This is a genomic window from Micromonospora sp. NPDC049203 (genome assembly GCF_043197215.1).
Lineage (GTDB): Bacteria > Actinomycetota > Actinomycetes > Mycobacteriales > Micromonosporaceae > Micromonospora.
This window is the reverse complement of record NZ_JBICSV010000006.1, coordinates 281,622-339,292: the sequence shown is the minus strand read 5'-3', so window position 1 is coordinate 339,292 and position 57,671 is coordinate 281,622. Positions and strand designations below refer to the sequence as shown.

Below are 57,671 nucleotides of genomic sequence, written 5' to 3'. Positions count from 1 at the left end.
CCGAGGCCGCCCGCAACCCGCAGATCGCGGAGAAGTTGCAGGCCGCCCTGGACGACTACCAGCAGGCGGTGGGCCGGATCCTGATCGGCCGGGCGGTCGAGCGCGGCGAGCTGTCCCCGGCCACCGACCGTCGCGCCGCTGTCGATCTGATCGTCGGTCCGGTCTACTGGCGGATGGCGATCTCCCGGGCCCCGCTGGAGCCGGTCGAGGTGCCCCGGATGGCGGCCGCGATCGTCGCCGCCCTGCGGGTAGCATGCGTGGAGCCTGCGCGCGACGAGGTGGAAGTGTGAGCCCCGGGCCGCCCCCGGAGGTCCGTCGCCGATCATGAACAGAAGGTCACAACCAGTCGGACAATCAGTGCGAACGGCTGGTTTCCCCGACAGAGCGGTACCATCCCCCGAAATGTCTCCCATGAACCACGCGTCGACAGGAGGAAGCCCCATGGCCGGGCCGCATCCAGAGTTCATTCCCCCCGCACGGCCGATCATCGGCGAAGCCGAGATCGAGGCGGCCGTCCGGGTGCTGCGGAGCGGCCGGGTCGTGCAGGGGCCCGAGGTCGCGGCGTTCGAGGAGGAGTTCGGCGACCTGGTCGGCGGCCGGCACTGCATCGCCGTCAACTCCGGCACCTCCGCGCTCCAGCTCACGCTGATGGCACTCGGCTTCGGCCCGGGCGACGAGATCATCGTCCCCTCGTTCTCGTTCGCCGCCAGCGGCAACGCGGTCCGGCTGGTCGGCGCCGACCCGGTCTTCGTGGACATCGAGCCGGGCAGCTTCTGTGTGGACCCGGAGGCGGTCGCCGCCGCGGTCACGCCGAAGACCGTCGCGATCATGCCGGTGCACCTCTACGGCCACCCGGCCGCGATGGACCGGATCATGGCGATCGCGCAGCAGCACGGCCTCGCAGTGGTCGAGGACGCCGCCCAGGCGCACGGCGCCGAGCGCAACGGCACCCCGGTCGGCGCGTTCGGCACCGCCGGCTGCTTCAGCTTCTACCCGACGAAGAACATGCACTCCCTCGAGGGCGGCATGATCAGCACCGCCGACGCCGAGCTGGCCCGTACCCTGCGGCTGCTGCGCAACCAGGGCATGGAGCAGCGGTACGCCAACGAGATCGTCGGCGCCAACATGCGCATGACGGACGTGGCCGCCGCCATCGGCCGGGTGCAGCTCACCCAGCTCGCCGAGTGGACCGAGCAGCGCCGCGCCAACGCCAAGTTCCTCGACTCGGCGATCACCGGCATGATCACCCCGCCGGTCGCCGACGGCGCCAAGCACGTCTACCACCAGTACACGGTGCGGGTGCGGGGCAACCGCGACGCCGCCCAGGCCCGCCTCACCGAGCTGGGCATCGGCAACGCGGTCTACTACCCGACCCCGATCCACCGGCTCAAGCCGTACCTCGGCGCCGACGGCAATCCCGGCCCGTGGGACCTGCCGGAGACCGAGCGGGCCGCCGCCGAGGTGGTCTCGCTGCCGGTGCACCCGTCGCTGAGCCAGGCCGACCTGGAGCGGATCGCCGAGGGCGCGAACCTGGCCGGCGGTGCCCGATGAGTGAAGGTGAAGGTCGCAAGCTGCGGGCCGGTCTGATCGGCCTCGGCGCGATGGGCCGCAACCACGCCCGCGTACTGTCCAACCTGGACGGTGTCGAGCTGGTCGGCGTGGTCGACCCGGCCGGCGACGTGACCGGCACGCTGCGCGCGCCGGTCGTACCCGAGCTGAGCGACCTGCTCGCCCTCGGTGTCGACTACGCCGTGGTGGCCTGCCCGACGGCGCTGCACGAGCCGATCGGCATGGAGCTGGCCGCCAACGGCGTCTGCGCGCTGATCGAGAAGCCGCTGGCCCAGTCCGTCGAGGCCGCCACCCGGCTGGTCGAGGCGTTCGAGAACGCCGGCCTGGTCGCGGGCGTCGGGCACATCGAGCGCTACAACCCGGCGCTGCAGAGCCTGCGCACCCGCCTGGAGGCCGGTGAGCTGGGCGAGGTGTTCCAGGTCGTGACCCGGCGCCAGGGCCCGTTCCCGCACCGGATCGCCGACGTCGGCGTGGTGATGGACCTGGCCACCCACGACATCGACCTGACCGCCTGGGTGACCGGCCAGCAGTACAGCTCGGTCGCCGCCCGCACCGTCTCGCGCAGCGGCCGGCTGCACGAGGACATGGTCGCCGTGGTCGGCCAGCTCGCCGACGGCACGATGGTCAACCACCTGGTGAACTGGCTCAGCCCGCTCAAGGAGCGGTCCACTGTGGTCACCGGTGACAAGGGCTGCTTCGTGGCCGACACGCTCACCGCCGACCTGACGTTCTACGCCAACGCCGCCATCGACACCGAGTGGGAGGCGCTGCGCGCCTTCCGCGGTGTGGCAGAGGGCGACATGGTCCGCTTCGCCATCCCGAAGCGGGAGCCGCTGCTGGTCGAGCACGAGCGCTTCCGGGACGCGGTGGAGGGCAAGCAGAGCGACATCGTCACGCTGCGGCAGGGCCTGCGTACCGTGCAGGTCGCCGCCGCCCTGCTGGAGTCCTCCGCCGACGGCAAGGTCGTGTCCGTCGCGGCCAGCGGCAGCGACGCGGAGCCGGCACTGCGATGAGCCCGGCGCCGGTGCGGCGGACGGTCTCGGCGGTACGGCGGCGGATCCCCCGGCGGTGGCGCATCGCGCTCCGCCGGGCCGCCGCCGGCACGCGGCCCTGGCAGACCCCTTCGGTACGCGAACTGTGTGAACTTCCCGCCGGCACGCCGCTGCTGGTGCACGCCGGCGGGATCACACGCGACCGGGCGCTGGACGGCGTGCTGCGCGCCCTGGCCCGGTTGCCCGAGGTCCACCTGGCGCTGGCCTGTGACGGGGCGGAGCGGGCGGCGGCACAGGACCTGATCCGCCGGGCCGGCAAGGCCCGGCGCCGGGTCCACGTGGTGCCGCGTCCGCGCACCGTGACGGCCGCGTTCCTCGCCTCCGCGGACGTGGCGGTGTTCGGGTTCGACCCGGACGCCGGCCTCGGCCTGCTGGACACCTTCCGCACCGCCGGGCTACCAGTGGTAGCGGCCGACAGCCGGGCGGTCCGCGAGCACCTGGCCCGGCACGGCGTCGGCGATCTCTTCGCCCCCGGCTCGCTGCCCTCCTTCACCAAGGCGGTGGAACGGGCCCGGCAGCGCGGCGGCGATGAGCCGCCGGAGCCGCCGGTCGCGCCGATCGAGGCCGGCACGCCCGGCCCGTGGCGTCCGCTCGGCACCGGGCCGATCCGGTTGGGGCTGGGCACGGCGAACTATGCCGGGCAGCTCTCCGCCCTGGCGGTGGCGATCACCACCGCGCGCGCCGACGTCGGCGTCGAACTGGTGATGGCCAAGCCGCCGGCCACCTACCGCTACCCGGCCGACCGCTACCTGAACTACCCCGGCGAGCACCGGCTCGACGTACAGGCCGCGCAGGCCGAGCGGGTGCTCGGCTGGTACACCCACCTGATCGTGGACGCGTTCCGCCCGGTGCTCGGCCGGGCCAACGGCGACGACATCTCGGCGGACCTGCCCGCGCTGCGCCGGGCCCGGCTCAAGGTCGCGCTGCTGGCGCACGGCAGTGAGATCCGCCACCCCGGCGCGCACCTGGAACGGCACCCCGAGTCCGCGTTCCGGGACGCGCCGGAGGACCTGATCGGGCAGCTCACCACGGTGACCGAACGGAACCGGCGCACCGCCGAGGAGAGCGGCCTGCCGTTCTTCGTGACCACCCCCGACCTGCTGGACGACGTGCCGTTCGCCACCTGGGCGCCGCTGATCGTCGACGTGGACGCCTGGGCCTGCGACCGCCCGGTGCTGGAACGCGCCCGGCCGGTGGTGCTGCACGCGCCGTCGAAACGGTGGACAAAGGGCACCGACCGGCTCCTGCCCCGGTTGCGGGAGCTGCACGACCGACGGATCATCGAACTGCGCCTGGTGGAAGGGCTACCGCACCACGAGATGCGTCGCCAGGTGCAGGAGTGCGACATCGTGGTCGACCAGCTGGTGATGGGCAGCTACGGCACCTTCTCCTGTGAGGGGATGGCTGCCGGCAAGGTAGTGGTGGCGTACCTCAGCGAGGGCCCGCACCGGGCCGCCGGAGTCGCGCCGCCGATCGCCAACGCCACGCCCGCCACGCTCGTCAAGACCATCGAGTCGCTGCTCGACGACAGGCCCGCCGCGGTCGCCCTGGCCGCGGAGGGCGCACGTTACGTCCGTGACCACCACGACGGGCGACGCACCGCCGAGGTCTTCGACGCGTTCCTGCGGTGACCGCCCACCCACCACCCCACGCCCGCCCCGTCAACGAGGAGAAACACCCGATGCAAGCTGGCGCTCACAGCGATGCCCGACCGACCCGGGGCCGGGTGGTGATGCTGGTCGACAACGGCGTCCACGGCGACTCCCGGGTGCAGAAGGCGGCGCGGTCGGCCGCCGACGCCGGCTGGGAGGTCTTCCTCCTCGGCATCCGTAACGCCCGCTCCGACGTCGACACCTGGCGCATCGGCGACGCCGAGGTGCGGCTGCTGCGCGTGCCCAAGCCGCTGCACCGGCTGCCCCGCGAGTACAGCCGGTCGCTGCGCCGGCCGCTGGCGTACGCGAACACCACCAAGGCCGCCTACCGGGTCCAGGAGATCAAGGCCTGGCAGGCCGACCTGTACGAGCGCCGCGTCCGGGCCCAGGCGCTGGGCGGCGGGCTGCCGGCCACCGTGGGCCGGGCGGCCCAGCTGCCGGCCCGCGCCGCCGCCACCGCGCTCGCCCGCTGGGTGCGGTTCCGCAGCGGCGAGACCCGCCGGCTGCGCAAGTCGCAGGCCGATCCGGAGGCGCTGTTCAGCCGCCTGCCCGTGCGGTTCTGGCAGGGGCTGATGGGCGACCGGTCCTGGCGCCGGCTGGACCCGGGCCTGTGGGACTTCGAGATCGCCTTCCGCAAGACGCTCGACGAGCTCAAGCCGGACATCATCCACGCCAACGACTTCCGGATGCTCGGCATCGGCGCGCGCGCGACCCTGCGGGCCCGGGCCGCCGGGCGGCGGACCAAGCTGGTCTGGGACGCCCACGAGTTCGTCGGCGGCATCACCGGCCGGGCCGACAACCCGCGCTGGCTGCCGGCCCAGATCGCCTACACGGCCGAGTACGCCGCCTACCCGGACGCGGTGGTGACCGTCTCCGACACGCTTGCCGACCTGCTCCAGGAGACCCACGGCCTGTCCGACCGGCCGGCCGTGGTGCTCAACGCGCCGATGGCGCCGCCGGCCGAGGCCGACGGCGACGTGCCGGACCTGCGGGCCCTGTGCGGCGTGGACGCCCGTACGCCGGTGCTCGTCTACTCCGGTGCGGTGAACCCGAGCCGGGGCTGCCAGATCATGGTGGAGGCGCTGCCGGAGCTGCCCGGCGTGCACGTCGCGTTCGTGACCATGAACCCGAACGGCGACAACCAGTTCTCCGAGGCGCTGCGGGAGCGTGCCGCCGAACTCGGCGTCGCGGACCGCGTGCACCTGCTGCCGTACGTGGCGCACTGGCAGGTGGTGCCGTTCCTGTCCGGCGCGGACGCCGGTGTCATCCCGATCCACCACAAGCCCAACCACGAGCTGGCGCTGATCACCAAGTTCCTGGAGTACTCGCACGCCCGGCTGCCGATCGTGGTCAGTGACGTGAAGACCATGGCGCAGACCGCGCGGGCCACCGGGCAGGGTGAGGTGTTCACCGCCGAGGACCGGGCCGACTACGTCCGCGCGGTCCGGGCCGTGCTCGACGACCCGGAGCGCTACCGGGCCGCCTACGACAAGCCCGGCCTGCTGGAGGGCTGGACGTGGGAGGCGCAGGCCCGGATCCTCGACGAGGTGTACGCCTCGCTGCTGGGCGCGTCGACGGGCGGGACGCGTCCGCCGTCGTCGCGGCGCCCCGAGGACGAGCGGGAGTACGCCGCCACGACGCGCTGACCCCCGGCACAAACGGCCGGCCCCCCACAGGGGGAGCCGGCCGATCTCCGTCGTAAGCCGGTTCAGCCGGCGGTGGCCGGCGGCTCCAGCAGCAGCCGGTCGAAGTCCTTCTGCGTCACCGACCAGTCCCAGGTGCTCAGCACGTGCGACGCCGCGGCCCGGCCCGCCTCCCGCCAGACCTCCTCGGTGGCGGTGAGGGCCAGGATCCGCTCGGCGGCCTCCTGCGGCGTGCCCACCACCCAGTCGCTCGGGAACAGGCTCCGGGCGCTGTGCGGACGGCCGGCGAAGAACGGCCAGTCCCGCACCACCGGCACCGCGCCGCTGGCCGCGCCCTCGACGAGCGCACAGTGGAAACTCTCCCGCAGCGAGGTGCTGAGGATGACCCCGACGTCGGTGAGCGCGCCCGGCACGTCCGAGGTGCGGCCGGTCCGCACCACCGCGCCGGACGGCTCCAGCTCGGCCAGTTCGGCGTCGAGTTCCCGCACGTAGTCGGAGATCGCCGGGCTGAGTTCCGGGTTGAGGTCGTCGCCGACCAGCTTGAGGCGGTACCGCTCGTCGCGGCGGCGCAGCTCGCGCAGCACCGCCAGGGCCCAGCGCGGGTCCTTCGCCAGCGAGCTGAGCCCGACCAGCCCGAGGGTGAACCGGCTGTCCGCGGAGACCTTCGGCGCCACGTACCGGTGCAGGTCCATCGCGTTGCTGATCATGTGCGTCCGGGGCCCCTGCGGGGCGCGCAGCCGAGGCACGGCGGCCAGTGCCAGGTCGCGCAGGTGCTCAGAGACGAACACCACGTCGTCCACACGCGACCAGTCGGTCAGGTGCGGCCACCAGCTGAACGCCTCGAAGCTGTGCAGCCGGACGATCACCCGGGTGGTGCCCGGGTCGATCATCGTCAGCATGGCGGCGCCGAGGTTGCACCAGTCCACGAAGACCGTGTCCGCCCACTCCAGGTGAGGGCCCCACGCCTCCTGGACCTCGCCGGCCCGCTTCGAGGCCCCGGCGAGCATGTGGAGCGTCACGTTGGTGCGGCCGTTGCTGAGCACCGGGAGGATGGACTCCTCCATCAGGTTCAGCCGGCGGACCTCCACCCCGGGCATCGCCTCGTAGCGCTCCAGGATCGGCCCGAGGAAGTTGTCGTTCAGCCCGGTGAAGAAGAGCATCCGGTGCGGCCGGCCGGCCGGCGGGAACGCCGCCGGGCTCTGCCGGCCGCGCGGCGTCGCCATCGCCTTCCCGGCCTCGCTGTTGTGCAGCGGCGCGAGGAACTTCTCCGGATCCTCGGCCAGCGGCGAGGTGGTGCCGTCGAACTGCACGATCCGGTGGAACATCAGGTTGAACGCGCGCAGCACGTGCGGTGCGGCCTTGCCCGGGTTGCGCTTCTTGAGGAAGCCGTCGGCCAGCTTGAGCTGCCCCCGCACCACTGTCATCAGGTGCTCGGGCACCTTGCCCTGGCTCAGTTCCGCGTCCACGATCGGGCCGAGGAGCTGGCCCTTCGTCGCCGGGCTCGTGAGCCGGCCCTGCGCCGCTAGCGCCAGCCGCTTCGCGCTGGCGCCGTGCCCGGTCTTGAGCATGGTGCCGGTGACCCGACGGGCGATCTTGCCGCGGTGCCGTTCCGGCAGGCCGGGCGCGGTGACGGCGCCCTGCCAGAACCAGCGCACCGGGCCGAGCTTCATGGCCCGCTTGCCGGTGCTGATCTCGAACACCCGCTTCGCCAGGTCGACGGTCTGGCTGCGGGTGGCGCTCGCCAGCACGCTCGGGGCCGGGCCGACGGTGTTCAGCCGAGGACGGCGGTAGCGGGCCGGGTCGGCGGACCGCTTCTCCACCGCGCGCAGCGCCGGCGCGATGCCGTAGACGGCGTCGGCCCGCCGGTACCGCTGCGCGAGCTGCCAGACGGTGTGCAGTGCCTGCGCGTCCAGCGCGACCAGGACGTCGGCCCGCTTGGCGTGCCGGCGTACCCACGGGTCGCGCTGGGCGCGCAGCCACGGGCGCCGGGCCGGGGCCGCCCGCTTGACCATCCGGCCGAACCGGGGGCCCAGCTCCTTGGCGGTGGGCAGCAGGTGCACCTCGGCCAGCTCGGTGGCCGCCGGGATCTTCTCCACCGGGTCGAAGGTGGTGGCCACCCGTACGGTGACGCCCTTGTCGCGGAACTGCTGGAGCGCGTCGGTCAGGACCGCCACCCGTCCGGGGACGGTGCCCATAACCATCAGGACCTCGATCATGACCTACCTTCTCGGGCCAGGACGCGCGCGCCGGCGGGGGCGGGCTGTGCGGTGCCGGCCGGACCGCCGGCGCCCAGCACCAGGTCGGTCACCTCCCGGACGGCGGGGATGAGCTGCTCCTCGCGGGCGTACTGCCGCGCCTCGGCGCGGGCCTTCTCCCGTTCGGGCGCGTCGGCGGTACGTGCCATCGCGGCGGCCCGCCGGAAGGCGCCGGCCAGCTCGGCCGGGTCCAGCCCGACCGCGCCGGTCCAGAGCGGGTAGGTGGAGAGCACGGTGGAGGCGTCGTGGTCGGCCTCGTGGGCGGAGACCACCGGCAGGCCGGTGGCCATGTACTCGTACACCTTGCCGGACGTCATGTACCGGCCGCCGGTCACCATCAGCACCACCGCGTCCCAGCGGGAGTAGAGGTCGACCACCTCGGCCTTGGGCACCGAGCCGCCGACCAGCACGCCGTCGACGGCGGCGGCCCTGAGCAGCTCCGCGTGCGCGTTGTCGCCGCGCGCCCAGGCGGCGCCGATGTGGCCCCGTACCTCGAAGCGGGCGTCGGCCAGCGCCGGGTCCTCCGCGCGCGCCGTGCGCCAGCCCTCCAGCACGGCGCTCAGCAGCGGTACGGGAAGGTTCAGCGCGCCGAGGTAGCCGAAGGTCAGCGGCCGGTCCGGCGGGGCGGGGCGGACCTGGGCCGGGATGCTCGCCGCGTCGTAGCCGTTGCGCACGACGCGCATCTTGTGCGCCAGCTCCGGATAGCGCTCGCGGTACCAGCGGGAGATCGGCTCGTTGACGTTCCAGATGGCGACGGCGTTGGTGAGCAGCTTGATCTCCCACTGCCCGGAGACCGACTCGCGGGTGAACGCCTCACCGTTGTTGATCACGTCGACCGACCAGCCGTCGCGGAAGTCCACGACGTACGGCACCCGGTGCGTCTCCCACAGCTTCCAGGTCGCGGAGAGGTTGACGTACGGCGCGCAGGTGGTCACCAGCAGGTCGACGTGCCGCTCCTTGTGGATGCGGAGCAGGGCCTTCTCCAGCGCCGGACGCCAGCCGCCGAAGACCGGCTCGGGGAAGATCTTCAGGTTCTGCTTGCGCAGCTCGGCCAGGTAGTCCAGGTGCGCCAGGGCACGCTGCTCGGTGAACGAGCGGATGTCGGTCTCGAGGTCGTCGCGGAACAGCGGCAGCTTCACCACGCGCACGTTGGGGTCCACGCCCTGGGAGAGGGTGTGGTCGAGTCCGTACTCCCGTTCCCAGGCCTCGTCGGCGATGGTGACCGCGGTCACGTCCCAGCCCGCGGCGGCGAACTGGTTGGCGGTCTCCCGCATGCGGTAGGCGCAGCTCTTGGCCGCCGGTGGGAAGCCGATCGCGAGGTAGACCATGTGCGGCCGGGACCCGGACCGTCGCGGCCGGGGGAGTTTCAACGAGTCCCAGAGAGTTCGCCCGTTGTTCATCGATTCCGATCCTGGGGAGGTGGGGAGATGCCGTGTCACGGCCTGGACGGCTCGGCCGGACGCGGCGCCTGCTGTGCCCGGTGGCCGGTAACGACCGCCGGAGCGCCTGCGGACACTACAATAACGCCGTCGCGTGCGCCGGGCCCGCCGCCGCTCGGCCGCCACCCCGGGCGCCGTGCCCCGGATCACCGCACCTCCGCCGGGTGGCCCGGCCGGCCGGACACGCCGTCTCGGCCGGTCCTCGACCGCGGCCTCCGCTTTCGTAGACTCCTCAGCCATGACCGCGCCTGCGCCCGACACCCGCGACCGTGAGCCCGCCCCCACCGGCGGCGACGGGTCCGCGGCCGACGACTCGTCCGATCCGGGGTCGTCCACCCCGCGCCCGACGACGACCACGGCCCCGGAGCAGCCGGAGCAGCCGGAGCCGGACACGGCGGCCGAAAAGCGGCGCGGCGGCCGGTGGCGGCGGGCCGACGCGCTCGTGGCGCTGGTCTACCTCGCCGGGGCGTTCTGGGTCACCGCCCGGGGCTGGCGCGACTACGACGGCCGGCTGCTCGGCAGCCGCCCGAACGACCAGGGCTTCAACGAGTGGATGCTGGCGTACGCGGCGCACGCTGTCACCAACCTGGAGAACCCGTTCTTCACCACGCTGCAGAACGCCCCGGCCGGCGTGAACCTGATGACGAACGTCGGGATGCAACTGCCCGGCCTGGTGCTCACCCCGTTCACCCTGCTGTTCGGCGCGTCCTTCTCCTATCTGCTGTTCATCACGCTGAACCTGGCCGGCACCGGGTACGCCTGGTACCACGTGTTGTCCCGGCACGTCGTCGGCTCCCGGGCGGCCGCGTTCGTCGGCGGGCTGTTCTGCGCCTTCGCGCCCGCGCTGATCTCGCACAGCAACGGCCACCCGCACATCACCGCGCAGTGGCTGGTGCCGTTCATCGTCTGGCGGGTGGTCGCGCTGTCGCGGGGCGAGCGGGTGATCCGCGACGGCCTGATCCTGGGCGGGCTGGTGGTCGCCCAGTTCTTCATCAGCCTGGAGATCCTCTTCCTGACCGCGCTCGGCTGCCTGATGCTGGTCCTGGCCTACCTCGCGTTCCGGCCCCGCGACGCGGTGCGCCGGCTGCGCCCGCTGCTGTCCGGCCTGGCGATCACCGGCGTGCTGGTGTCGGCCGCGGCGGCGTACCCGCTGTGGATGCAGTTCGCCGGTCCGCAGCACCGGGTCGGCCACCCCGGCACCCCGGACATCTACGCCCTGAAGCTCGGCTCGTTCGTCCAGTTCGCCACCAAGTCGCTCGCCGGTGGCCCGACCAGCGCGATCGGCTGGGCGCCGAACACCACCGAGCAGGCCAGCTTCTACGGCTGGTCCCTGGTGGTGCTCGCGGCCGGTGTGCTCTGGTGGCTGCGCCGGGAGACCACGGGCCGGGTGCTCGGCGCCGTCGCAGTGGTCTCGGCGCTGTTCTCCGTCGGCACCACCTGGACCGTCGGCACCCGCCGCACCGACGTCCCCGCACCGTTCGCCCTGGTGCAGGACCTGCCCGTGTTCGACTCCGTGGTGGTGTCCCGGTTCGCGCTGATCACCACGGTGGCGCTCGGCGTGCTGCTCGCGGTCGCCGGTGACCGGCTCGCCGCCCGCCGCACCGAACCCGCCGGCCGGCTGGCCGCCCGCGTCGGGGCCGTCGCGGTGGCCGCCGCGCTGCTGCCGATCATGCCGATGCCGCTCGATGCCAAGGGCCGCACTCCGGTGCCGGACTTCGTCACTGCCGGCACCTGGCGGGACCACGTGGCCCCCGGCCGCACGCTGGTCCCCGTGCCGGTGAACGGCATGACGTCGCTGTACTGGAGTTCCGCGGCGGTGGCCGGCTTCGCCGTCCCCGAGGGCTACTTCCTCGCCCCGGTCTCCGCCACCGACAACACCGGCCGCTGGGGCGTGGACCCGCAGCCCACGGCGAAGCTGCTCACCGCCGTCTCGCTCGGCGAGCGGGACACCGCGGTCGGCCCGGCCGACGTCGACCAGGCGCGCGCCGACGTCCGCTACTGGAAGGCCGACGCGGTGGTGCTGCCGGACCGGGGCGCCCGCCGCCACGACAACCTGAAGACCGTGCTGGACGCGCTGTACGGACCGGGGGAGCGGGTCGCGGACGTCTGGGTGTGGGACGTCCGGCCGTTCACCCGCTGACCGGTCAGGGCGACTTCGTCCAGATCATCAGCAGGTAGCCGCCGAAGTAGGCGGAGAACGCGACGAGTGTCGCCAGCACCGTGGCGGCCCGGGCCCATCCGGCCCGGGCCAGGCCCACGGCGGCGGGCAGCAGCAACGGGAACGCCGGCAGCAGGAACCGCGCCTTGGAGTGGTAGTAGCCGGCCGCGCCGAGCGTGGTGACGAGCATCAGGCCGCTGTAGAGCAGCAGCTGCCACGGCTGCCGGTCGATCGCGCTCAGCACGAAGAACATGATCGACAGCAGCGCCACCACGGTGACCACCAGCAGCGGCAGCGCCGCCATCTGGACCAGCGCCTGCTGCCCGCGGTCGACCGTGTAGACGCCGAAGTCGAACGTGGTGCCCCAGCCGGCGGACTGGATGTGGAACCAGCCGTCCAGCCGGCCGGTCCGGTCGCCCACCCAGGCCAGGTAGCCCAGCCAGCCGGCCGGGGCGAGCAGCAGCGCCGCCCACGGCCGCCAGCCGTCGCGCCGCCTGACGATCGCCAGCAGCGCGGCCAGCCCCACCACCGGGATCAGCGACGAGGCGGTGGGCCGGGTCAGGCCGGCGAACAGGCACACCACCCCGGCGGTGACCCAGTGCCGGCGCAGCAGCGCGTACAGCGTCCACGCGGCCAGCGCGGTGAACAGGCTCTCGCTGTAGCCCATCGACTCCACGACGGCGTGCGGCACGGCGCCCCAGAGCGCGGCGAGCAGGATGCCGGTACGCCGGTCGTGCAGGTGCGCGCCGATCGCGTACAGCCCCCAGGCGGCGGCCAGCGCGGCCAGCCACGCCACGATCAGGGCCGACTCGCGCGGGCTGAACGGGGAGACCCGCTCCAGGGCCGCGGTCAGGCCCGGGTAGAGCGGGAAGAACGCCATGTTGCTCTGGGTCTTCTCGTACGCGTCGTAGCCGTGCTGGACGATCCCCGCGTACCAGTTGCCGTCGGCCCGGGTGAGCCGCTCGACCGGGGACTCGCCCAGGTTGCGGGCCCACAGGTAGACGACGAGCAGGCCGATCAGCCGGATCACCGCGAACACCGCCAGCGCGGGTGCCGCGTCCCGGGCGGCGTCGCGCAGCCGCCGGACGGGGCCGGGCCGGACGCGTTCGGCTGTGGCCGGCCCGGTCGGCGGGGCTGGCGCGGGCCGGCTGGGTTCCTCGGTGGTCACCACGTCCATTGTGCGGTCCCGTTCGCGCTGAGCTGGGGTTGTCCGAGGGCCCGCGTGGCGCGGCCGGCGACCCGGCGAACGACCCGCAGCGGGCGCCGGCCGTTGAACAGGATGGAGGGTAGCAACCGGTCCGGCAGATCGTGGGGTACCGGCGGCGGTGGGCGTTCGCGTCGCGACCGCTGTCGTAGACTCGCTCGGGTCCGCGGGCGCGGTGCTGGCGACGACGAAACGAGCAGGAATGGGATCTGACGGCACGACCGCAGCGGCGGGCACCCGGGGACGGGTCGTGATGCTGGTGGACAACGGGGTCATCGGGGACTCCCGGGTGCAGAAGGCGGCCCGCTCCGCCGCCGACGCGGGCTGGGACGTCGTGCTGCTCGGCCGGGCGCCGGCCGGTCAGCCGCAGAGCTGGCGGCTCGGCGCCGCCGAGGTACGCCTCGTGCCGATGCCCGAGCCGCTGGCCCGCCGCCGGCACGAGTTCCGCCGGGCCTGGCTGCGGCACCCGCTTGCCTATCCGCCCAGCGGCATCGCGGCGCACCGTACCCAGGCGGTCAAGGCCTGGCGCGCGGACCTGACGGTACGCCGGGCGGCGCTCACCGTCGCGGCCCGCGAGTCCGGTGCGGGCCGGCCCGGCGGGCTGCCCTGGGCCGCGTTGCGCGCCGAGGAGAAGCTGTCCGGGCTGACCCGCAAGTGGGTCGGGTTCCGCAACCGTCAGCTCACCCGGGCCCGCAAGGGCCGCAAGCTGGACGGTCCCTGGGACCGCGCGTACACGCTGTTCTGGCGGAGGCTGCGCGGCGACGGCGCGTGGCGGCGCCTGGAGCCGGGCCTGTGGGACTACGAGCTGGCCTACGGCCCGGTCGTCGACGAGCTGGCGCCGGACCTGATCCACGCCAACGACTTCCGGATGCTCGGCGTCGGCGCCCGCGCGAAGGTCCGGGCCGCCGCGAAGGGCCGGCGGATCGCGCTGCTCTGGGACGCCCACGAATATCTGCCCGGCGTGCAGCCGTGGCGCGACAACGCCCGCTGGCTGCCCGGCAACGTGGCGCACGAGCGGGAGTACGTGCCGTACGCCGACGCCACCATGACCGTCTCCGGCGGCCTGGCCGACCTGCTGCGCACCGAGCACGGGCTGGCCGAACGGCCGGCGGTCGTGCTGAACGCCCCGGCGGTGGACGAGCTGCCCGCCGACGCGGCCGAGCCGGCGCCGGACATCCGCGCCCGCTGCGGGCTCGGCCCGGACACCCCGCTACTGGTCTACAGCGGGGTGGCCGCCGCCAAGCGCGGCCTCGGGGTGATGGTCGAGGCGCTGCCCCGGCTGCCCGGAGCGCACGTCGCGCTCGTGGTGAACAAGCCCGACTCGGCGTACGTCCGGGGCCTGGTCACCCGGGCCGGCGAGCTGGACGCGGCGGACCGGCTGCACGTGCTGCCCTACGTGCCGCACCACCAGGTGGTCCGCTACCTCAGCGGCGCCCAGGTCGGCGTCATCCCGATCCAGCACTGGCCGAACCACGAGATCGCGCTGATCACCAAGTTCTTCGAGTATTCACACGCCCGCCTGCCGCTTGTCGTCTCCGACGTGCGCACCATGGCCGAGACTGTCCGGGAGACCGGTCAGGGCGAGGTGTTCCGCGCCGAGGACGTGGCCGACTTCGTCCGCGCGGTCACCGCGGTGCTCGCCGACCCGCAGCGCTACCGTGCCGCGTACGACCGGCCGGGCCTGCTGGCCGGCTGGACCTGGGAGGCGCAGGCGCGGGTGCTCGACGAGGTCTACGCCCGGCTGCTGCCCGGCGCGCCGCCCCGTCCGGCGTCGCCGTCGCCCGCCCCGGTGCGACCGGCACAGGTGGAGGTGGGGGCGTGAGCGGGCCGGACGTGACAGTGGTGGTGGCGGTCTACAACACCATGCCCTACCTGACCGCCTGCCTCGACTCGCTCGTCGGGCAGACCATCGGCCTGGACCGGCTGGAGGTCGTCGCCGTCGACGACGGCTCCACCGACGGCAGCGGCGCGGAACTGGACCGCTACGCCGAGCGGTACCCGGGCACGGTCCGGGTGCTGCACCAGGCCAACTCCGGCGGCCCGGCGGCGCCGAGCAACCTGGCGCTCGACCACGCCCGCGGCCGGTACGTCTTCTTCATCGGCTCGGACGACCACCTCGGCCCGGAGGCGCTGGAGCGCCTCGTCGACGCCGCCGACCGGTGGGACTCCGACGTGGTGCTGGGCCGGATGGTCGGCACCAACAAGCGGTACGTGCACCAGGCCGTCTACGCCACCACCCAGGAGCGGCTCGACCTGTTCGACAGCGACCTGCCGTGGTCGCTGTCGAACACCAAGCTGTTCCGGCGGGAGCTGGTCGAGCGGTACGGCCTGCGGTTCCGCACGGACATGCCGATGGGCAGCGACCAGCCGTTCACGCTGGAGGCGTGCTTCCGGGCGAAGAAGGTGTCGGTTCTCGGCGACTACGAGTACTACTACGCGGTCAAGCGGGACAACGCCCAGAACATCACCTACGCCAGCCGGTTCTCCGAGCGGCTGCGCTGCGCCGAGGAGCTCGTCGGTTTCGTCGCCGGCCTGATCGAGCCCGGCGCGCGGCGCGACGCGGTGCTGGTGCGCCACTTCACCTGGGAGGTGGCGAAGCTGCTGCGCGAGGAGTTCCTCACCCTCGACCCGCAGGAGCAGCGGCACGTCCACGACCGGGTCCGCAAGCTCGCCGAGGCGTACCTGACCGACGGCGTGACCGCCCGGATGGCGCCGGAGGAGCGGCTGCGGGTGGCGGTGGCGCGCGACGGCGACCTCGACGCCCTGCGCACGTTGATCGAGCAGCAGTCGGACCGGTCCCTGCCCGATGTCGTCGTCGAGGGTGACAGCTGGTACGCCGACCACGTCGGCTTCCGCGACCCGGCGTTCGGCTATCCGGACGACTGGTACGACGTGACCGGCCGGGTCGCCGCGCTGCTGGCCAGGCTGACCGCGACCGGGCTGGCCTGGGGGCGCGACGCCGCCGGTGCCCGGGCCCTGGTGATCACCGCGCGCAGCCGCCGGGCCGAGCTGGCCGAGCTGAGCGCGGACGCGCTGCGCGTCAGTGTGGGCGATCTGACGGGTGTCACGTCGGTGGAGTCCGCCGGGCCCGGTACCGTCGTACGGACGGATTTCGCGGTGGACCGGTTGCTGGCGGTCGTCGCGGCGGCCGGCGAGCGTCGTATCGTACGCGCCGAGGTCTCCGCCCTGGGCGGGACGGGCTCGGCGCCGCTGCGCGCCGACCGCCCGGTCGGCGCACCCCGGCTGGTGGTCCGGCGCGGAGTCCGGTGGCACCTCGTCACGCCCACCACGAACCACAAGGGCCAGGTGATCGTCGCGATCACGCCGGTGACCCCCGGTCGGTTCCTTGCCCGCCTGCGCCGAATCTGGCCCTCTGGAGGAAAGTAGTTCATGAACATCTGCGTCGTCGCGCTCGGCAAGATCGGTCTTCCCCTGGCCGTGCAGTTCGCGTCGAAGGGGCACCGGGTGATCGGCGCCGACGTCTCCGAGCGGGTCGTCCAGCTGGTCAACGACGGTGCCGTGCCCTTCCCGGGTGAGGCCGACCTGGACGTCAAGCTCAAGGAGGCGGTGGCCGCCGGCCTGCTGTCGGCCACCACCGACACCGCCACCGCGGTCGCCGAGTCGGAGGCGGTCGTCGTGGTCGTGCCGCTGTTCGTGGACGCCGAGGGCGTGCCGGACTTCGGCTGGATGGACGACGCCACCCGGGCCATCGCCCGTGGGCTGAAGCCGGGCACGCTGGTCAGCTACGAGACCACGCTGCCGGTCGGCACCACCCGTAACCGGTGGGCGTCGATGCTCGCCGAGGGCTCCGGCCTGACCCCCGGCGCCGACTTCCACCTGGTGTTCAGCCCGGAGCGGGTGCTCACCGGCCGGGTCTTCGCCGACCTGCGCCGCTACCCGAAGCTGGTCGGCGGCATCGACGAGGCGTCGGCCGCGCACGGCGTCCGGTTCTACGAGGCGGTGCTCGACTTCGACGAGCGCCCCGACCTGGACCGCCCCAACGGCGTCTGGGACCTCGGCTCGGCCGAGGCGTCCGAGCTGGCCAAGCTCGCCGAGACGACCTACCGGGACGTGAACATCGGCCTGGCGAACCAGTTCGCCCGCTTCGCCGACACCGTCGGCGTGGACGTCACCAAGGTCATCGAGGCGTGCAACACGCAGCCGTACAGCCACATCCACTCGCCCGGCATCGCGGTCGGTGGCCACTGCATCCCGATCTACCCGCGGATGTACCTGTGGAACGACCCGGCCGCGACAGTGGTCCGCTCGGCCCGCGAGGCAAACGCGGCCATGCCGGAGTACGCGGTCGACCTGCTCGCCGCCGCGTACGGCGACCTGACCGGGGTGGGCGTGCTGGTGCTGGGCGCCGCCTACCGGGGTGGCGTGAAGGAGACCGCGTTCTCCGGTGTCTTCCCGACCGTGGAGGCGCTGCGCCGCCGGGGTGCGGTGCCGTACGTCTCCGACCCGATGTACACGAACGAGGAACTGGTCGCGCACGGCCTGCCCGGCTACGACGGCGAGCCGCTCGGCGCCGCCGTCATCCAGGCCGACCACGCGGAGTACCGCACCCTCGCCCCGGCCGACCTGCCGGGCGTGACGGTGCTCGTCGACGGCCGCCGGGTCACCGACCCGGCGCGCTGGACCGGCGTGCGCCGGGTGGTCATCGGGGGCTGACCCCAGAGGCTCCACGGGCCCCGGCCGTCGCGGACGGCCGGGGCCCGTCGCGTGCCGCCGTCGCAATCACGCCGTGCGGAGTTCATCTGCCGGACACCCCGGCAATACTTGTGTCATGTGATCCGTTTAGGGTCGCAGCCGTCGGAAATCGACCCGGACCGGCATCGGTGGGGCAGACAGGGAGCGTGTCGTTGTTCAGCAGAGTACGCAGCCAGCAGGGTCTCGCCGCGGTCGGCGCGACGCTTCTCGGCTACGCGGTCATGGTCCTCGCCGGAGTCCTCGGCCTGGTGGTCCCGTACGCGGTGGCCGCGGTGGTCGCCGTCGCCGGTGAGCTGGCCCTGGCCGGGCGGCACACCGGGACCGCCACGCTGCTCGACAAGGCCGGTCTCGGCACCACCTTCCGGCGGCTGGTCCGGGATCTGTCGGTGGTCCTGCTGGTGGTCGCCACGGTGCGCCCCGGCGTGGCCGGCACCGTCGCCGTCCTGCTGCTGCCCGCCGCGCTGTGGACGGTCGCGGTCGCCACCGGCGCGGTGACCAAGGTGATCGACGGCCGGGTCGACCCGCCGGCGTACACCCGCAACATCGACCTCGGCGCGCTGCGGCGGGTCCCGGTGCCGCCGGCCTGGGCGCGGCGGCTGGCCGGGTTGCGGATGCCGCTGCTGAACGTGCTGCTGGTGCCGGCCGCGGTGCTCGCCGCCGCGCTGGACCGGGTCGCCCCGGTCGTGGTCACCGGCCTGGTCACGCTCGCCGCCGGCCTGGTCACCGCCGCGGTGCTGGCGCTCACCGCGCTGCGCGGCCGGGGCAAGGCCCCGGGTGTGCTGCCCGCCGTGCACGACTGGATGGCCCGGGAACGGCCCGAGGTGGCGCTCTACTTCGCCGGCCCGGCCAAGGACGTCTACCAGGCCAACATGTGGCTCGCGCCGGTGGAGGCGACCGGCCGCCGCGCGGTCGTGCTGCTGCGCGCCGCGGACGCGTTCGGGCAGCTCGCCGACACCCGGCTGCCGGTGATCTGCGTGCCGGCCGGCGTCGACTTCATGAACCTGGACCTGAGCTCGCTGCGCGTGGCGCTGTACGCCGCGAACGTCGGCGCCAACATCCACCTGCTGCGGGAGCCGGGCGTGAAGCACGTCTTCGTCGGCCACGGCGACAGCGACAAGCAGGCCAGCGTGAACCCGTACAGCAAGGTGTACGACGAGGTCTGGGTGGCCGGTCCGGCCGGGCGGGAACGGTACGCGCGGGCCGACGTCGGCGTGCTGGACCGCGACATCGTGGAGATCGGCCGGCCGCAGCTGGCCGGGGTGCACACGTTCGGCTCCGGCGCCGCCGACCACCGTTTCACTGTGCTGTACGCGCCGACCTGGGAGGGCTGGCTCGACGACGACCCGTACCACACCTCGCTGGTGCTGATGGGGGAGCGGATCGTGTCCGGCCTGCTCGCCGCCGGGGACGTGCGGGTGATCTACAAGCCGCACCCGCTGACCGGGACGCGCTCGCCGAAGGCCCGCGCCGCGCACGAGCGGATCGTGTCCCGGATCAGCGCGGCCGGCGGCGAGACCGAGCCGTCCGCACTGGACGGCGCCGCGCACCTGGTGGTCACCGGCCGCACGCCGGGGCTGTTCGACTGCTTCAACGTCACCGACCTGCTGGTCAGTGACGTGTCCAGCGTGGTCTCCGACTTCGTGCAGAGCGAGCGGCCGTACGTGGTGGCCAACCCGGCCGGCCTGCCCGAGGACGAGTTCCGGCGGCAGTTCCCGACCGCGCGGGCGGCGTACCTGCTCTCGGCGGACTGCGGCGAGCTGACGAAGATCCTCGACGTGACCCGGGCCGGCGACGACCCGATGACCGGGGCGCGGCGGGAGCTGAAGGAGTACCTGCTCGGCCCGGCCGGGTCGAACCCGATGGACCGGTTCCGGGACGAGATCGGCCGGCTCTGCGGCTGAGGCGTACCGGCTACGGGGCGACGACCGGCGCGGTCGCCGCCCCGTACCGCGTTCAGCCCTGGTGCGGCGGGTTGTCGACGTCGCGGGAGACGACCTCGCCCTTGGCGTCGACCCAGCCCTTCGGGCGGGCCGGGTTGCCGGCCACCAGCTGGTACGGCTTGACGTCGCGGGTCACCACCGAGCCGGCGGCGATCATCGCGTACTCGCCGACCTCGATGCCGCACACGAGCGTGGCGTTCGCGCCGATCGACGCGCCCCGGCGGACCAGCGTCGGGGTGATCGTCCAGTCCGGGTTCTGCGCGCGGGGGCGGAAGTCGTTCGTGAACACCGCGCACGGGCCCACGAACACCTCGTCCTCGATGGTCACGCCCTGGTAGACCGAGACGTTGTTCTGGATCTTCACCAGGTCGCCGACGGTGACGCCCGCGTCGACGTAGACGTTGCGGCCGATCACGCAGCCGGCGCCGACCTGGGCGCTGGACCGGATGTGCGCCAGGTGCCAGACCTTCGTGCCGTCGCCGACCTGGGCGCCGTCCTCCACGTCGGCCGTCGGGTGGACGAAGACGGAGGCGGACCGGTCGTTGCTGTCAGTCATCTCAACTCGCATCATGCAGGGCGCGTCGCGCCGACGGGCGGGCTCGACGCAGCATAACGAGCGCTCACCCGAGCAGTTCGGCCACCGCGTCGGCGGCCGGCCGGTCGGCCGGCAGCGGGTGCGCGGCGACCACCGCGTCCACCGGCAGCGCGGCGTACAGGTGCGGGAACCGCGCGCCGCCTCGGGACACCTCCCAGCGCAGCGCGTCGCCGAGCCGGGACTCGTCCACCGCGAGCACGGTCAGGCCGGTGACCCCGGCGAAGAACCTCCGCGCGGTCTCCACCACCTGGTCGGCGGCGGACAGGTGCACGTAGCCGTCCTGCCGGTCCATCGCGGTGCCGGCGAACCGCCCGTCGGCCCGTGCCCGCGCCCACTCGTCGTCGGTGAGAATCTTGTAGATCACCACCGCAGCCTAGAGCGGCCTCGCGTCCCGGCGGCGCGTCTGCCACCATTCGCAGGGCAACACGTCGAGCGGAGGGAGGCACGGGTGCGGATCCTCCTGGTCGAGGACGACCGCCGGGTCGCCGCGGCGTTGTCGTCGGCGCTGACCCGGCGCGGCTACCAGGTGGAACACGCCGCCACGGTGGCCGCCGCGCTCTCCGCCGCCCCCTGCGACCTGGTGCTGCTCGACCTGGGTCTGCCCGACGGCGACGGCACCGAACTGTGCCGCGAGCTGCGGCGGCGCAGCAGCCGGCTCGGCATCATCGCGGTGACCGCGCGCGGCGAGGAACGCGACCGGGTGCTGGGGCTGCGACTGGGCGCCGACGACTACGTGGTGAAGCCGTTCTCCATGGTGGAGTTGCAGGCGCGGATCGAGGCGGTGCTGCGGCGGGCCGCCCACACCGCGCCGCAGCGCAACCTGATCGAGGCCGGGGCGGTCCGCATCGACGTGGGCGGCCGGACGGTGAACGTGGCCGGCCGGGACGTCACGCTGACCCGCAAGGAGTTCGACATCCTGCTGTCCCTGGCCCGCCAGCCCGGGGTGGCGGTGCCGCGCGAGCGGATCCTGCTCGACGTGTGGGGCACCACCTGGGCCGACCGGCACACCGTCGAGGTGCACGTCGGGTCCTTGCGCGGCAAGCTCGGCGACCCGACGCTGGTGGAGACCGTACGCGGGGTCGGCTACCGGCTCCGCGACGCGTGAGGAGGGGCCCGTGCGCCGCCGGCTGGTGATCAGCTACCTGCTGTTGATGGTGCTGGTCCTGCTCGCCCTGGAGACGCCGCTGGCGGCCACCCTCGCGACCCGGGAGACCGACCGGGTACGCGCCGACCGCCTCGCCGACGCCACCCGCTTCGCCTCGCTGGCCGGACCGGCGTTGCGCGGTGGCGGTTCCGGCCCGCTGGACGGGGAACTGGCCGCCTACGACGCGCTGTACGGCATCGGTGCGGCGGTGGTGGACCGGGAACGGCGCACCGTTGTCGCCTCGACCGGCTGGAAGCCGGACGAGGGCGCCGGCCCGGCGCTCGACACCGCGCTCTCCGGACAGCAGTTCAGCGGCCCGGAGTCGGTGTGGCCCTGGGACAGCGGGCCGGTGGTGACGGCCGTACCGATCAACGACGGCGGCGAGGTGCTCGGCGCCGTGGTCACGACCAGCCCGGCGGACGGCGTGCGCCGCTCCGTCACCGTGTGGTGGCTGCTGCTGGCCGGCATCGGGCTGCTGGCGGTGCTGGCCTGCGTCTCGACCGCGTTCGGGCTGGCCGGCTGGGTGCTGCGCCCGGTCACCGAGCTGGACGCGGTCACCCACGAGATCGCCGAGGGCCGCCGCGCCGCGCGGGTCCGCCCCCGGGTCGGCCCGCCCGAACTGCGCCGGCTGGCGACCAGCTTCAACCACATGGCCGACGCGGTGTCCGACGTGATGGACCGGCAGCGCGCCTTCGTCGCGCACGCCAGCCACCAGCTGCGCAACCCGCTCACCGCGCTGCGCCTGCGGGTGGAGGAACTGGGTCCCAGCCTCACCGACCCGGACGGACGCGCCGAGCACCAGCTGGCGCTGGAGGAGACCGACCGGCTCGCCACCGTGCTCGACGCGCTGCTCACCCTGGCGCGTGCGGAGCGGGAGGAGAACCAGCGGGTCACTGTGGACGCCACCGCCACGGCCGCCTCCCGGGTGGCGGCCTGGCTGCCGCTGGCCCGGCACCGCGAGGTCGCACTGCGCCTCGACGCGACAGACGCGCCGGTGTACGCCTGGACCGTGCCGACCGCGATCGACCAGGCGCTGGACGCCCTGATCGACAACGCGGTGAAGTTCAGCGGCGCCGGGGGAGAGGTGACGGTGACCGTACGCGCCGACGGCGGCGGGACGGTGCTGACCGTCGGCGACACCGGCCCGGGCATGACGGCGAGCCAGCTCGACCAGGCCACCGAGCGGTTCTGGCGGGCGCCGGACGCGCAGAACGTGGACGGCGTGGGTCTCGGCCTGACCATCGCGGCGGTGCTCGTGGACGCCTCCGACGGCCGGCTCACCATGCGTCAGGGCGAGCCTCGGGGCCTCGTCGCCGAGCTGTGGTTCCCGGCGCCCGCCCCCGGCCCGCCCGAGGTCGTCGCCCCGCCCGAGGTCGCCGGCCCGCCCGAGGCCGTCGGGCCGCCGGAGGCCGTCGGGCCGGTCTGGCGCTGACCCGTCGTCAGGGCTTCGCGTCGCGATACCACTGCGCCGCGCCCGGGTGCAGTGGCAGCGGGGTGGTGACGATGGCCGACCGGGGGCTCATCCGTCCGGCCGCCGGGTGGGCTGCGGCCAGCTCCTGCCGGCGGTCCATCAGCAGCCGGGTCACCTCCCGCACCAGCGCGGCGGGCAGGCCGGCGCGGACGATCAGGTAGTTCGGGTTCGCCACGGTGCTGACCGGGTCGGCCCGGTACACCGAACGCGGCACGTCCCGGGTCACGTAGACCTGCCCGTACGCACGGCGCAGCGGCTCGGTCCAGGCGCCCAGGTCGACGATCCGCAGCGAGGTCCGCTGGGCCAGGTCGGCGACGCCGCGCACGGGTAGCCCGCCGGAGAAGAAGAACGCGTCGATCCGTCCCTCGCGCAGGGCCGCCACCGAGTCGTCCAGCCCCAGGTGCTCCTGGCGTATCCGGTCGCCGTCGAGCTGGGCCACCGCCAGCAGGCGGGTCGCGGTGATCTCCGTGCCGGAGCCGTCGGCGCCCACCGACACCCGCCGGCCGCGCAGGTCGCCGAGCGTGCGGATCGGCCCGCCGGCGCGGGTGACCAGGTGCAGCAGGTCGTCGTAGACCCGGGCCACAGCCAGCACCGACGGGTGCTCGGGCTCGCGCGGCGGCAGCACGTCGGCCTGGGTGAAGCCCAGTTCCGCCTCCCCGCCGCCGACCAGCCGGACGTTCTGCGCCGAGGCGGCGGTTACCACCACCTCGGCCCGCACGCCTGGTAGCTCCCGGTTGAGCAGCGCCGCGAGCGACTGGCCGAAGGCGTGGTAGACGGCGGTGGGGCTGCCGGTCGCGATCCGGATGCGGGTCGGCTCGGACGGCTCGTCCCGGCACGCGGTGAGCCCGGTGACGAGCAGGAGCACCAGCACGAGCGGGGCGGCGGCGCGCACAGGCCAGTGTCGGCTCACGGGCTGCACTCTGCGCCGTGCACCCGTCGCCGCGCAAGCCCGGACCGTGCACCTGCCGCCCGGGAGCCCGGACCGGGCCGGTCAGTTCGCCGGGGCCAGCTCCGCGCTCTCGGTGATCCGGTCCCGGTGCTCGCCGTTCGCCACCACCACGAGGAAGCAGCCCGAGCCGGGCCGCAGCGCCGCCGGCACGTCCAGCAGCGCCGCCCCGCGTACCAGCACCGCCGCCAGGTCGCGGTCGGCGAGCCGGATGCCGAGGCAGTGCCGGCGTACGTGCCGGCCGCCGGCGAGCAGTGCCGCCCGCCAGGCCGCCGCGGCCAGCCGGGGCCGCCACAGCCGCCGCGCCGCCGAGGCGCCGGGGAACGGCCCGCCGAGCAGCTCCCGGCGGCCCTGCCGCCAGCCCGTGGCCAGCAGATTCGCGTACGCCGCCCGGTGCTGCTGCGGCACCGAGAGCCGGTGCAGCTCGTAACGGCGGCGCAGGCCACCGGTGGTCAGCTCGTGCTCCACCGGCACGTCGAGGCGGCCCAGGAGCTGCCGCATCCGCTGTGCCGCGTCCTCGCGGTTGAACTCGGCGATCCCGGCCCGGTGCGATCCGGAGTCGAGCCGGCGCACGCCGGCGGCCGGTGGCGGGGTGCAGCGCACCATGCAGGCGATCTCGAAGGCGTCGGTCAGGGTCAGCCAGTCCAGCGGCGGTGGCGACGGGCTCGGGCGGTCGAGCAGCGTGGTGAGCATCGGCGCGGCTCCTCGGTCAGATTCGGGGTGCCTCTACCGTGGCCCCCCAGCGCCGGACCGGGAACCGCTGCGCCCGAGCCTTGAGCAAAATTTGCGGGAAGCGCGCGCCTCAGAGTTCGGTGACCACGAGGTCGACCTGCCGGGGGCGGCCGGCCGCCCGGGGCGCCTCCTCGACCGTGTACTTCAGCTCCCGCAGCGCCCCCACCAGCGCGTCGGCGGTGCGCGGCCGGGCGTCGGCCAGCAGCAGATCCCGCACCAGCCGGCCCTTCGTGGCCTTGTTGAAGTGGCTCACCACCGACCGGGTGGGCGTGCCGTCCACGGTGCGTTCGTGCAGCACCCGCACCGTCACCGTGCGTTCGGCGAGCGCGCCGCGCGGCGTCCAGGTGGCCGCGTACGCGCCGGAGCGCAGGTCCAGCACCGGGCCGCGTCCGGCGGCGGGCTCCAGCACCGGGCCGAGCGCCTCCCGCCAGTACGCCGACAGCGCACCGAGCCCCGGCAGCCGCGCCCCGATCGGGCAGCGGTACGGCGGGATCCGGTCGGCGAGCCGCACCGCGCCCCAGAGCCCGGAGCTGATCAGCACCTGGCGGCGGGCCGCCCGTTGCGCGTCGGGGGGCAGCGTGTCCAGGCCGAGCGCCTCGTAGAGCACCCCGGTGTAGAGCCGTCCGGCCGGTGCGGTGGCCGCCTTCCGCAGCCGGGCGTTGCGCCGCAGCTCGCCGCGCTGCCCCTCGGTCAGGCCCAGCGCGGTCCGGGCCGCCGCCTCGTCCGGCCCGGCGCACAGGTCGACGAGCGCGGTCAGGACCGCCTCCCGGGCCGGGTTCAGCTCGGTCAGGGACAGCCGGGACAGGTCCAGCCGGCGGCCCGTGCCGGCCTCGGCCTTCCCCTCCGACGGGGGCAGCAGGATGAGCACCGGCACAGCGTACGGGCCGGGTTCAGCGCCACGGCCGCACGGCACGGTCGGGGTGGTACACGCGACTGCCGCCCACCTCGGCGACCACCGCCGCGTCGGCCCGGTCGCCCAGCAGCCGCCGCAGCGTGCGCTCGGCCGGGGAGCCGGCCGTCACCACGTACCCGGGCCGCTGGGCGCGCGCCACCCGCCGCCAGTACGCCGGATAGCGGTTCTGCCCCGGCGTGAGCGCGCCGTCGAGCACCCCGCACGCGACAGTCTCCCCGGTGTTGAAGATCAGCCGGTTGCAGGTCCAGTAGTCGCCGTACACCTCGCGCAGCCCGGCCCTCTCCACCGTGTCGGCGAGGCGGCGGGCGGTGCGCTCCTCGTCCCGCACCGCCGGCACACCGGCCAGGAACGCCACGGTGCCGGCCAGCGTGGCGGCGGTCAGCCCGGCCAGCACCACAGTCGCCGTGACGCCGCCGATCCGGGCGGCCCGTCCGGCGGTGGCCCGCAGCGCGTGCGCGGCGGCCAGCCAGAGCGGCCACAGCACGGCCGGCAGCGAGATCTGGAGCACCGACAGGTAGCGGGCGTTGCCGAGCGGGTCGGTCGCGGCGAGCGGGCTGCGCACGTACGCCAGGAGCGTCAGCGCCGCGCCCGCGACGAGGCCGAGGATCGCCGCGGCCCGGACCCGCGCGGCATGGTCGGCGGCCCGGCGGTACGCGCGCAGGCCGAGCGCGGCGGCGGCCACCAGCAGCACCGGGTAGAGCAGGCCGAACCACTGCGCCCAGCGTGCGCAGCCGTCCATCGGGCACATGCCGGACGCCAGCGGCACCCCCTCCAGCAGCCCGCCGCGCAGCCGTTCGGCCAGCGGCGGCGCGACCCCCTCCTTGGTGCTGATCTCGCGGAACACCGACAGCGAGTCCTGTCCGGGCGGCGCGACGAGGTTGTCCTTGATCACCGGGGCGATCCCGGCCAGGAAGCCCACGACCAGCAGCACGCCCGGCCAGCCGATCAGGTCCCGGGGCACCGCCACCGCCAGCACCACCGCCGCCACCAGCAGGTACGGCGCGATCAGCCAGTCCGACCAGAGCGCCAGCCCGGCGAGCAGCCCGAACGCGCCGGTGGCCAGCCAGTGGTGCCGGATCCGCCGGTCACCGAGCGCGACCGCGATCAGCAGCATCGCCAGCACGGCCGGCTTGACCTCGGGACGGCCGCCGACCGCCGTGAGCTGGTCGCGGACCACGCGTTCCGAGCCGAGCGCCAGCAGACCCACCACGGCGACGGCGAGCCAGGGGGAGAACAGGCGGCGGGTCAGCCGGTACGCCAGCCACAGGAAGACCGCGAAGAGCGCGAGCAGCGGCAGCCGCAGCAGCGGCCAGGCCGGCCCGCCCCAGCCCACGAGCGGCGCGGCCAGGTACGACTCCAGCATGCCCATGTAGCGCTGGCCGTAGAGGAAGACCGGCCGTTCACCGCGCCCGGCGATGTGCAGCGCGGCCAGGCCGAACGTGGCCTCGTCGCTGTTGGACGCGGGCACCGTGAGCAGCGTCAGCACCAGCCGGTAGCCGACCCCCGCGGCGCCGAGCAGCAGCGCCACCAGCGCCGGCGCGTCCGGACGCGGTCGCACCGGGTCCCGCTTCGTCGTCGACACGACAAACGCCCCCGTCGTCGTCCCGACCGCAGTCTGTCACGGCGGCGGCCGGCGCCGGGCCGGATCGGCGTGGATCACTCGCGTGGCCCGGCCGGGCCGGTTGTGGCACTGTTGCCGTGTGCCGCCCACACCACCGGACCAGTTGGCCGTTCCGCAACTGCACCGCGCCGCGCGCTTCGAGGACGCCGTGCACGGCCTGGTGGAGCGCCGGTTGCGGCGCACTGGGTGGCAGCCCAACATCATCGCGTACGCGGGCTACGGCGCCCCGGGCTGGGCGCGCGTGCTCTGCCGGGTGCTGCTCGGGCGTCCGGACACCCGGCGGCGGGGCCGGCTGGACAAGGTGCGGGGCTGGCGCAGCTTCGCCACGCTGCCCGCCAAGCACATCACTGTGACGATCGAGGCCGACGGCGTGCGCCAGGAGGTGACAGCCGACCGCAGCGGCTTCGTCGACACCGTGATCGAGGGCGACTTCACCCCCGGCTGGGGCTGCGTACGCCTCAGCGTCGCCGACGCCGAGCCGGTGGAGGCGCTGGTCCGCATCCTCGACCCGGCCGTCCGCTTCGGCATCCTCTCCGACATCGACGACACGGTCATGGTGACCGCGCTGCCCCGGCCGCTGCTCGCCGCGTGGAACACGTTCGTGCTGGACGAGCACGCCCGCACCGCGGTGCCGGGCATGGCGGTGCTGTACGAGCGGCTGGCCACCGCCCACCCGGGCGCGCCGGTCTTCTACCTGTCCACCGGCGCCTGGAACGTCGCGCCGACGCTCACCCGGTTCCTGTCCCGGCACCTCTACCCGGCCGGGCCGCTGCTGCTCACCGACTGGGGTCCGACGGCGGACAGGTGGTTCCGCAGCGGCCGGGAGCACAAGCGGGCCACACTGGCCCGGCTGTCCCGGGAGTTTCCCGAGGTGCGCTGGCTGCTGATCGGCGACGACGGGCAGCACGACCCGGAGATCTACCGGGAGTTCGCCGCCGCCCACCCGGACAACGTGGCGGGGGTGGCGATCCGGCGGCTGTCGCCGACCCAGTCGGTGCTGGCCGGCAGCCTGCCCGCCCCGGCCGGACGGTCGTCGTCGGGCCCGATCGGCCAGAAGTGGCTCAGCGCCCCCGACGGCGCCGGCCTGTGGAAGCTGCTGCGCGAAGCCGACCTGGTCTGACCGCTCACAGCGTCGATCATGAGGTTGACGACCTTGTGGAGATCCACAACTGCGTCAACCTCATGATCAACTCGGGCGGAGCCAGAGCACGCCGAGCGGGGGGACGCGCAGGGAGACCGAGGCGGGCAGGCCGTGCCAGGGGATGTTCTCGGCGTGCACCTCGCCCAGGTTGCCGACACCCGATCCGCCGTAGTGGTGGGCGTCGGTGTTCAGCGCCTCGGCCCACGTACCGGCGGCGGGCAGGCCGATCCGGTAGTCCTCAAGCGGCAGCGCGGAGAAGTTCGTCACGCACACCAGCGTCTGCCCGTCCGGGGCGATCCGGATGAACGACACCGTGTTGTTGGCGACGTCGTCTCCGGCGATCCAGCGGAAACCGGCCGGGTCGGTGTCCTGCGCCCAGAGCGCCGGACTCGCCCGGTAGACCCGGTTCAGGTCGGCCACCAGGCGCTGCACGCCGGCGCGGGCCGGGTCGTGGGTGAGGTACCAGTCGAGGCCGCGCTCCTCGCTCCACTCCCTGTCGTCGGCCAGCTCGCAGCCCATGAAGAGCAGTTGCTTGCCCGGGTGCGCCCACATGTACGCCAGCAGCGCCCGTACCGTCGCCAGCCGCTGCCAGGTGTCGCCGGGCATCTTGCCGGTCAGCGAGCCCTTGCCGTGCACCACCTCGTCGTGGCTGATCGGCAGCACGTAGTTCTCGCTCCACGCGTACGCCAGGGAGAACGTGAGCTGATGGTGGTGGTGCTGCCGGTAGATCGGGTCCTTCGAGGTGTAGAGCAGGGTGTCGTGCATCCAGCCCATGTTCCACTTGAACCCGAACCCGAGCCCGCCCTCGGAGGTCGGCTTCGTGACCCCGGGCCAGGCGGTGGACTCCTCGGCGATCATCAGCACGCCCGGGTGGTGCCGGTAGACGGTGGCGTTCACCTCCTGGAGGAACGCGATGGCCTCCAGGTTCTCCCGGCCGCCGTGCACGTTCGGCGCCCACTGCCCGTCGGAGCGGGAGTAGTCCAGGTAGAGCATCGAGGCGACCGCGTCCACGCGCAGCCCGTCGATGTGGAACTCGTCGAGCCAGTAGAGCGCGTTGGCGACCAGGAAGTTGCGCACCTCGTTGCGGCCGAAGTCGAAGACGTACGTGCCCCAGTCGGGGTGCTCGCCGCGACGCGGGTCGGGGTGCTCGTACAGCGGGGTGCCGTCGAAACGCGCGAGGGCCCACTCGTCCTTGGGGAAGTGCGCCGGCACCCAGTCCAGGAGCACCCCGATGCCGGCGGCGTGCAGCCGGTCCACCAGGTGGCGGAAGTCGTCCGGGTCGCCGAACCGGGCGGTCGGCGCGTAGTAGCCGGTGACCTGGTAGCCCCACGAGCCGCCGAACGGGTGCTCCATCACCGGCAGGAACTCCACATGGGTGAAGCCCATCTCCAGCACGTACGCGGTGAGCTGCTCGGCCAGCTCCCGGTAGCCGAGGCCGGGCCGCCAGGAGCCCAGGTGCACCTCGTACACGCTCATCGGCTCCTGGTGCGGGGCCTGCCGGGACCGGCGCGCGAGCCAGTCCGCGTCGCCCCACTCGTACCGTGACCGGTGCACCACCGACGCGGTGGCCGGCGGCACCTCGGTGCGCGCGGCCATCGGGTCGGCCTTGTCCCGCCACCGGCCGTCGGCGCCCAGGACGCGGTACTTGTAGCGCGCGCCCACCGGCATGCCCGGCACGAAGATCTCCCACACACCGCTGGAGCCGAGCGACCGCATCGGCCAGCCGTCGTCCGGCGCCCAGCCGGTCACGTCGCCGACGAGCCGCACGGCACGCGCGTTCGGCGCCCAGACGGTGAACGCGACGCCCTCGTCGAAGACCCGGGCGCCGAGCGCCGCCCAGAGCCGCTCGTGCCGGCCCTCGCCGATCAGGTGCAGGTCGAGGTCGCCGAGGGTGGGCGGATAACGGTACGGGTCGTCGTGCGTCGTGCCGTCCACCTCGACCCGGTAGTCGAGCACCTCGCCGGGGACCACAGCCTCGAAGACACCGGCGTCGTGCACCCGCTTCATCGGGTGCCGGTCGCCGTCGACGAGCACCGTCACCTCGCCCGCGCCCCGGCGCAGCGTCCGGATCGTGGTGCTCCCGTCGGCGGGATGCGCGCCGAGCACGGCGTGCGGGTCGTGTACCTCGCCGGCGATCAACTGGTCCATCGGGTGTCGTCCTTGTCGGCCGGTGCGGTCGGGGCGGTGCCGCCGGAGAGGTCGGCGGGTACGTCTTCGACTGTGAGGTCGGGCGCGGCCGGGTGCTCCGGCTCGGCGGGGGCCGGTGCGGCCGGGCGGCGCACGGTGAGCACGTGCGCCGGTTGCAGGTACGGGTCCAGGCGCACGGCGTTGCGCTGCCCCCAGTCGTACTCGGCACCGGTCAGCTCGTCGCGCACCGTGAACCGCTCGTGCCAGTCCAGCCCGAGCGCCGGCATGTCGAGCGTGGTGTTGCCCCACTGCACCGCGCGGGAGTCGAACGAGCACACCACGATCACCGTGTTGCCGGTGGCCGGGTCGTGCTTCGACCAGCACAGCAGCGCCGGGTTGTCGATGTCGTGGAACCGCAGGTTGCGCAGCTGGTGCAGGGCGGGGTTGTCCCGGCGTACCCGGTTCAGCGTGGTGATGAACGGCGCCAGCGACCGGCCCTGCGCCAGCGCGGCGTCCCAGTCCCGGGGCCGCAGCTCGTACTTCTCGTTGTCCAGGTATTCCTCCGCGCCGGGCCGCGCCACGTGCTCGAACAGCTCGAACCCCGCGTACATGCCCCAGGAGGGGGACAGCAGCGCCGCCAGCACCGCCCGGATCTTGAACATCGGCGGGCCGCCGTGCTGCAACGACGAGTGCAGGATGTCCGGCGTGTTCGGCCAGAAGTTCGGCCGCATCCAGTCGACCGAGGCGACCAGTTCCTCGCAGTACTCCCGCATCTCGGCCGCCGTCGTGCGCCAGGTGAAATAGGTGTACGACTGGGTGAAACCGATCTTGCCCAGCCCGTGCATGATCGCCGGCCGGGTGAACGCCTCGGCCAGGAACAGCACGTCCGGGTCGGCCTTCTTGACCTCGGCGATCAGCCAGTGCCAGAAGTCGAACGGCTTGGTGTGCGGGTTGTCCACCCGGAAGATCCGCACGCCCTCGCCGACCCAGTGCAGCACCACCCGCAGCACCTCGGCCCGGATGCCCTCGGGGTCGTTGTCGAAGTTCAGCGGGTAGATGTCCTGGTATTTCTTCGGCGGGTTCTCCGCGTACGCGATGCTGCCGTCGGCCCGGGTGGTGAACCACTCCGGGTGCTCGGTGACCCACGGGTGATCCGGCGCGCACTGCAACGCCAGGTCCATCGCCACCTCCAGCCCCTGCTCGGCGGCGGCGGCGACGAAGTCGCGGAAGTCCGCCGGCGTACCCAGGTCGGGGTGGATGGCGTCGTGGCCGCCCTCGGCCGCGCCGATCGCCCACGGCGAGCCGACGTCGTCCGGCCCGGCGGCGAGCGCGTTGTTGCGGCCCTTGCGGTTGACCCGGCCGATCGGGTGGATCGGCGGCAGGTAGAGCACGTCGAAGCCCATCGCCGCGACGCCCGGCAGCCGCTGCGTCGCGGTGGCGAACGTGCCGGAACGCGCGGGCGCGTCCGCTGTCGCCGCTGTCGCGCCCTCGGAACGGGGGAAGAACTCGTACCAGGCGGAGAAGAGCGCCCGGGGCCGGTCCACCCACAGCGTGCGCTCCTCGCCGGTGGTGACCAGCTCGCGCACCGGGTGTTCCCACAGCAGGTCGGCCAGATCCAGCGCCGCGCTCACCCGCCGCGGCAGCTCCAGCCCGTCGTCGGTCAGCGCCCGCGCGGCCTCGCGTACGCGCTCACGGTCGCCCTTCGGCACCAGGTCGAGCGCGGCGGTCAGCACGCGTGCGCCCTCGGCCAGGTCGTTCGCCAGCTCGGCCGCGCCCTGACCGGCGGCGAGCTTCTTGGTGACCGCGTTCTGCCAGGTGAGGTACGGGTCCTGAAACGCCTCGACGGCGAAGCGCCACAGGCCCACCGCGTCCGGGCGGATGGTGGCGTGCCAGCGGTCCTGGCCGGGCTCGCCCGGGCGCATCCGGGTGAACGGGCGGGCCGCGCCGTCCGGGCCGAGCCAGACCACGTTGCACCCGAGCGCGTCGTGGCCCTCGCGGTAGGCCCGCGCCGACACCGGCACGACCTCGCCGACCACTGCCTTGGCCGGGTAGCGACCGCAGGAGACGACGGGGGAGACGTCTTCGATCGGGAACCGTCCAGTCACCCGCTCAACCTACTGCGCGAGATCCTTTCGCGCTCGGTTGCGCGCTGCTTCCACGGCGACGCGCCCACCCGGGTGGGCGGGCCTGCCGGGTCAGCGCCGGGCCCGCCACGCCTTGGCACGCCGCATGTAGCGCAGCACCCCGCCCGGCCCGGTGGAGACGGGCCAGTCGTCGGTGCGGAAGTAGGCGTCCGAGCCGCCGTCCAGGAAGATCACCGAACCGCAGAGGAAGTCGGCGGCCGGCGACAGCATGAACGCCACCCACTCGCCGACGTCCGCCGGCCTGCCGCGCCCGCCGATCGGCACCGGCAGCCCCTCGACCGCCTCCTTCTCGCCCCGGGCCATCTGCTCCTCCAGCAGCGGGGTGGCGATGATGCCGGGGGCCAGGACGTTCACCCGGATGCCGGCGCCGGCCCACTCCGGCGAGATCGCGGCGCGGCGTGCCCACCGCGTCACCGCCAGCTTCGAGCTCGCGTACGCGAACGGCGCCGAGCGCTTGCCGAAGCGCCCCACCACGCGCAGCGCCCGGCCGGCGTCTCGGTCGAGCAGGGCCCGCACGGCGCGCTCCGGCACCATCGGGGTGAGCGTGACGGAGTTCGAGCCGAACACCACGACCTTGCTGTTGCCGGCGGCGGCCAGCGTCGGTCGCCACGCCTCGAGCAGCTCCACCACGCCGAAGAAGTTGACCTGCTGCACGAGCCGGTCCCGGCCGGGGATGCCGCCGAGCCCGGCGGCGCAGACCGCCCCGTCGAGCCGCCCTCCGGCGCGCTCCAGCACCTCGGTGGCCGCCGCCGCGCGTCCGGCCGGCGTGGAGAGGTCGGCGACGACCTCCACGTCCCGCAGGTCCACGCCGACGACTGTGTGCCCGTCGCGCCGCAGCCGCTCGGCGGACGCCCGGCCCATGCCCGAGGCCGCGCCGGTCACCGCATACGTACCCATGTCGGTTCCTCTCCGCTTCGCCGACGGCCGGTCCGGGTCGGCCCCGTGCGTCCTGCCGGATGCTGGCACGCCGGGCGGCCCCGGGTGCGGCGATCGCGGCAAACCGTGCCTATTTCGCCGTCCGGCGACCCTCGGCCTGGTCGGCGGGGAGCTTGCCCGCCGCGTGCCGCCCGACGATGTAGCCGTAGACCAGGCCCTGGCCGATGGTCGCCCCGGCCCCCGGGTAGGTGCGGCCGAAGGCGTTGGCGGCGGCGTTGCCGATCGCGTACAGCCCGGGGACCGGGGTCCCCTCGTCGGACAGCGCCCGGCCGAGGCCGTCAGCCCGGATCCCACCGCAGGTCCCGAGGTCGGACAGGACGACCCGGACGGCGTACAGGGTGCCGGCCAGGGGCCGCAGGTTCGGGTTCGGCGTCATCGTCGGGTCGCCGTAGTAGCGGTCGTACGCGCTGGCGCCACGCGCGAAGTCCTCGTCGACGCCGGCGGCGGCGAGCTGGTTGAACCGCGCCAGGGTGGCGCTCAACGCGTCGGCGTCCACGTCCATCGACCGGGCGAGGTCACCCGGGGTGCCCGCGCGGTGCGCGACGCCCGCCGCGTACCAGGACTTCGGCAGCGGGGCGCGGGGGAACTGCGTGCCGGCGAAGACGTAGCTGTTGCGGTACCGCTGGTCGAAGACCAGCCACATGGCCGGCAGCGCCGCGCGCTCGCGGGCGAGGCCGAGCACCCGCTGCCCGAACGTCATGTAGTCGCAGGACTCGTTGACGAACCGGCGGCCCGTGCCGTCCACCATGAGCGACCCGGGCAGGGAACGCTCGGCGAGGAGCACCGACGGCGCGGCGTCGCCGACCGGCGCGACGGCGGGGAACCACCACGCCTGCTCCATCAGGTCGGTGCCGGCGCCCGCCTCCTGCGCGGCGCGGATCCCGTCGCCGGTGTTGCTGTCCGCGCCGAGGCTCCAGTCGCCCAGGTCGCGGTGGTGGTGGGCGTGCCGCAGCGGCAGGTTGTGGTCGAAGCCGCCGGTGGCGAGCACGACACCCCGCTCGGCCCGTACGGCGAACGTCGTCTCCCCGTGGCGCAGCTCGGCCCCGACGACCCGGTTCCCCTCGACCAGGAGCCGCTCCAGCGACGTCTCGGTCCAGACCGGGATGCCGGCGCGGCGGACGCCGGCGAAGAGGCCGGCGGCGATGGCCTGGCCGCCGGCGGCGTACTCGCGCCCGAGCGCGAGGCCGCCGAGGCCCTGGGCGAGGCGGGTCACGATGCGGGGCAGCGCGCGAACCGGGGTCTTCGCCATCAGGTTGAGCCACTTGTAGTCCGCACCGGTGACCGGCATGGGCACTGGTGCGGAGAGGACGGCGGGACGCAGCCGCGCGCGGTCGGCGCCGAGGACCTTCAGGTCGAGCGGGCGGCACTCGCAGCTCCGGCCGGCGGCGGTGCCGCCGGGCAGCTCCGGGTGGTAGTCGGAGTAGCCGCGGGCCCAGAGGAACCGCATCGGGGTGGTCCGCGTGAGCATCTCGATCGTGGCGGTGCCGTGCTGGAGGAAGCTGCGCCAGCGCTGTTCGGGCGCGGAGCCGTCCACGACGGCCTCCAGGTACGCCGCGCCGCGCTCGGGCGTGTCCCCGGAGCCCTCGGCGGCCAGCACGGGATTGGCGGGGATCCAGAAGGCGCCGCCGGAGCGCGCCGTGGAGCCGCCGACCCAGCGCGACTTCTCCACGACCACGACGGAGAGGCCGGCCTCGTGGGCGCTGAGCGCGGCGGCGAGGCCGGTGCCGGAGCCGATCACGACGAGGTCGACGGAGGTCGGCCGGGGCTGCCGGGGTACGGACATCGGGGAACTCCTTGCTACGGGGCGACGACGGGCCGGGTACCGGCGGCGACGAGCGCCGTCGTCCCCTCGGCGTCCAGGGGGCAGTGGGTGCCGGTGAAGATGCTGGCGGCGCAGAGGTTGCAGTGGGTGCAGCGCGACCGGGTGGCGGCGTCGCGGCTGATCTTGTTGATCAGATCCGGCTCCCGGAGCAGGGCGCGGGCCATCGCGACGTACTCGAAGCCGTCGCTCATGGCCGTGCGCATCCCGTCGAGGTCGGTGACGCCGCCGAGCAGGATCAGCGGCATGGACAGCTCCCGGCGGAACTGGAGCGCGAGGTCGCGGAAGTAGAGCGGCTGGTAGGGGTAGTCGCGGAACAGGAACCGGCCGAACATCTTCATGCCGAGCCGTAGCAGCGGCGGCTGGGGCGCGGCCATCGCCGCGAGCGGGATGTCGCCCCGGAACAGGAACATCGGGTTGAGCAGCGAGGACCCGCCGGTGAGCTCCAGGGCGTCCAGGTGCCCGTCGGTCTGCAGCATCCGGGCGAACGGGATCGACTCGTCGAGATCGAAACCGCCGCGTACGCCGTCGCTCATGTTCATCTTGGCGATGACGGCCACGTCGTCGCCGACGGCCTCCTTGACGGCGGCCAGGATCCGGCGCGGGAACTCGGCGCGGTTGGCCAGCGCACCGCCGAATTCGTCCCGGCGTCGGTTGAGCTTCGGCGACAGGAACGATCCGGCGAGGTAGGTGTGGCCCAGGTGCACCTCGACGGCGTCGAAGCCCACCTCGCGCGCCGCCGCGGCGGCGCTGCCGTGTGCGGCCACGATGCGGCGGATGTCGTCGTGCGTCGCGGCGCGGTCGAAGCCCATCGCCAGGGGGTTGAACCGCGCCGACGAGGCGAGCGAGGGCAGCCCGTTCGAGCGGGAGTTCGCCACCGGCCCGGCGTGCCCGATCTGGGCGCTGACCTTGGCGCCGGTGGCGTGCACCGCCTCGGTCAGCCGCCGCAGCCCGGGCAACGCCTCGGGCCGCCAGTAGACCTGCCCCCGTTCGGTGCGCCCCTCGGGCGCGACGGCGAGGTAGGCGACAGTCGTCATGCCGACGCCGCCGCGGCCCACAGCGGTGTGGTACTCGATCAGGCGGTCGGTGACCAGGGCGTCCGGGGTCGCCCCCTCGAAGGTGGCGGACTTGATGACCCGGTTACGCAGGCGAACCGGACCGAGGGTGGCGGGGGCGAGCGGGTCGGGAGTCGGGCGCGTGGCGGTCACGGGGCTTCCTCGGGTGGGGTGATGCGGATGTCCAGCCGACGCAGCAGGGCGTCGACGGCGTGGGCGGGCGAGCCGTCGGGGCCGCCGTGGGCCCAGTCGTACAGCGCGGCCTGGGCCGCCTCGCGGTACGCGGCGGCGACGGCGTGGCAGATCGCCCTCGGCGCTCCCGGTTGACGCCGGGCGATCTCCCGGGCGAGGGCCTCGGTCCAGGGCGCGTAGGCGCGGCCGGAGGCTTCCGCCAGCTCGGGTTCCTCGGCGACGACCCGCATCCAGTACCCGCCCGCGCTGAGCACGAGCGCGTCGTCGGAGACGGAGGCCACCACGGCGGCGCGCAGCGCGTCCGACAGCGGGATGTCGAGGGGCAGCGTGTGGAACGTCTCGGTCAGCCGCCGGGTGGCGGCGGGCACCCCCACCCAGGCGAGGGCGGCCTTGGACGGGAAGTGCCGCATCAGGGTGCGGGCGCTGACCCCGGTGGCCGCGGAGATGTCGTCCCAGCCGGTGGCGCCGTAGCCCTTCTCCGCCCAGAGCCGCAGGGCCGCGGTGCCGACCGCTTCGGGATCGAGCACCGTGGGCCGGCCACGTCGGCGCCGCGCGGGCGGGTTGTCCGAGGCCATGCGGCAAGTGAAGCATTTTTGTCGGGAAGCGTCAATAATCGGCGACCGCCCGGCGACGTGACCGCGCGCTCCGCCTCTAGCCCGTCCGCTGCGCGACGAACACGAACTCCCGATCAGGGCGATCAGGCGCCTGCCGCACATCGAGCACCCGGTATCCGGCGGCGGTCAGGCTCGACTCGACCTCGTCGCGGTCGCGGAACCGCAGCGTCGAGTCCGACGTGACCACCGCCCCGTCGGACAGGAACCGGTAGGTGAAGCGGAAGGACACGAACGGCAGGTCGATCGCGGTTACTCGAAAACGCCGTTCCACCCGCCCGACGCCCGGGACGGATCGGATGACCGGGCCGGTGTCCGTCGCCCACTCCTCCCAGGCGCGACGGTCGGGACGCCGGGTCTCGAAGACGAGATGCCCCTGCGGTCGGAGCGCGGCGTGGATGCTCTGGAGCGTCCGTCCCCAGTCGGCGTCGGTCAGGAAGACCTGCGCCACGTTCCCGGTCATCGTGGCCAGGTCGGCGCTGAGCGCGGGCAGCGCCGTGGCGTCGCCGTGGATCCAGTGGACCGCGCCGGCCCCGTCCTTGGCCCGCGCGACGTCGAGGGACGCCCCGGCCGGGTCGACGCCGACGACCGCGTACCCGTGCCGGGCCAGCAGGACCGCCAGCGACCCGGTCCCGCAGCCCACGTCGAGCACCGTGCGCGCGCCCAGCTCACTGGCGAGCGCGAGGTAGGCGGCCAGGTCGTCCCGGTCGAGGTCGAAGGCGTCGTAGACCGGCGCGAGACGCGGATGGGCGAAGATCGCATCGGGCATCCGGCGACCCTACCGACGCGGCGCTCGTCCTCCACGCGGTGCGTCGCGATTGCTCGTGCCGGCCGACACCTGTTAAGAAGGGGCCCTTCCTCTACCGGAGGCGTTAACAGGGGGCCCTTCCTTACCCGCCCACCGAGCGGTACACCTCGAGCGTCTGACGGGCGATCGCGTCCCAGGAGAAGTGCTCCACCGCCCGCCGCCGCCCCGCCGCGCCGAACGCCGCGATCCGCCGCGGGTCGGCCAGCAGCTCGTTCATGCTCGCGGCCAGGTCGGCCACGAAACGCTCCGGGTCCAGCGGGGTGCCGGAGCCGTCGCCGGCCTGCTCGATCGGCACCAGCAGCCCGGTCTCGCCGTCGGCCACCACCTCGGGGATGCCGCCGGTGGCGGTCGCCACCACAGCCGTCTCGCAGGCCATCGCCTCCAGGTTGACGATGCCCATCGGCTCGTAGACGGACGGGCAGGCGAAGACCGTGGCGTGGGTGAGCACCTGGATCACCTCGTGCTTGGGCAGCATCGCCGCCACCCAGATCACCCCGGACCGGGTGGCCCGCAGCTCCGCCACGAGACCCTCCACCTCGGCGGCGATCTCCGGGGTGTCCGGCGCGCCGGCGAGCAGCACGAGCTGGGTGTCGGCGGGCAGTTCCCGGGCGGCCCGCAGCAGGTACGGCAGGCCCTTCTGCCGGGTGATCCGCCCGACGTAGACGACGCTGGGCCGCGCCGGGTCGATGCCGAGCCGGTCGAGCACGTCGGTGCCGGGGTCCGGGGCGTACTGCGCGGTGTCGATGCCGTTGTAGACCACGCGTACCCGGTCGGGGTTCACCGCCGGATACGCGGTCAGCACGTCGCGGCGCATTCCCGCGCTCACCGCGATGATCGCGTCGGCCGACTCGAACGCGGTCCGCTCGCACCAGGAGGAGAGCGCGTACCCGCCGCCGAGCTGCTCGGCCTTCCACGGCCGCAGCGGCTCCAGGCTGTGCGCGGTCACCACGTGCGGCACCCCGTGCAGCAGCTTCGCGGTGTGCCCGGCCAGGTTCGCGTACCAGGTGTGGCTGTGCACCACGTCGGTGCCGGCGGTCCCGGCGGCCATCTCCAGGTCGACGCCCATGACCCGCAGCGCGGCGTTCGCGCCGGCGAGCGCGGCCGGCTCGGCGTACGCGGTGACGCCCTTCTCGTCGCGCGGCGCGCCGAAGCAGTGCACCCGCACGTCGGCGAGCCGGCGCAGCTCGCGGGCGAGGTATTCCACGTGCACCCCGGCACCGCCGTACACCTCCGGCGGGTACTCGCGGGTGAGCAGGTCGACGCGCATCGGTGCCATGCCCGCACCCTAGTGCAGAGCGGGGTGTCCCACGCGGTGCGCAAGTGTGGGCGTCCGAGTGGTGAAGTCGGGTCCAGGTCGTTAGCGTCTGAGCATGGCTGCCAAGGTGCTCGCGATCGTCCTGGCCGGCGGGGAGGGCAAGCGCCTGATGCCCCTGACCACCGACCGGGCGAAGCCCGCCGTCCCCTTCGGCGGGATGTACCGCATGGTCGATTTCGTCCTGTCGAATCTGGCGAACGCCGGCTTCCTCAAGATCGTCGTGTTGACCCAGTACAAGTCCCACTCCCTGGACCGGCACATCACCAAGACCTGGCGGATGTCGACGCTGCTGGGCAACTACGTCACGCCGGTGCCCGCGCAGCAGCGCCGCGGCCCGTGGTGGTTCGCCGGCTCGGCCGACGCGATCTACCAGAGCTTCAACCTGATCAACGACGAGCAGCCGGACTACGTGATCGTCTTCGGCGCCGACCACATCTACCGGATGGATCCCCGGCAGATGGTCGAGGACCACATCGCCTCCGGCGCCGGCGTGACGGTGGCCGGCATCCGGCAGCCGCTGTCGACCGCCGACCAGTTCGGCGTGATCGAGGTCGGCGAGGACGGCAAGCGGATCCGCGCGTTCCGGGAGAAGCCCACCGACGCGGTCGGGCTGCCCGACGCGCCGGACGAGATCTACGCCTCGATGGGCAACTACGTGTTCACCACCCGCGCGCTGTGCGAGGCGGTCGAGCGCGACGCGGCGGACAAGACCAGCAAGCACGACATGGGCGGCAGCATCATCCCGATGCTCGTCGAGCGTGGTGAGGCGAACGTCTACGACTTCAAGGACAACGAGGTGCCCGGCAGCACCGACCGCGACCGCGGCTACTGGCGGGACGTGGGGACGCTCGACTCGTTCTACGACGCGCACATGGACCTGATCAACGTGCACCCGGTGTTCAACCTCTACAACTTCGAGTGGCCCATCTACACCGAGCAGCCGCCGTACCCGCCGGCCAAGTTCGTGCACGCCTGGGGCGAGCGGGTGGGCCGCGCGGTCAGCTCGATGGTCTCGCCCGGCTCGGTGATCTCCGGCTCGCTGGTGGAGAACTCGATCGTGGCGCCGAAGGTGAAGGTGCACTCCTGGGCGCACGTCGACGGCGCCGTGCTGATGGAGGGCGTCCAGATCGGCCGCCACGCGGTCGTCCGGCGCGCGATCCTGGACAAGAACGTCCACGTCCCGGAGGGCGCCGAGATCGGTGTCGACCTGGAGAAGGACCGCCAGCGCTACACCGTGTCCGACAACGGCATCGTCGTCATCGGCAAGGGCCAGCGCGTCGAGCCCTGAGCAGTCCCCACCGCAACACCCGAGGAGGATCCCGCAGTGGCCCACCCCCGTGCCGGCCAGCCCGCCCAGCCCGCCGACCTGGTCGACGTGCCCCGGCTGGTCACCGCCTACTACGCCGAGCACCCGGACCCGGACGACCCGGCGCAGCAGGTCTCCTTCGGCACCTCCGGGCACCGCGGGTCCAGCCTGCGCAACGCCTTCAACTCCGACCACATCCTCGCCGTCACCCAGGCGCTCTGCGACTACCGGCGCGAACAGGGCCTGGACGGGCCACTGTTCCTCGGCCGGGACACCCACGCGCTCTCCGCGCCCGCCGAGGCCGACGCGCTGGAGGTGCTCGCCGCCAACGACGTGACGGTGCTGCGCGACAGCCGCGACGGCTACACCCCGACGCCCGCCGTCTCGCACGCCATCCTCACCCACAACCGGGGGCGCACCAGCGGCCTCGCCGACGGCATCGTCATCACCCCGTCGCACAACCCGCCGTCCGACGGCGGGTTCAAGTACAACCCCACCCACGGCGGGCCCGCCGACACCGACGCCACCACGTGGATCCAGGACCGCGCGAACGCCATCCTCGCCGCCGGGCTCAAGGAGGTGAAACGCATCCCGTACGCGCGGGCGCGCGCCGCCGGCACCACCGGGGAGTACGACTTCCTCGCCCGGTACGTCGACGACCTGCCCGCCGTGCTGGACATCGACGCGATCCGCGACGCCGGGGTGCGCATCGGCGCGGACCCGATGGGCGGGGCGAGCGTGGCGTACTGGGGGGAGATCGCCGAGCGGCACCGCCTCGACCTGACCGTGATCAACCCGCTCGTGGACCCGACGTGGCGGTTCATGACGCTCGACGGCGACGGCAAGATCCGGATGGACTGCTCGTCGCCGAACGCGATGGCCTCGCTGATCGCCGCCCGGGACGACTACGCGGTCTCCACCGGCAACGACGCCGACGCCGACCGGCACGGCATCGTCACGCCCGACGGCGGCCTGATGAACCCCAACCATTACCTGGCCGTGGCGATCGGCCACCTGTTCCGTACCCGGGAGCGGTGGGGCCCGGCCGCGGCCGTGGGCAAGACGCTCGTCTCCTCCTCGATGATCGACCGGGTGGCGGCCGACCTGGGCCGCCGGCTGCTGGAGGTGCCGGTCGGGTTCAAGTGGTTCGTGCCCGGCCTGCTCGACGGCAGCGTCGGCTTCGGCGGCGAGGAGAGCGCCGGCGCGTCGTTCCTGCGCCGCGACGGCAGTACCTGGACCACCGACAAGGACGGCATCCTGCTCTGCCTGCTCGCGGCCGAGATCATCGCCACCACCGGCCGTACGCCCAGCGAGCACTGGGCCGAGCTGGCCGACCGCTTCGGCGCGCCCGCGTACGCCCGGATCGACGCCCCGGCCGACCGGGCGCAGAAGGCAGTGCTCGCGAAGCTCTCGCCGGAGCAGGTCACCGCCACCGAGCTGGCCGGTGAGCCGATCGCCGCGATCCTCACCACCGCACCCGGCAACGGCGCCGCGATCGGCGGGCTCAAGGTGACCACCGAGTCGGGCTGGTTCGCCGCCCGGCCGTCCGGCACCGAGGACGTCTACAAGATCTACGCCGAGTCGTTCCAGGGCCCGGAGCACCTGGCCCGGATCCAGGAGGAGGCCAAGGCGCTGGTCGACGGCGTGCTCGCCACCGCCTGACCGCTCGCGGGGACGTCAGAAGTTCCGCCCGGGCGGTTTCTGCCGGAAATCCACCTTTAGGGGTGATAGGCGTCCTATGGTGTGGCCATGTCGGTCGTCCCGCGTCCCCCACCTCTGCCCGGTTCCGCGTCGCCCGCCTCCGACAGTCGAGACCCGGTTGCTCCGCCGGATGTCCACGTCCGTCCGGCAGTCGTCGGTGACGCCGCCTGGCTGGCCTCGGTCAGCCAGGCGTCGTTCGCCGGTCACCTGCACGACTACCTGACGTCGGCCCAGCCCGGCGTCGCCCGGTTCTGGGAGGTCGTGCTGGCGCATCCGGCGTCGTTCCCCGGCCGCTGTTTCCTCGTGGCCGAGACCGACGGCGGCGAGCGGCTGGGCTTCGCCGACCTGACGCTCGTCGACCCGGGACTCGCCCACCTCTCCTACATCTGCGTGGTCCGGGCCGCGCGCGGCCGCGGCGTCGCCCGTGCGCTGTTGCGGGCGTACCTCGATCGCCATCCCGGCGTACGGGGAATGCGGCTGGACGTCTTCGCGGACAACGCCCCCGCCCGGGCGCTGTACGACCGGCTCGGCTTCACCATCGAGTCCACGAGCACGTGGTGGGTCACCGACGTCGCGGCCGACCGATCCGCTCCGTCCGGCGGTGTGCGGCTCGACGGTCTGCACGCCGCCCGCGCCTGGTTCGACACCTACGGCTTCGGCGAGCTCACGGCCGTCGCCGGGGATTGCGGCGTGCGATTCGGTCGTCCGAGCGCCCGGGTGCTGCGCTGCTTCGACGTCGCGACGCTTCGGCAGCCGGCCGTCGTCGCCGCCGTGCTGCGCGAGTTCCCCGAGATCGATCGCGTGCTGGTCATGGCGCCGGGCGACGTCCCGCCACCCTGTGCCCTCGGTGACCTGCGCGCCGTCAACCGCTCGCTGAGGATGTCCACACCCGAGATCCGCACCCGACTGGAGCTCACGTGACGAAGACGATCGCCAAGACCGCCACCGACCCGGGTGCATTCCGCACCCCGAGCCTGTTCTACGGAGCGGCCCGGGAGGGGATGCGGGACCTTCTCGCGCAGCCCGAGGTGTGGCGAGGCGAGCAACGCGGCATCCTGTTGCCGTCGTTCATCGGCTGGTCGGCGCACGAAGGAAGCGGCGTCTTCGACCCGGTGACCGAACTCGGCCTCGACCCCGGCTTCTACGACCTGACCCCGGACCTCGCGGTGGACCTGGCGTCGCTGGAGGCCCGGCTCGCCGAGCGCCGGTACGACGTGGTCGTGGTCATCCACTACTTCGGCCGTACCGAGCGGGCGGTCGGGCGGATCCGCAACCTGACCGATCGGTACGGGGCGCTGCTGCTGGAGGACCTCGCGCACGCCTGGTTCACCCACGCGCTCGGTGGTCCGGCCGGGCGCACCGGGGAGGTGTCGCTCTACTCCCTGCACAAGATGCTGCCGATGCCGGGCGCGCGCGGCGGGATGGTGACCTACCGCAACCCCGACCGGCTCACCGGGCAGCGCGAGACCGCGCCGGAGCTGGCGCGGTACGTGATCGACCACGACACGTTGGGCATCGCCCGACAGCGCCGGGAGAACTTCCGTGCCCTCACCGCTCTGCTCGGCACCCTGCCGGAGCGGGGTGACGCCTTCGAGCTGATGTGGCCCGAACTCGACGAGGACGACGCGCCGCAGACCCTGCCGGTGCGGATCCTCGGGGCCGGACGCGAGAACCGCGACCACGTCTACGCCGAGATGAACCGCGCGGGATTCGGCATGGTCAGCCTCTACCACACGCTCATCGAGCACCTGCGTGACCACCCGACGACGGCGCACCTCGCGCGGCACATCATCAACTTCCCGGTGCACCAGGACGTCGCTCCGGACGACTACCCCGACCTGGTCGCCGCCTTCCGCCGGGCCCTGGACCCGCTTCCCGGCCACCGCACCGTGGTGGCGCCCGGGTTCGGGGGCGACGAGGCGGCGCAGGGCGCTGCCGTCAGCGCGGCGGGGGCAGCTTCCGGCGGTTGAGTTGCTCCCGTAGCCCTTCCGGGAGGAGCTCGCGTAGCTGTTCGGGCAGCAACGGCAGATCGAGCAGGCTCAGTTTGAGCTGGTTGCGTTCCTGGTAGCGGCGCGGGTCCAGACGGACGACGCGACCGGCGTCGCGGACGTACCGGACGTGGATCGAACCCTCAGTCGCCGCCTGACGGATCAGCAACCCGTCCATCTCCACCGCCACCGGCGCGGAATCCGGCCGTAGCTCCAGGTGCACGGTCTCGTGGGCGGAGAGCAGAACCGAACGGGAGATCCCGGCCATCGGCGCGGAGGGTGTCACCACCATCGCCTCGGTCGCGGGCGAGATCAGCGGGCCACCGGCGGCGTAGCTGTAGGCGGTCGAGCCGGTGGGCGTGCTCACCACCAACGCGTCGCACCGGTAGTAGCCGTAGCGCTGACCGTCGACCGCCAGGGTGGCGGTGACGAAGCCCGCCCCGGGCTGCCGGACCAGGGCGATGTCGTTGAACGCCACCACGTCGTCACCGCAGACGTCGCAGGCCAGACACGCGTGCGACTCGATTGTGAAATCGCGCGCCACCAGCCGTTCCAGCGCCCGGGGCAGGTCGGGCGGTTCCACCTCCACCAGGAAGCCCAGCCGCCCCAGGTGTACGCCGAGCACCGGCCTCGGGTCGCGGACCGCCATCCGCAGCGCACCCAGCATGGTGCCGTCGCCGCCGATGCTGATCAGCGCGTCGCAGTGTGCGGCCAGGTCGCCGTCGGGCACCGCTTCCACCGAGGCCGGCACCCGGTGCCGGTCCTCGCACCTGACGGCCAGGGTCTTGCGGTGCTGGGCCGCCCACCGTGCGATCGTCTCCACCACCTCGGAGACGTCCCGGGTGGGATGCAGCACCAGCCCGAACACATAGCCCGCCACCCCTACAGCTCATCACAACGGTGGGCGGGCCGTCCGGCGTACCGGAAGGCGCTCGGGCGGCGAAGTGTGTCCGAACAGGCAACCTTCCGTACCCGTGCTCGGCTCCGGCTCGTTGGACGCGAGGTGGAACGGGGGACGAGTGGAGCGTCGATGCGAGTCATGATCATGGCGGGTGCCCGACTGCGGCATCGGCCGGACCCTGAGGTGCGCAGCCCGCGCAGCCGGACGCCGAGGTGCGCGGTGAGGAGCCGGAGGTGACGGTGGCGCACGGCACGGACCGGTCGGCCGCCGGCGTGATCAACCGCCCCGGGCCGCCGTTCGAAGCGGGCCCGCGGGTGCGGTCCGGCTCAGGTGTCGGATCCTCCGTGGTGCGTGCCGCGATCGTGGTGGCGTTGCTCAACTTCGACCAGTTCCCGCGCCTGATCGCCCGGGGGTTCGTGGTGACCGCCGTGCTGCTGGCGGTGCCGTTGATCCTCCACGAGGTCCTTCGTCCGGCCTCCCGGGCCCGCGTCGTGGTGTTCGGGGTTCTGGTGCTCTTCGGAGTGCTCGCGCTACCGGGGATCATCCGCTCACCGGAATCCGAGTACGGCCAGCAGAAGTTCTTCCTGCTGGTGACCCTGACGATGGCCGCCGCCCTGGCGGTCGCGGTGCTGCGCGGACCGCGGGACGTCGAGATGTTCGCCGTCGTGTTCGTCGTGTCGGGCCTGGTGCTCGCGGTCGCGGCCCTGACGGGGGACTCGGAGGGCGGGCGGGCGAGTGGGTTCGGCTCCAACCCGATCTGGCTGGCCCGAGCCGTCGGGGCCGCGCTCGTGGCCCTCACCTGGCTCTACCTGCGCAGGCGTCTGTCGGCCTGGCCGGCGGCTCTCCTGGCCGTGATACTCCTCCTCGGCCTGGTCGCGACCGGGTCCCGGGGGCCGCTGCTGGCCACTGTCGTAGCCATGTTCTTCCTCGTCCTGGCCGGACTGCGGCTGAAGATCCGGCAGGTTCGCCGTGAGTGGGTCGGCCTGACCCTGATGGGTGCCCTGGTGCTGGTCGTCGCCGCCTTGCCCGCACTGCTGCCGCCCCGGGTGTACGCCCTCGTGGTCGACCCGAGCGAGGAGCTGTTCGGGAGCGCGCGCGCAACCATGCGCGAGGCCACCATGCCGATCATCGCCGAGAACCCGGGCGGAATCGGTTACGGCAACTGGGGCGACTACTCCGGCATGGTCGCCTACAGGTATCCGCACAACCTCTGGCTCGAACTACCGGCCGAGGCGGGGTGGCTGGTGGGAGGCGTCTTCGTCCTGGCCGTCCTCGCCGTGGCGGCCGGACTCTGGGTGGTCAGCAGACGTGAGCCCGCAGCGGGGCTCGTCCTCGGCCTGCTGGCGTTCTACGCGGTGGCGGTGTCGGCCTCCGGCGACATCAACGGGGATCGACCGCTCTTCGTCGTGCTGGCTCTCGGCGTGCTCCTGCTCGCCGGAGCGCGGGCACGGGCTGCCGGGGGGCGGCCGGGCGCGGCCGGGGCCCGGCGGCGGGCCCGTGCCGAGGGATGGGGGCCGATGTCCCCGGCCCGCCTGCCGAGCGGGGGCGGGCTCCGGGAAGACACCGGCCGGGCGCGGGCTCTCGGTTGACCTGGCGCCGTTCCCGGTGGCCCGCCATGTCGGGGGCCCGGCGCGGCGTGCTCAGCATCGCCGCCGGGTCGGCGGGCGGCCAGGTGCTGGCGCTGGCGGCCGCTCCGCTCCTGGCCAGGATCTACCGTCCGGCCGATTTCGGTCTCTTCGCCGTGGTCTCCGCGTTGGCGGTGACCATCGGCACGGTGGCCGCGCTCCGGTGGGAGATGGCGATCCCGATCCCCGAGCGGGAGAGTGACGCCCGCGCGTTGGTGACCCTGGGCCTCGCTGCGGCCTGCGGGACGGGCGCCGTCGGGGCGCTGCTGGTGCTGCTCCTGCGTGACGAGGTGGCCCGGTGGTTCGACCAGCCCGATCTTGCGTCCTGGCTGTGGGTGGTTCCGCCCACCGCCGCGGCGATGGGCACGGTTCTGGTGCTCAACCAGTTCGCCGTGCGACACCGCCGGTACGGCATGATCGGCCGGCGCAACCTGTTCCAGGCCGTGGGCGTCGTAGCCACGCAGCTCGTGGCCGGCGTGGCGGGCCTGCGGTCCGGCGGCTTGGCGCTCGGGTTCGGTTTCGGGCAGGTGGTTGCCGCCGGGGTCCTGCTCGGGGGCGCGCGCCGGCGCGGCGTGCGGTTCCGGGGCCTCGCGGCTGTGGCCCGGAGATACCGCCGGTTCCCCGTTCTCATGGCGCCGTCCGGACTCCTCAACATCCTCGGTACTCAGCTGCCGGTCCTGCTCATCGCCTCCTGGTACGGCAGCACGGTCGCCGGCTGGCTGGGCCTGACCCAACGGGTGATCGCGATGCCGATCGCGTTGGTGTCCTCCGCCGTCGCCCAGGTCTACCTGGCCGAGATCGCGCGGGCCGCCCGGGAGCGTGCCGTGGACGGGCGACGGATCTTCCTCGGCGCCACGCGGAGACTGGCGATGATCGCTGTGCCCGGCGCGGTGGCCGTCGTGCTCGCCGCGCCGTCGGCGTTCTCCCTGATCTTCGGGCCCCAGTGGCACCGCAGCGCCGACTACGCACAGGCGCTGGCCGTCTTCATGGCGGCTCAGTTCGTCGCGTCACCGCTCTCCCAGACGCTTGTCGTGTTCGAACGTCAGGGTCTCCAACTCGCCTGGGACGCGGGCCGTGTCCTGGTGATCGCGGGCGCTGTCTCCGCCGTGGCGCTGGCCCACGGATCCGCGCTGGTCGCCGTCTGGGCGTTCGGTCTCTCCGGAGCTGTCACGTACGGCGTCGGCTGGCTCATGTCGTTGCGTGTGGTGACGGTGGCGACCCGGGCCGCGAGACGTGCCGCCTCGTCACCCCGGCTCGTTCCACAGAGCTGATGGACAGCGGAACAGCATCTCGACCCTGTGCGGCGTCGTTGATGCATCTGTCAGTCAGGAAAGGAGTGTGCCCAGATGCGGGGCTCGTACCACGGGCGGCCGGGGTGCCGGCCATGACCGATCGAGAACGGAAACCGGGGTCGGCGTTGCGCTTGCTGATCGTCTCCTACTACTTCCCGCCGGCGGAGTCGGTCGGCGCCCGCCGGCCCGGCGCCCTCGCCGCCTTCGCGCTCCAGCAGGGCTGGGACGTCCGGGTGCTGACCACCGTCGCCGCCGGGCCGGGGGACGAGCCGGCCCTGGTGCCCGAGGAGCGCGTGATCCGCGCCGAGCCGTCGCCCCGGCTTCCCCGGGTCAGGCGGATCGAGGCCGTGCCGGCCGACGGCGAAGTCGCCCGGCCGGTGCCGCGACTGACCAGGCTGAGGGCGAAGGCCAACCGTTCGCTCGTCCGTGCCGGCCTGGAGCTGCTCGTCCCCGACCCGCAGCTCAACTGGGTCCGGCCGGCCATCCGTGCCTTCCGCCGGTCCGCCGGCGACTGGCGTCCCGACGTCGTCCTGGTGTCAGCTCCGCCGTTCTCCGGGTTCCTGGTGGCGGCCGCGATCGCCAACCGGCTGCGGGTGCCCTGGGTCGCGGACTACCGCGATCTCTGGTCCGTGGGCAACGAGTACTGGGTGCGTTCGGCGCCGCGACGGGCGGTGGACGAGAAGCTGGAACGTCGCCTCCTGCGGTCGGTGACGGCCTGTGTGACCGTGTCGGAGCCGCTGGCGGAGACGGTCCGCCGTACGTTCGGGGTGGACACGCATGTGGTCATGAACGGCATCGACCGGCGGCCCCCGCCCGCCGGATCAGTCGATGCCGTTCCCGTCGGCGGCGGCCGGGCGACTCTCACACTGGCACACACCGGGTACGTCTACCCGGGGCGTCGGGATCCCGGCCCCCTGCTGGAGGCGATCGCGCTGCTGGGCGACGAGGCCAGCCGGGTGCACGTGACGTTCGCCGGCGAGGACCACGGGATCGTCGACGTCGCGGCCGGACGGGCCGGCGTGCGTGATTCGGTCACCAACCTCGGTTACGTCCCGCCGGAGAAGTCATGGCGGATCCAGGCGGACGCGGATGCGCTCGTCCTGCTCATGTGGAACGACCCGCGGGACGCCGGCACGGTGACCGGCAAGATATTCGACTACCTCCAGGCCCGGCGCCCCATCCTCCTCCTCGGGTACGAGGGTGGGGTGGCGGCGAAACTCCTGCGGGACCGGGGCGCCGGGGTGGTGTGCAACGACCCCGCTGCGATCGCGGCACGGCTGCGGGAGTGGCTCGCCGTGAAGGAGCGGACCGGACGGCTGCCAGCGGTGCCGGCCGCCGCGATGGACGGCCTGTTCCGCGAGGACCAGCTCGGCTCCTACCTGGACATCCTCCGCGACGCCGCCGGGAGGCCGCACCACACGCGCCGCCCGCGGTCACGCTGAGCCCGGCCCGCCACCGATCGATCCCCGTGCCCGCACGGCGCGGGGACCGATCGTGTGCTCGTCGTCGGCCGCGGCGGAGACGGCACCGGTACGTGGACCGGGCCGCACTGCGGGGCACAGGGCCGATGCGGGCGCCTCAGCGGACGCCGGTGAGGCGCCGTTCCTGGTCGAGGTCGAGCATCCGCGCCGACGGGTCGACCGCCACGCCGGAGGCGCGCAGGACCTTGCCCGCCGTCCGCGCGAGGATGCGCAGATCGAGCCAGAGGGACCAGTCGAGAACGTAGCGGACGTCGAGTTCCAGGCGCTCGGTCCAGGCCAGGTCGTTGCGGCCGTTCACCTGCGCGAGCCCGGTGATGCCCGGCCGGACCTCGAAACGCGTTCGCTCCCGGTCGGTGTACCAGGGGTCGTAGCGCAGCAGCAGCGGCCGGGGGCCGACCAGGCTCAGGTCGCCCCGCAGCACGTTGACCATCTGCGGCAGCTCGTCGATGCTCAACCGTCGCAGCGTTCGACCGACGCCCCGGCAGCGGACCCCGTCGGGCAGCAGCCGGCCCTCCGCGTCGCGGTCGTCGGACATCGTCCTGAGCTTGAGGACCCGGATGCGGCGCTCGTACCGGCCGGTGCGTTCCTGCCGGAAGAAGACCGGGCTGCCGAACTGGGCCAGGACGAGCAGCGCGGCGACGGCCACCACCGGTGCGGTCACCACCAGGACGACGAGCGCCACGGTGATGTCGACCAGCCGCTTGAGCCGCAGCTCGATCGTCCGCCGGGCGGGGCTCACCGGGAGTGCGCCTTCCCGGCGGCCGGCGGCGCGTACTCGCCGGGTGGTCCGCCGACGCCGGCGGCGTGCTCGATGACCTCGGCCATCCGCACCGCGGAGATCCGGTTGTCGAAGTGCCGGTGCGACCGTTCGCGGGCGCGTACGCCGCGCTCGGCGAGACGCCCGGACCGGAACTCGTCGTATGCGTGCTCGATGGCCCGCGCCAGGGCGGCCGGGTCGTCCCGGGGGACCACCCACCCGCAGCTCTCGTCCACCGTCTCCGGCAGCCCGCCGGCGTCACTGACGATGCTGGGTACGTCCAGCAGCGCCGCCTCGGGCGGCGCGCCGTGCCCCTCGCTCAGCGACGGGCTCACGCTGAGATCGGCCGCCCGGTAGTAGGGCCGCACGTCGTCGGCGGTGTCGATCCAGCGGACGGAGTGGTCGTCGGCGACCCCGAACCGGCGGATCAGCTCCTGCCGGTGCTCCTCCCCGGCCTGGTCCGAGCCGTCCCCGACGAGCATCAGCACCGCCTCGGGGTGCCGGGAGCGGATCTCCTGCCACGCCGCGAGCAGGACGTCGTGGCCCTTGAACGCGCGGTCCCGGTGGGCGGCGAGCCTCCGCGGGGGATAGACGTACGCCACCATGATCACGACGAACTGGTCCGGGCTCAGCCCGAGATCCGCCCGGCACTTCGCCCGTGCCTCCGCACGCGTCGCCGCCGTGTCGTCCGGCAGGTCGGCGGTCGCCCAGGCCAGGTTGAGCCCGCTGGTCACGGCCGGCCGGCGCGACGCCGGCACGCCCAGTTCGCCGTAGAGGCGCGAGGTGTAGCGGGTGCCGCAGATGATCGTGCGGTCCAGGCGCCAGAGCAGCCGCTCGACCATCCGGACCGCCCGTGACTCCAGGAACGCGGGGCCGGCGACGAACTGCACCCGGGCCAGGGGCAGGCCGACGGTCGCGAGCCGCGCGCCCAGCGTGGCCGCGTACAGGTGGTGGTAGAGCACCTGGGGCCGCAGGCGGCGGACGAGCCGGCGCAGCCGCCACAGCTCGGACAGCGTGGTGAGGCTGGGCCGGAAGCGGAACGAGAACGGCGACGCCACCGTCCGGATCCCGGCCTCGGCCAGGCGCGTGTTCAGCCGCCCACCGGGCGGGCAGATCACCACCACCTCGTGGCCGCGATCCCGCAGGGCGCACGCCTGCGGGACGGTCCAGAGCCCGCCGTAGTTCGTCTTGACGATGACGGCGACGCGCAGTGCCGGTCGGCCGGTCGGGTCGTGGACGGCAGCACCGGACCGGGGAGCAGGCTTCACGGGTTCGCCTCCGAGCGTTCGGACCCCGTCACGAGTAGTACGAGGCTTATAGTCGCTTTGGCGTTAAGAACGATGCTCGCGGCATTTAGTAACCAAAGCTCCTGTTTTTCGTTGCTCCTGCGGAAGAGATGCGCGACCGGTGGGAGCAGAAGTGGAATTCGTCGTCACGGAGGGTGCCGATTCCAAGGGGTCCAACCTGACGGGTGCCCTCGGGGGAACGGGCTCGGCCGGCGAGGCGGGGGGTGCGGCATGCACGCGGTGATCATGGCCGGTGGTCGGGGGACGCGGCTTCGTCCGTACACCACGGCGCTGCCGAAGCCGCTGGTGCCCATCGGTGACAGCTACGCGATCCTGGAGATCGTCCTGCACCAGCTCGCGGCGGCCGGGTTCGGCGGTGTCACGCTCGCGGTCAACCACCTCGGGTCGCTGATCCGCGCCTTCGTGGGCGACGGCCGGCGGTTCGGCCTGCGGGTCGACTACACCGAGGAACGGGTGCCGCTGTCGACCGTCGGCCCGCTGTTCGGGCTCCGTGACCGCCTGCCCGAGCACTTCCTGGTCATGAACGGCGACATCCTCACCGACCTCGACTACGGGGACCTGCTGCGGGCCCACGTCGCCGGTGGCGCGCCGCTGACGGTGGCGACCTTCCGCCGTCAGGTCAAGGTGGACTTCGGGGTGCTCGCCGTGTCCGACGGCCGGGTGGTCGAGTTCGCCGAGAAGCCCACCCTCGACTATCGGGTGAGCATGGGGGTCTACGGCCTGGCGGCCAAGACCGTGGCGTCCTACCCCGCCGGCATGCCGCTCGGTTTCGACCAGCTCATGACGAGTCTCATCGAGCAGGGGCAGTACCCGGCCGACTACCCCTTCGACGGCTACTGGCTCGACATCGGCCGTCCCGAGGACTACGACGAGGCCAACCGGACCTTCGAGGCACAGCGGGACATCCTCCTGCCCGCCGGCCTCAGGGAACTGCCGTGACGAGCGTTCTGCTCTTCGGCGCCAACGGCTTCGTCGGCCGTCACGTCCATGCCGCTCTCGCCGCCGAGCACGACGTCACCTCTCCCCGTCGCGCCGAGTGTGACCTGATCACCGCCACCGTGGGTGAGCTGGGCGCGCTGATCGGGGCGCACCGGCCCGTCGCGGTGGTGAACTGCACCGGCCTGCTCTCCGGAACCGATCACGACATGGTCGCGGCCCACACCCTGGTCACCGCCAAGCTCGTCGAGGCCGTGGCGACCGCCGCGCCCCAGGCCCGGCTGATCCGGCTCGGCAGCGCCGGCGAGTACGGGATCGTTCCCGACGGCATGGCGGTGCCCGAGACGTGGCCGGGCGCGCCGGTGAGCGCGTACGGCCTGAGTCACCTGGCCGCCACCCGGCTGATGGAACTCGCCGTCGCGGCGAACCGCCTGGACGGCGTCGTACTCCGGGTGTTCAACCCCATCGGTGCCGGTCTGTCGCGGGACAACGTCCTGGGCCGGGCGGTACGTCTGCTGCGGGCCGGACTGGCACGCGGCGCCTCGGAGATCGCCCTGGGACCGCTCGGCGCGTACCGGGACTTCGTGGACGTCCGGGACGTCGCTCGCGCCGTGGCCACAGTCGTGGCGGCACCGGCGGTGCCGCATCCCGTCCTCAACGTCGGCTCCGGCCGGGCGGTGCGGGTGCGGACGGTGATCAGGGAGCTGGCCGCGGTGGCCGGATTCACCGGCGGGGTCGCTGAGGCGGCACCCGCCGAGGACGGCCACCGCTCCGCGGGCGTGACCTGGATGTGTGCGGACATCTCGCGAGCCCGGCGGCTCGGCTGGAGTCCTGCCCACGAAATGACCGACACGGTGAAGGCCATCTGGGCCGAGGCGTCCGACCTCGACCGGACCGCACTGCCGAAGGAGTAGAGGTTGTATCAGCGAATAGGGGTCGTCGGGCTCGGCTACGTCGGCGTGACGCTGGCTGCCGCGTTGGCTGCCAAGGGGTACGAGGTCCACGGCGTGGACACCCAGCCCCGGGTTCGGGAGTCCCTGCGCGCCGGGCGGGTCCATGTGTTCGAGCCGGGCATCGAGGAGGTGTTCGCGGCGCACGTCGGGCGGTCCCTGCTCATCGAGGAGGAACTACCGGGCGACCTCGACGCCGTGGTCCTGTGCGTCTCGACCCCGGTGGACGGGACCACCCGTCGTGGCCGCCTGGAGAACCTCGCCGCCGCGGCCGAGACGGTCGCCCGGCGCTGCCGGCCGGAAACCCTGGTGGTGGTCCGGAGCACGGTGCCCGTCGGAGTCAGCCGGCGGGTCGTGCTGCCGCCGCTGGCCCGGGCGTGGGGCCGGGTACGCCTGGTCATGGCGCCGGAACGCACCATCCAGGGACAGGCCCTGCGTGAGCTGGTCGACCTGCCGCAGGTGGTCGGGGGGCTGGACGCCGCCAGTCTGGAAGCGGGGCTGGAGTTCTTCGGCGGGCTCGCCCGGGAGCTGGTGCCGGTCTCCAGCCTGGAGGCGGCGGAGCTGGTGAAGCTGGCGAACAACTGCCACACCGACCTGATCTATTCGTTCGGCAACGAGCTCGCGCTCGTCGCGGAGACCCATCAGCTGGATCCGTTGGAGGTGATCCGGGCGGCGAACGTGAACTATCCGCGCCCTGACCTCAGCAAGCCCGGATACGTCGGCGGGGGCTGTCTGTCAAAGGATCCGTACCTGATGGTCGAGAGCGCGGGGCAACGGACACCGCTCCTGGTCAACGCGGCCCGGCAGCTGAACGAAGAACTGCCGGTCCACGTCGCCGAGAACATGGTCGAGCTGATCCGGCAGACGTGCCCCCGGCTCGCGGGAGCCCGGCTGGCGGTGCTCGGATGGGCCTACAAGGGATGGCCGCCCACCGACGACATGCGGGGTACGCCGATCGCCGCGATGATGCCGATCTTCCAGGCCGCCGGGCTGGAGGTGGTCGGTCACGACCCGATGGTCAGTGGTGACGTCATCCGCCGGTACGGCGGCGAGCCGACCAGCCTCGACAAGGCGTTCGGTGAGGCCGACGCGGTGCTGGTCCTCACCGACCATCCCGACTACCGGTCGTTGCCGGTCGGCGCCCTGCTCGCGGGGACGACCGTCAAGGTGCTGTTCGACTCGTGGCGCGTCCTCGACGAGGGCGAGGTCCGGGCCGCCGGCATCCGGTACGCCGGTATCGGCTACCGGACTCCGAAGGCCGACGCCACGGCGGTGACCGCCTGATGCGCGCGCTCGTGCTCGGCGGGGCGGGCTTCATCGGCCTCCACCTGGTGGAGCGACTCAGTGCCGAGGGTTGCCAGGTCACTGTCGTCGACGACTTCTCGCGCGGTTCCGACGACGAACGGATGGCCGCTCTGCGGGCCCGTCCCGGTGTCGACGTCGTCTCCGCCGACCTGACGCGGCCCGAGGCCTGGGCACGGCTCCAGCCCGACGTCGACCAGGTGTATCTGCTGGCCGCGGTGGTGGGCGTGCGGAACGTCGAGGCGGACCCCGGCCGGGTGCTGCGGGTCAACACGCTCACCGTGGCCCATCTCGTGAACTGGCTGCGGCCGGGGCCGAAGGTCTTCTTCAGCTCGACGAGCGAGATCTACGCCGGTGGCGTCGATGCCGGCGTGGTGCCGGTGCCCACCCCGGAAGACGTCCCGATCATGGTGGCCGACGTGGCGTCTCCCCGGATGTCGTACGCGATCAGCAAGCTCGCGGGCGAGGCCATGCTGCTGCACCACGCCCGGGCCACGGGCGTGCCGGTGGTCATCGGCCGCTTCCACAACGTGTACGGGCCCCGGATGGGCGCCGACCACGTCGTTCCGGAGATGGCGTTGCGGGCGATGGAGGGTGAGAACCCGTTCCGGGTGTGGGGGGCCGACCAGTACCGCGCGTTCTGCTATGTCGACGACGCGATCGAGGCGGTCGTGCGACTGATGGACGCCGCCGTCGAGGGCCCGGAGGTCGTGCACATCGGGAACGACAGGGAGCAGACGAACATCGCCGATCTCGCTCGGCTCGTGCTCGACGTGGTGGGCGTCTCGGCCACGCTGCGACCCATGCCGGCCCCGGACCGGTCCGTGCGACGCCGGTGCCCCGATCTGGGCAGGCTGCGGCGGCTGACCGGCTTCGAACCGACCGTCTCCCTCACCGAGGGGGTAGGCCGGACCGTCGACTGGTACCGGGGCTGGCGGCAGACGATCGCCATGCCCGGGCAGCTGACGGCGGCACGCGACCGCACGCCCGTCTGACTCGGCGGCAGGAGGGCCGGCACCCGTAACGGGTGCCGGCCCTCCTGCCGTCATGACCGAGCCGTCAGGCCGGCCGGTTCTCGTGCCGGACGGACTCCGCGGCGGGAGCGGCAGGTTGCGGCAGCCTCGGCCCGCCCGACATGAGACCGCGGGCCGCTCGGTAGAACTCCGTACGCCGCGGGACGAGCCTGTCCTCGGCGAACTCCCGGGCGACCGCGAGGTTGCGCCGCGACGCGGCTACCATCCCCTCCCGGTCCGCCAGGGTGCGACGGAGGACCCTGGCCAGGTCGTCGGCGTCACCGGCGGTGAACAGCATCTCCGGGGGGAGCAGTTCGGGGATGCCGCCGGCCGTGGAGCCGATGGCGGGCAACGCGCGGGCCATGGCCTCGATCAGAGCCCGGGGGAGACCTTCGGTCCGGGACGGCATCACGAAGAGGTCTGCGCTGTCGAGCCGGTGCCGCAGCGCCTCGACTGTGGGAATCCACCCGGCGAAGGTGATCCGGTCGCGTACCCCCAGGCGGGTGGCGAGTTCCTCCAGCGCGGGCTGGTAGCGGCCGGGACCGACGTGGACGTGCCGCACCTCCGGTGTCGACGGCCCCAACAGCGAGATCGCCTCGATCAGCGTGTCGATGCCCTTGTACAGCTGCTCCAGCGAGCCGACCGACATGAGGGTGAGCGACCCGGAGGGCGGCCGATGAGTGCGGGGCTCCGGCACGTAGGCGGCGGGCGGCAGGTTGACCGAACTGATGCCGGTCGAGAGCGCCCCGGGCCGGGTCGGGTACCGGGACTGCAGCGTCCGGCTCGTCTCGTACGACACGGCCACCGCGGACCCGCACTGCCGCTTGAGGTTGCGTGTGGTCCACGCGCGCAGGAACGGCCGCAGCGGGTGTTCCACCACGCCGGGGGCGAAGACGGCGTACGGGTCGCCGATGACCTCCATCGCGTAGGGGAGACCGCGTCGCGTGATGTGCCGGTGCATGTGGGTGGCGATCGTCGACGGCGTCCTCAGCAACACCGCCTCCGCGTCGGCGGCGATCCTGCGCACGGCCCGGTCGATCCGGGGCATCTGCCGTACGTACTGTCGCGGCCCCTGGTAGTAGGGGATGGGCGCCACCGTCACCCGGTCGCCGTCGACGCGGAGGGCGTTCGGCGGAATCTCCGCCACGTCCCGGGCCCGAGCCACGACCCGCACCTCGTCGAAGGCCTCCAGATAGCGGGACCAGAGCGCGTAGTCGGTGCCGAAGGTGACCCAGAAGCGGTTGTCCGGGGTGCGGACGTAACGGCATTCCTCGGTGATGGTCAGCCTCACGTGTCAGTGTCCTTCCGATGGCTGGTGGTGCGGTGACGCGGACGGCCACTGGGCCGTCCCCGGAGGCCGACGGGTGCCGCCGGCCTCCCGCCTCACGGGTTGAGCAGGAACCGGCCGATGGCGTCGTCGATCAACTGGGCCTCGGCCTCGGTGGTGGCGGAGCCGCTGGGCAGCGCGAGCCCCTGGGCGAAGAGGCGCTCGGCGGCGCCGGTGACGATGTGCCGTGCGTCCCGGAACACCGGTTGGAGATGCATCGGCTTCCACACCGGTCGTGTCTCGATGCCGTGCCCTGCCAGGTGTGCGGCCAGATCGGAAGCGTGCCAGCCGGCTTCCCGCGGGTCGACCACGATGACCGTCAGCCAGTAGTTGGCGTCGCCGTCGGCGTCGTTGAGCAGGCGCACACCGGGGCTCGCGGCGAAGAGCTTCGCGTATCGCTCCCGGGCCTGGCGGCGCTGGGCGATCATGCGGTCCAGCCGGCGCAACTGCGCCCTGCCCAACGCGGCGAGCAGGTTGCTCAGCCGGTAGTTGTAGCCGACCTCGGTGTGCTCGTAGTGGACGGCCGGCTGGCGGGCCTGCGTCGCGAGGTACCGGCAGCGCGCGACGAGTTCCTGGTCGTCGGAGACGAG

The 57,671-nt window shown here is 73.3% G+C and carries 46 protein-coding genes (2 of these 46 cut by a window edge); 24 read left to right on the top strand and 22 right to left on the bottom strand.

The genetic code is table 11. The features are described from left to right. The 5 genes from ACGFIA_RS19195 to ACGFIA_RS19175 form a co-directional block, all read left to right on the top strand. A protein-coding gene (locus ACGFIA_RS19195) for a TetR/AcrR family transcriptional regulator (protein ID WP_357388901.1) crosses the window boundary here: on the top strand, window positions 1–290 show its end. Its footprint begins 343 nt before the window's first position; the window shows 290 of its 633 coding nt (coding positions 344–633); the start codon falls outside the window, past its left edge; its stop codon occupies window positions 288–290. Window positions 291–441: 151 nt separating this feature from the next. Continuing rightward, window positions 442–1,551, top strand: a complete 1,110-nt coding sequence (locus ACGFIA_RS19190) for a DegT/DnrJ/EryC1/StrS family aminotransferase (protein ID WP_393261181.1) — start codon at window positions 442–444, stop codon at window positions 1,549–1,551. Then, window positions 1,548–2,582 carry a Gfo/Idh/MocA family oxidoreductase gene (locus ACGFIA_RS19185; protein WP_357388905.1) on the top strand — a complete coding sequence of 345 codons (1,035 nt, stop codon included), beginning with the start codon at window positions 1,548–1,550 and terminating at the stop codon, window positions 2,580–2,582. The genes ACGFIA_RS19190 and ACGFIA_RS19185 overlap by 4 nt, the downstream gene beginning before the upstream one ends. Further along, window positions 2,579–4,252, top strand: a complete 1,674-nt coding sequence (locus ACGFIA_RS19180; RefSeq protein ID WP_393261178.1) for a glycosyltransferase — start codon at window positions 2,579–2,581, stop codon at window positions 4,250–4,252. Before ACGFIA_RS19185 ends, ACGFIA_RS19180 begins: the two co-directional genes overlap by 4 nt. 50 nt (window positions 4,253–4,302) lie before the next feature. Further along, window positions 4,303–5,919 carry a glycosyltransferase family 4 protein gene (locus ACGFIA_RS19175; protein ID WP_357388909.1) on the top strand — a complete coding sequence of 539 codons (1,617 nt, stop codon included), beginning with the start codon at window positions 4,303–4,305 and terminating at the stop codon, window positions 5,917–5,919. Window positions 5,920–5,981: 62 nt separating this feature from the next. Here the strand turns inward: ACGFIA_RS19175 and ACGFIA_RS19170 are convergent, their stop codons facing one another. Next, on the bottom strand, window positions 5,982–8,132 hold the full coding sequence (locus tag ACGFIA_RS19170) for a glycosyltransferase family 1 protein (RefSeq protein WP_357388911.1): 2,151 nt from the start codon (window positions 8,130–8,132) through the stop codon (window positions 5,982–5,984). Then, window positions 8,129–9,571 (bottom strand): glycosyl transferase, encoded by a 1,443-nt coding sequence (locus tag ACGFIA_RS19165; protein ID WP_357388913.1) that lies wholly within the window; start codon window positions 9,569–9,571, stop codon window positions 8,129–8,131. Before ACGFIA_RS19165 ends, ACGFIA_RS19170 begins: the two co-directional genes overlap by 4 nt. 277 nt (window positions 9,572–9,848) lie before the next feature. Here ACGFIA_RS19165 and ACGFIA_RS19160 point away from each other — a divergent pair, with 277 nt between their 5' ends. Next, window positions 9,849–11,750, top strand: coding sequence for a hypothetical protein (locus tag ACGFIA_RS19160; protein WP_393261174.1), 1,902 nt, complete (start codon window positions 9,849–9,851; stop codon window positions 11,748–11,750). 4 nt (window positions 11,751–11,754) lie between these two features. Here the strand turns inward: ACGFIA_RS19160 and ACGFIA_RS19155 are convergent, their stop codons facing one another. Beyond that, the gene (locus ACGFIA_RS19155; protein ID WP_393261171.1) at window positions 11,755–12,945 is read right to left on the bottom strand and encodes a hypothetical protein; all 1,191 of its coding nucleotides are present in this window, start codon (window positions 12,943–12,945) and stop codon (window positions 11,755–11,757) included. A gap of 229 nt (window positions 12,946–13,174) precedes the next feature. Here ACGFIA_RS19155 and ACGFIA_RS19150 point away from each other — a divergent pair, with 229 nt between their 5' ends. From ACGFIA_RS19150 to ACGFIA_RS19135, 4 genes are all read left to right on the top strand, one after another. After that, complete coding sequence (locus tag ACGFIA_RS19150) at window positions 13,175–14,794, top strand: glycosyltransferase family 4 protein (RefSeq protein WP_393261168.1); 1,620 nt, start codon at window positions 13,175–13,177, stop codon at window positions 14,792–14,794. Then, window positions 14,791–16,359 (top strand): glycosyltransferase, encoded by a 1,569-nt coding sequence (locus tag ACGFIA_RS19145; RefSeq protein ID WP_393261165.1) that lies wholly within the window; start codon window positions 14,791–14,793, stop codon window positions 16,357–16,359. Before ACGFIA_RS19150 ends, ACGFIA_RS19145 begins: the two co-directional genes overlap by 4 nt. Window positions 16,360–16,362: 3 nt before the next feature. Beyond that, complete coding sequence (locus tag ACGFIA_RS19140; RefSeq protein ID WP_357388921.1) at window positions 16,363–17,646, top strand: nucleotide sugar dehydrogenase; 1,284 nt, start codon at window positions 16,363–16,365, stop codon at window positions 17,644–17,646. Window positions 17,647–17,837: 191 nt separating this feature from the next. Next, complete coding sequence (locus tag ACGFIA_RS19135; protein ID WP_357388923.1) at window positions 17,838–19,586, top strand: CDP-glycerol glycerophosphotransferase family protein; 1,749 nt, start codon at window positions 17,838–17,840, stop codon at window positions 19,584–19,586. Window positions 19,587–19,638: 52 nt separating this feature from the next. Here ACGFIA_RS19135 and ACGFIA_RS19130 read toward each other — a convergent pair whose 3' ends face one another. Both ACGFIA_RS19130 and ACGFIA_RS19125 read right to left on the bottom strand, forming a co-directional pair. Further along, window positions 19,639–20,181 carry an acyltransferase gene (locus ACGFIA_RS19130; protein WP_357388925.1) on the bottom strand — a complete coding sequence of 181 codons (543 nt, stop codon included), beginning with the start codon at window positions 20,179–20,181 and terminating at the stop codon, window positions 19,639–19,641. Between the two features lie 64 nt (window positions 20,182–20,245). Next, entirely contained in the window at window positions 20,246–20,584 is a 339-nt protein-coding gene (locus tag ACGFIA_RS19125; protein WP_357388927.1) for a DUF952 domain-containing protein, read from the bottom strand. Window positions 20,585–20,668: 84 nt separating this feature from the next. On the opposite strand from ACGFIA_RS19125, the gene ACGFIA_RS19120 reads away from it, so the two are divergent. Next, window positions 20,669–21,325: a response regulator transcription factor gene (locus tag ACGFIA_RS19120; protein WP_357388929.1), complete on the top strand. Its 657-nt coding sequence runs from the start codon at window positions 20,669–20,671 to the stop codon at window positions 21,323–21,325. 10 nt (window positions 21,326–21,335) lie between these two features. Beyond that, window positions 21,336–22,796, top strand: a complete 1,461-nt coding sequence (locus ACGFIA_RS19115; protein WP_357388931.1) for a HAMP domain-containing sensor histidine kinase — start codon at window positions 21,336–21,338, stop codon at window positions 22,794–22,796. 7 nt (window positions 22,797–22,803) lie between these two features. Here the strand turns inward: ACGFIA_RS19115 and ACGFIA_RS19110 are convergent, their stop codons facing one another. From ACGFIA_RS19110 to ACGFIA_RS19095, 4 genes are all read right to left on the bottom strand, one after another. Then, window positions 22,804–23,745, bottom strand: coding sequence for a TAXI family TRAP transporter solute-binding subunit (locus ACGFIA_RS19110; RefSeq protein WP_357388933.1), 942 nt, complete (start codon window positions 23,743–23,745; stop codon window positions 22,804–22,806). 81 nt (window positions 23,746–23,826) lie between these two features. Beyond that, complete coding sequence (locus tag ACGFIA_RS19105) at window positions 23,827–24,474, bottom strand: hypothetical protein (RefSeq protein WP_357388935.1); 648 nt, start codon at window positions 24,472–24,474, stop codon at window positions 23,827–23,829. A gap of 109 nt (window positions 24,475–24,583) precedes the next feature. Then, window positions 24,584–25,387 (bottom strand): peroxide stress protein YaaA, encoded by an 804-nt coding sequence (gene yaaA, locus ACGFIA_RS19100; protein WP_357477405.1) that lies wholly within the window; start codon window positions 25,385–25,387, stop codon window positions 24,584–24,586. A gap of 16 nt (window positions 25,388–25,403) precedes the next feature. Continuing rightward, window positions 25,404–27,008, bottom strand: coding sequence for a hypothetical protein (locus tag ACGFIA_RS19095; RefSeq protein ID WP_357388937.1), 1,605 nt, complete (start codon window positions 27,006–27,008; stop codon window positions 25,404–25,406). Between the two features lie 118 nt (window positions 27,009–27,126). On the opposite strand from ACGFIA_RS19095, the gene ACGFIA_RS19090 reads away from it, so the two are divergent. After that, window positions 27,127–28,167, top strand: a complete 1,041-nt coding sequence (locus tag ACGFIA_RS19090) for a phosphatase domain-containing protein (RefSeq protein WP_357388939.1) — start codon at window positions 27,127–27,129, stop codon at window positions 28,165–28,167. 66 nt (window positions 28,168–28,233) lie between these two features. Here ACGFIA_RS19090 and glgB read toward each other — a convergent pair whose 3' ends face one another. The 8 genes from glgB to glgA form a co-directional block, all read right to left on the bottom strand. Continuing rightward, on the bottom strand, window positions 28,234–30,336 hold the full coding sequence (glgB, locus tag ACGFIA_RS19085) for a 1,4-alpha-glucan branching protein GlgB (protein WP_357388941.1): 2,103 nt from the start codon (window positions 30,334–30,336) through the stop codon (window positions 28,234–28,236). Beyond that, window positions 30,324–32,420 carry a maltotransferase domain-containing protein gene (locus ACGFIA_RS19080; RefSeq protein ID WP_393261157.1) on the bottom strand — a complete coding sequence of 699 codons (2,097 nt, stop codon included), beginning with the start codon at window positions 32,418–32,420 and terminating at the stop codon, window positions 30,324–30,326. The genes glgB and ACGFIA_RS19080 overlap by 13 nt, the downstream gene beginning before the upstream one ends. 90 nt (window positions 32,421–32,510) lie before the next feature. Beyond that, entirely contained in the window at window positions 32,511–33,356 is an 846-nt protein-coding gene (locus tag ACGFIA_RS19075) for an SDR family oxidoreductase (protein ID WP_357388945.1), read from the bottom strand. Window positions 33,357–33,465: 109 nt separating this feature from the next. Then, window positions 33,466–35,178 carry a 3-ketosteroid-delta-1-dehydrogenase gene (locus tag ACGFIA_RS19070; RefSeq protein WP_357388947.1) on the bottom strand — a complete coding sequence of 571 codons (1,713 nt, stop codon included), beginning with the start codon at window positions 35,176–35,178 and terminating at the stop codon, window positions 33,466–33,468. A 14-nt stretch (window positions 35,179–35,192) separates the two neighbouring features. Then, window positions 35,193–36,422, bottom strand: a complete 1,230-nt coding sequence (locus ACGFIA_RS19065) for an NADH:flavin oxidoreductase (protein WP_357388949.1) — start codon at window positions 36,420–36,422, stop codon at window positions 35,193–35,195. After that, window positions 36,419–37,036, bottom strand: coding sequence for a helix-turn-helix domain-containing protein (locus tag ACGFIA_RS19060; RefSeq protein ID WP_357477421.1), 618 nt, complete (start codon window positions 37,034–37,036; stop codon window positions 36,419–36,421). The genes ACGFIA_RS19065 and ACGFIA_RS19060 overlap by 4 nt, the downstream gene beginning before the upstream one ends. 76 nt (window positions 37,037–37,112) lie before the next feature. Then, window positions 37,113–37,841, bottom strand: coding sequence for a class I SAM-dependent methyltransferase (locus ACGFIA_RS19055; RefSeq protein ID WP_357477423.1), 729 nt, complete (start codon window positions 37,839–37,841; stop codon window positions 37,113–37,115). A 121-nt stretch (window positions 37,842–37,962) separates the two neighbouring features. After that, window positions 37,963–39,156, bottom strand: coding sequence for a glycogen synthase (glgA, locus tag ACGFIA_RS19050; RefSeq protein WP_393261152.1), 1,194 nt, complete (start codon window positions 39,154–39,156; stop codon window positions 37,963–37,965). Window positions 39,157–39,250: 94 nt separating this feature from the next. Between glgA and glgC the strand changes: the two genes are divergently transcribed. The 4 genes from glgC to ACGFIA_RS19030 all read left to right on the top strand — a co-directional run bounded on the left by glgC (window position 39,251) and on the right by ACGFIA_RS19030 (window position 44,172). After that, entirely contained in the window at window positions 39,251–40,483 is a 1,233-nt protein-coding gene (gene glgC, locus ACGFIA_RS19045) for a glucose-1-phosphate adenylyltransferase (RefSeq protein WP_194800913.1), read from the top strand. Window positions 40,484–40,519: 36 nt separating this feature from the next. Further along, window positions 40,520–42,163: a phosphoglucomutase (alpha-D-glucose-1,6-bisphosphate-dependent) gene (pgm, locus tag ACGFIA_RS19040; RefSeq protein ID WP_393261149.1), complete on the top strand. Its 1,644-nt coding sequence runs from the start codon at window positions 40,520–40,522 to the stop codon at window positions 42,161–42,163. Between the two features lie 87 nt (window positions 42,164–42,250). Beyond that, window positions 42,251–43,123, top strand: coding sequence for a GNAT family N-acetyltransferase (locus ACGFIA_RS19035; protein WP_393261147.1), 873 nt, complete (start codon window positions 42,251–42,253; stop codon window positions 43,121–43,123). Beyond that, a complete protein-coding gene (locus ACGFIA_RS19030) occupies window positions 43,120–44,172 on the top strand; it encodes a DegT/DnrJ/EryC1/StrS family aminotransferase (protein ID WP_393261144.1) in 1,053 nt (350 codons plus the stop codon). Before ACGFIA_RS19035 ends, ACGFIA_RS19030 begins: the two co-directional genes overlap by 4 nt. On the opposite strand, the gene ACGFIA_RS19025 is transcribed toward ACGFIA_RS19030, so the two are convergent. Beyond that, window positions 44,141–45,070, bottom strand: coding sequence for an NAD(+)/NADH kinase (locus ACGFIA_RS19025; RefSeq protein WP_393261142.1), 930 nt, complete (start codon window positions 45,068–45,070; stop codon window positions 44,141–44,143). The genes ACGFIA_RS19030 and ACGFIA_RS19025 overlap by 32 nt on opposite strands. A 254-nt stretch (window positions 45,071–45,324) precedes the next feature. On the opposite strand from ACGFIA_RS19025, the gene ACGFIA_RS19020 reads away from it, so the two are divergent. From ACGFIA_RS19020 to ACGFIA_RS19010, 3 genes are all read left to right on the top strand, one after another. Continuing rightward, a complete protein-coding gene (locus ACGFIA_RS19020) occupies window positions 45,325–46,680 on the top strand; it encodes an O-antigen ligase family protein (RefSeq protein WP_357477440.1) in 1,356 nt (451 codons plus the stop codon). Window positions 46,681–46,706: 26 nt separating this feature from the next. Continuing rightward, window positions 46,707–47,987 (top strand): oligosaccharide flippase family protein, encoded by a 1,281-nt coding sequence (locus tag ACGFIA_RS19015; protein WP_357477443.1) that lies wholly within the window; start codon window positions 46,707–46,709, stop codon window positions 47,985–47,987. Between the two features lie 113 nt (window positions 47,988–48,100). Continuing rightward, the gene (locus ACGFIA_RS19010; RefSeq protein ID WP_357477445.1) at window positions 48,101–49,450 is read left to right on the top strand and encodes a glycosyltransferase; all 1,350 of its coding nucleotides are present in this window, start codon (window positions 48,101–48,103) and stop codon (window positions 49,448–49,450) included. 136 nt (window positions 49,451–49,586) lie between these two features. Here ACGFIA_RS19010 and ACGFIA_RS19005 read toward each other — a convergent pair whose 3' ends face one another. Together ACGFIA_RS19005 and ACGFIA_RS19000 are read right to left on the bottom strand one after the other, a co-directional pair. Beyond that, window positions 49,587–50,228 (bottom strand): sugar transferase, encoded by a 642-nt coding sequence (locus ACGFIA_RS19005; RefSeq protein WP_357477447.1) that lies wholly within the window; start codon window positions 50,226–50,228, stop codon window positions 49,587–49,589. After that, window positions 50,225–51,514 carry a glycosyltransferase gene (locus tag ACGFIA_RS19000; protein ID WP_393261137.1) on the bottom strand — a complete coding sequence of 430 codons (1,290 nt, stop codon included), beginning with the start codon at window positions 51,512–51,514 and terminating at the stop codon, window positions 50,225–50,227. The genes ACGFIA_RS19005 and ACGFIA_RS19000 overlap by 4 nt, the downstream gene beginning before the upstream one ends. 249 nt (window positions 51,515–51,763) lie before the next feature. Here ACGFIA_RS19000 and ACGFIA_RS18995 point away from each other — a divergent pair, with 249 nt between their 5' ends. The 4 genes from ACGFIA_RS18995 to ACGFIA_RS18980 are packed head-to-tail and all read left to right on the top strand — an operon-like array spanning window position 51,764 to window position 55,736. Next, window positions 51,764–52,492, top strand: coding sequence for a sugar phosphate nucleotidyltransferase (locus tag ACGFIA_RS18995; RefSeq protein ID WP_357477452.1), 729 nt, complete (start codon window positions 51,764–51,766; stop codon window positions 52,490–52,492). Beyond that, window positions 52,489–53,403, top strand: coding sequence for an NAD(P)-dependent oxidoreductase (locus tag ACGFIA_RS18990; protein WP_357477454.1), 915 nt, complete (start codon window positions 52,489–52,491; stop codon window positions 53,401–53,403). The genes ACGFIA_RS18995 and ACGFIA_RS18990 overlap by 4 nt, the downstream gene beginning before the upstream one ends. Before the next feature lie 3 nt (window positions 53,404–53,406). Next, window positions 53,407–54,723 (top strand): nucleotide sugar dehydrogenase, encoded by a 1,317-nt coding sequence (locus ACGFIA_RS18985; protein WP_357477457.1) that lies wholly within the window; start codon window positions 53,407–53,409, stop codon window positions 54,721–54,723. Then, a complete protein-coding gene (locus ACGFIA_RS18980; protein ID WP_357477459.1) occupies window positions 54,723–55,736 on the top strand; it encodes an NAD-dependent epimerase/dehydratase family protein in 1,014 nt (337 codons plus the stop codon). Before ACGFIA_RS18985 ends, ACGFIA_RS18980 begins: the two co-directional genes overlap by 1 nt. Window positions 55,737–55,800: 64 nt before the next feature. On the opposite strand, the gene ACGFIA_RS18975 is transcribed toward ACGFIA_RS18980, so the two are convergent. Beyond that, complete coding sequence (locus ACGFIA_RS18975) at window positions 55,801–57,045, bottom strand: glycosyltransferase family 4 protein (protein ID WP_357477461.1); 1,245 nt, start codon at window positions 57,043–57,045, stop codon at window positions 55,801–55,803. A 92-nt stretch (window positions 57,046–57,137) separates the two neighbouring features. Continuing rightward, window positions 57,138–57,671, bottom strand: the 3' portion of a protein-coding gene (locus tag ACGFIA_RS18970; RefSeq protein ID WP_357477464.1) for an aminotransferase class I/II-fold pyridoxal phosphate-dependent enzyme. It continues 597 nt past the right edge of the window; only the last 534 of its 1,131 coding nucleotides appear in the window; the start codon falls outside the window, past its right edge — the gene reads right to left on this strand; it ends in the stop codon at window positions 57,138–57,140.

Excerpts from the sequence above, each read along its gene's own strand:
- ACGFIA_RS19190 (WP_393261181.1), top strand. The coding sequence starts at position 442 with ATGGCCGGGCCGCATCCAGAGTTCATTCCCCCCGCACGGCCGATCATC.
- ACGFIA_RS19185 (WP_357388905.1), top strand. The coding sequence starts at position 1,548 with ATGAGTGAAGGTGAAGGTCGCAAGCTGCGGGCCGGTCTGATCGGCCTC.
- ACGFIA_RS19180 (WP_393261178.1), top strand. The coding sequence starts at position 2,579 with ATGAGCCCGGCGCCGGTGCGGCGGACGGTCTCGGCGGTACGGCGGCGG.
- ACGFIA_RS19175 (WP_357388909.1), top strand. The coding sequence starts at position 4,303 with ATGCAAGCTGGCGCTCACAGCGATGCCCGACCGACCCGGGGCCGGGTG.
- ACGFIA_RS19170 (WP_357388911.1), bottom strand. The coding sequence starts at position 8,132 with ATGATCGAGGTCCTGATGGTTATGGGCACCGTCCCCGGACGGGTGGCG.
- ACGFIA_RS19165 (WP_357388913.1), bottom strand. The coding sequence starts at position 9,571 with ATGAACAACGGGCGAACTCTCTGGGACTCGTTGAAACTCCCCCGGCCG.
- ACGFIA_RS19160 (WP_393261174.1), top strand. The coding sequence starts at position 9,849 with ATGACCGCGCCTGCGCCCGACACCCGCGACCGTGAGCCCGCCCCCACC.
- ACGFIA_RS19155 (WP_393261171.1), bottom strand. The coding sequence starts at position 12,945 with ATGGACGTGGTGACCACCGAGGAACCCAGCCGGCCCGCGCCAGCCCCG.
- ACGFIA_RS19150 (WP_393261168.1), top strand. The coding sequence starts at position 13,175 with ATGGGATCTGACGGCACGACCGCAGCGGCGGGCACCCGGGGACGGGTC.
- ACGFIA_RS19140 (WP_357388921.1), top strand. The coding sequence starts at position 16,363 with ATGAACATCTGCGTCGTCGCGCTCGGCAAGATCGGTCTTCCCCTGGCC.
- ACGFIA_RS19130 (WP_357388925.1), bottom strand. The coding sequence starts at position 20,181 with ATGACTGACAGCAACGACCGGTCCGCCTCCGTCTTCGTCCACCCGACG.
- ACGFIA_RS19105 (WP_357388935.1), bottom strand. The coding sequence starts at position 24,474 with ATGCTCACCACGCTGCTCGACCGCCCGAGCCCGTCGCCACCGCCGCTG.
- glgB (WP_357388941.1), bottom strand. The coding sequence starts at position 30,336 with ATGGACCAGTTGATCGCCGGCGAGGTACACGACCCGCACGCCGTGCTC.
- ACGFIA_RS19075 (WP_357388945.1), bottom strand. The coding sequence starts at position 33,356 with ATGGGTACGTATGCGGTGACCGGCGCGGCCTCGGGCATGGGCCGGGCG.
- ACGFIA_RS19070 (WP_357388947.1), bottom strand. The coding sequence starts at position 35,178 with ATGTCCGTACCCCGGCAGCCCCGGCCGACCTCCGTCGACCTCGTCGTG.
- ACGFIA_RS19060 (WP_357477421.1), bottom strand. The coding sequence starts at position 37,036 with ATGGCCTCGGACAACCCGCCCGCGCGGCGCCGACGTGGCCGGCCCACG.
- ACGFIA_RS19055 (WP_357477423.1), bottom strand. The coding sequence starts at position 37,841 with ATGCCCGATGCGATCTTCGCCCATCCGCGTCTCGCGCCGGTCTACGAC.
- glgA (WP_393261152.1), bottom strand. The coding sequence starts at position 39,156 with ATGGCACCGATGCGCGTCGACCTGCTCACCCGCGAGTACCCGCCGGAG.
- glgC (WP_194800913.1), top strand. The coding sequence starts at position 39,251 with ATGGCTGCCAAGGTGCTCGCGATCGTCCTGGCCGGCGGGGAGGGCAAG.
- ACGFIA_RS19035 (WP_393261147.1), top strand. The coding sequence starts at position 42,251 with ATGTCGGTCGTCCCGCGTCCCCCACCTCTGCCCGGTTCCGCGTCGCCC.
- ACGFIA_RS19015 (WP_357477443.1), top strand. The coding sequence starts at position 46,707 with ATGTCGGGGGCCCGGCGCGGCGTGCTCAGCATCGCCGCCGGGTCGGCG.
- ACGFIA_RS19010 (WP_357477445.1), top strand. The coding sequence starts at position 48,101 with ATGACCGATCGAGAACGGAAACCGGGGTCGGCGTTGCGCTTGCTGATC.
- ACGFIA_RS18995 (WP_357477452.1), top strand. The coding sequence starts at position 51,764 with ATGCACGCGGTGATCATGGCCGGTGGTCGGGGGACGCGGCTTCGTCCG.
- ACGFIA_RS18980 (WP_357477459.1), top strand. The coding sequence starts at position 54,723 with ATGCGCGCGCTCGTGCTCGGCGGGGCGGGCTTCATCGGCCTCCACCTG.